We start from the raw sequence: 57,671 nt of genomic DNA, 5'->3' as shown, positions 1-57,671 counted from the left end.
GCCTGGACCATTGATGACACCTGCCGCACCTGGGCCCCAGGTTTGTTGCGGCTGTGGAATACCGCCTGGGAACCATGCATTAAGTGCTGCGTCCAAATCGATGGCTAGATAATTTGGGAAATACCCAAAATCACCCTGCCAGTTAACGATTTCGACCATATCCTGAGTCAAACGTAAGGGCGGTTGGCTTGCCGAAAATGCCGAATCGTTACCGTATTCAAATACAGAGCGGTCATTGCTGTACTCACGATCAGAATAGCGCGCGCCGAATTCAATACTGGAAAATGGTAAATCATACAGTGCGTACTGGAAGTCTAAACGGTATGCGTCAAGTTCATCATCATTTTGGAATGGATAAATACCGTACTTACTGACCATTACTCGGTCTAAATCAGTAAACAACGGGGTTTGATTAAACGCTAAATCAGGCAAGTCTAAACCGTTGAGTTGATAAGAAATCGAAATGTTCTCATCAAAACGCGGATTGGCTGCATTGGCATCTTCACCAACGAGAGACCATAACAAACCGTTTCTAAAATCACTTTCCGCCTTTGACAATGAGATATCAAACTGTGCTGACCAGTTGTCATTAATATCCCAATCGAGGTTTATTCCGTAACTTTCAACCTGGTCAAAATCTTGGTTATCATCATTAACCAACTCTACCCGGGTAAAACTGTCCGCCGTACGTGTAAAAGTGCCCCCCACGACACTGCGATTAACAACCACTGGATTGGTAATAGAGGTATTAACGCCACCCAGCTTCACACGAAAACCACGTGCGAAAGCTTCAGAATCGAATTTCGAAACGAAGGCGTCAGCTTTTAAAGTAAAATTGTTTGTCGGCGCCCATTCGATGGCTGCGATGTAACCGTCACGGGTCTCTTCACCGCCTTTGTGTTGCATTTCAAAACCTTCAGAGATGAGCTCACACTCTGGTGCAATAGCATCTTGCGCACACTCTGAATTAGAATAAATACCATCAACGTCTGTTACTGCATTATACGCGAGGCCAATAAACTGGGTAGATACACTGGGTTGATACAAACGCGCATAACCGAGTGCCACGCCGAGAGTATCGTCCATGAATTTTCCTTGATAGGAGAAACTCAAGCGATGACCAAACTCTTCTCCATCAGGAATTTCATCCGCCCGGTCATTGTACATACCGCGCAAATTAGCATTAAATTTATGTTGCTCATCAATCGACAATGGACTAGCAGTGCGCAATTCAACGGTACCGGCAACACCACCTTCAACAAGTGAGGCTTTCGGTGATTTGTAAACCGCAGCAGAATTAATCAATTCTGACGGGTATTGGTCAAACTCAATCGAACGTGTACCACTCGTGGAGACCTGTTCGCGACCATTCAACGTTGAAAATACAAACCCACCAGAAAGACCACGGATATTAATCTCGGCAGCCTGCCCCCCGGTACGCACCGCGGATATACCGGGCAAACGTGTCAATGCATCGGCCATGGATACATCGGGTAAACCACCAAGGTCATCGGCAGATAACTGTTCAGACACCGTATCGCCAAATCGTTTTTGGTTCAGTGACTGGATCAAACTGGTACTGAAGCCTCGGACTTCAATACGTTCAATTGTCTCTTCTTCTGGCACCTCTGGGCTTTCAGCTTCCTGTGCATATAGCGGCTGACTGGCAAACGCTAATCCACTGGCAACAAGCGCTGCGGTGATCAAACTGGGTTTGAATTTTTGCATGTGTTGTCCCATTGCAGTTGTGTAATAGGTCGCAATCAGCACATAAATGCACAACTTAGACGCTGACCTAATTGTAGTAATCTAAGTAATATTAACCCTCGCCCTGTGGTCAAACAATGAACTGCATACGTATTCAATTACAGTTTTTTACAATTAATTTACACGCTTCGTGCAACCAAGTTTTGACTAACCATATGATTTTAATGAAGGTTAAGCGCATACCCCAAGAGCTGGACCAGAGGTTTGTTGATGGAAAGTTAGCGGAACTGGGTTCTACATCAAGAGATGTTAACAAAGTGAAAACAGTGATTATTAAGAAAACTAGATCGCTTGGTTAGCAAAGCTCAGCGAGAGTATCAGCATGGGAGGAGAAATTTAGCGCACAACCATTTAAAAACCGAGCAATGTCTTTTTCGACATACAAGTCACCTTTACCCGGCTGCTCAGCCGCTAGTGGCGGATAAGCGCCGTAACCCGAAAGTAAACAGTGCCAAGAAATTGAACCAAAGTGACTTTCGAGGTTTTGACGCTGGATTTCTTCGCGTAAGTCTCCACGTTTAAACCAGACATCTAATAAATGTCCCAGTGAATCTGAAAAATGCATGTTTGCTCGATTAGCGCGCCAATAATCGCTGTCATCCCGAGTATTCAGTTTATAGTGAGCCACAATGTAATCGCGCACGCGCTCAAAACGATCGTGCATCAATTGATTAAAGTCAGCTTGGTAGCGCTCGCTAAAATTACCTTCGCGCCACTTATCAATAAACATTTCAACACAGACCTGCACTAGATGCAGAGCCGTGGCTTCTAGAGGTTCAATAAATCCTTGTGACAAGCCTAAACCTAAGCAGTTATGAACCCAATGCTGCTGCAACTGCCCTACCTGCATCTTAAGATGTCTGGCGACGACATCATCAGGCACCTTTAGGTGTTGACGCAGTTCAGTCTCGGCAGCGTCAGCTGACAGGTATTTATCGCTATACACATAACCATTACCCGTGCGATTAGTTAGCGGGATCGACCAACACCATCCGTTAGACAATGCGGTTGAGGTAGTCTCAACGGGAATAATCTTTGCAGCAGCTGTCGGTAGTACAACCGCCGCATTATTAAATAGGTTGTCGCCAAATGACTGAAACGGCACTTTTAATGTTTTTTGCATCAATATTGATGCAAATCCGGTACAGTCGACAAACAGATCAGCGCCGACATTTCTGCCATCGCTCAGCTGCACATCTGCAATCGCACCATTAGGGTGGGGATTAACCGCTACAACATCGCCAATAATGTGTTCAACACCACACAAGTGTGCCCTTTCTGCTAAAAACTGCCCTAACAAATAAGCATCGAAGTGATAGCCATATTCCATCCGGAAGGGAAAACTTGGCGGTGTAATGGGCGCTTTATTCTGTGCCGCAAGGACCCCGTTAAGCAAAAATTTTTCCGGGGCAGTTGTTGTAGCGAGCCCTAAACGCCGAGTGCGGCAATTGACTTCAAATGCACGCTCGGTGAACGTATCCACTTGACTGATAAAGGGGTGGCTATAATTCTTAATACCAGACTCGGGACTCCATCCATTAAAGCGAATGTTTACTTTATAGGTTGCATTGCAGCGTGGCATCCATTCTGCCTCAGGAATCTCACAAATATCGAAAAACCGTTTCAAGGTTGGCGTTGAACCTTCGCCAACACCAACGATCCCGATTGTGTCTGACTCAACTAAGGTGACTTTCGCATCAGGTACTTTACGTACAAACAAATGCGCAGCCATCCAACCCGCCGTGCCTCCACCAATTATGACAATCGACTTAGTCATTGGTCATTCACTCAATTTAGACCGCACAGATTAGTGAGGTATTCATCATGCAGTGGTAACTTTGCCAATGGATCACGCTTTATTTGGCGCACCGACTCGAGCATAGAAATGAGTTGCTGTTCTGACATATTGTTCGCCATGGGGTGATAATCTTTAGGTATCATCCCCTGCCCAAGCATCACTTGCAACCAGGAGCTTTCCAAAAATAAATCATTGGCTTCGCGAAAGAGCTTCCCTGTTTGTGCAAACAAGTCCATCTTATGCTGTAAAGATTCAGGGATTTCAAGCTGTCGCATTCTATCCCAAAATGGCTCGCCTTGGCGGTTATTTAACACATAGTGCAAAATCAGGAAATCACGGATCTGGGTAAACTCCAACTCTGATTGTTGGTTATACTCAGCTACCGCGGATGGGGCGACCTGCTGGTGCGGGAACAACTGCACAAAACGCACAATCGCCGATTGGATCAAGTGGATGCTGGTCGATTCCAAGGGTTCTAAAAAGCCACTCGATAAACCCACGGCCAAAACGTTTTTATACCATTGTTTACGCCGCCGTCCCGTTGTGAATGTAATCAGTTTAGGTTCACCTAGCGGCTGAGTATTAAGGTTTGACATCAACACATGGGTCGCTTCATCGACCGACATAAATCGGCTACAAAACACATGCCCATTGCCATTGCGATGTTGTAACGGGATCCGCCATTGCCAGCCTGCCCGTTGGGCAATGGAACGCGTGTATGGCGCGGTTATCTCATGACGTTCCGAAGGTACTGCTAACGCACTATCACAAGGTAAATAGTGACTCCAATCATCGTACCCTACGCCTAATGTTTGCTGGATGAGCAGTCCTTTAAAGCCGGAGCAGTCGATAAAAAAGTCCCCTGCGATAACATCACCATTTTTAAGCTGTAGTGCAGAAATATCACCATTGTCAGCGCTTACAACCCTTTCGACCATACCCTCTTGCCGCTTAACGCCCATTCCTTCACTAAGCTTACGTAAATACTGTGCATACAAACCTGCGTCAAAGTGATAGGCAAAAGGTAATTCAATAATCGGGTCTTTACTGTTTATTTGTGCAAACTTACCCGCCTCTGCAGCTAAGTAATTTAAATCGTATTCCCACAGGTTACTTTGATGACCTAATTGATTAGCGCGTTGCCAGAAATGGTGAAAATGACAAAAAGCCATACTTTTACCTGGCGCACCGAAGGTATGGTAATACTGCGCACCTGGATTCAACCAGTTTTCAAAACGAATGGCTAATTTAGACGTCGCTTTAGTTTCTCTGACAAAATCTTGCTCTTGAATTCCAAGCATTTGATTGACGAGACGAATAGGCGGGATGGTGGCTTCACCAACGCCAACAGTGCCTATTTCAGCGGACTCTATCAGTACGATTTCGACCGCAGGGCCAATAATCTTTTTGATCAACGCAGCAGACATCCAACCAGCGGTGCCGCCTCCCAAGATCACGAGCGTTTTAATTGGCTGCATCATTCACTCTATAAAAAAACCACTTATCACTAAGTGGTTTTATCCAAAAATTTGAAAAATCGCAACCCGCGGAAACACGGTACGGGCTGCGACCCTCGTCCAGGGTTAGAACGTGTAATTGAAGCCTAATAAGAAGTTGCGACCAAATGATTGATAGCGCGTGACTTCTCTAGAATCAGCATTGGTTTGCAAGGTATCTTCATCCGTCAGATTTTGGCCTTGCAACGTTATGCGCAAGCCATCAAGCACATCAATACCTGACTCACTGAAATCGTAGGCAATTTGGGCGTCCCAAAGCTCGCCGCCTTGGTCGAAAGTCTCAACCAATGACAAGCTCAAACCACGCGTTTCAGTATTGAATTCTGACCGTTTACGACCCGATACACGGAATTCAAATCCGGCTTTTTCGTAGAATGCAGTTAATTGATAACCTTCATCTGAGAGGCCTGGGATATTTGTACCATCATTTAAGTGACCATTCATGAAAGTCGCACTGGCAAACATACCAAAACCTTCAAGGCTCTCATGGAACACATCAAAAGGCACACTGGCTTGAATTTCCCATCCCTGAACTGTACCTGTAAGTCCATCTTCTTTCGCGCTGACCAAACCTAGGAAGGTCGCTGGAGTTTGCCCTTCTGAACCTTGGTGGAAGCCAGGAATGTAAACCGACTCAAAGTCTGCCAATAAGCTAGAGTCACGGTGCCAGTTACGCAAATCCTTAAGGAAGAAAGCAACGGCAAAGAAGCCAGAATCTGCAAAGTAGTTTTCATAGCTTAAGTCAAACTGATTCGCTGCCAACGGGCGTAGACCTGGGTTACCCGCGCTACCGCTCCAAGGTCCATTTTGCGGATTTGGATTAGTGATTTGATTGTCATTGAACGCAAAGCTTACTTGCGCGTTAGGACGCATATCGTCCATACGCGGGCGACTCTCTACACGGCTCATAGCCATGCGCACAAACTGCTGCTCAGCAACTTCCAAACTCAAGTTTAAGCTAGGAAGCACGCTGGTATAGTCTGCACCGCCTTCAACGGCAACAGCCTCGGTAAAACCATTCGCATTTGTAGTAGTACTAAAACCAGAACTGCTTTGGTCAACATCAACAATCTGTACGCCGAAGTTACCACGTAAATAGGTGTCGCCAATTTCTGCTTCAAGATCGAACTTGGTATATACGGTCAGTAGCTCTTCTTCGACTTTATAGGTATCACCCAAGCGGTCGTTTTGCACCAAACCCGCGTCGTTAGAGATGTAGTAACCACTGTTAAATAAGCCCAATGCGTCATAGGCCAATACACCGTTGATGCCGATGAAATCAAGATTAGCAACACCCAATACATTTGGAATTGGTCCGTCCGCAGGGTATTCAGGTGCGGTTAAATATGCACCGTTATTAATCTTAGTTTTGCTGCGGTCAGAATAAATCACTCCAGCTTCAACGCCTGTAATCACGCCATATTCAACGTAACCGTCAAGTTGTGCTCGGAATGAATCTAAAGACTCATCAAATACTGGTTGGTTAACGAAACCATCTTGTGAATCGCTGCCGAACAATGGATTACCCCATGCTTGCGGGCCTGCCAGGCGGATCAAGCTTGGATCAGTATAATCCAAGGTAGGCAGTGATGGGTGGTCACCATACACGGCGCCTTGCGGTGTCATTGTCCACGAACGCGCAATTGCTGGACGTCCATCAAGGCCAGCACGTCCAACACCAGAATAGCTTTCAATATTCGTGATGGTTTTCTCAACGTCACCTGTTGAGAAATCAAACTCGGCAACCCAATTTTCATCAATGACGTATTCAACGTTTAAGCCAAAGGTCGTTAATTCAGCTTCTTTGCTTTCTGCATCGTTACGGATCACTGAGAAGAAGTCAGCAAATGTACCCGCAGTTACAAATCCATTTTGCACTTCAGTAATTGTATAGTTCTGGGTTCCCCACTCTGCACCACCTTCTTCGATACCACGGAAAACTTTGTCTTCTTGGAAGTCAATATACAGTGCGTCTAATTTAACGGTAAGTGCATCACTTGGCGCCCACTCGATAACACCCGCCAAAGAATTTCTTTCCATCATGGCAGAGCGTACAAAAGAATCGTGTCCGCCTAAAATTTGTGTGCCTTCAGGTACAGTCACACCCGGTGCCGCTTTGTCTGGGTTAGCGTTGGTATAGCCCCAACCGCGGAACTGATCTTCCTGACTCGGTGATTCCATCGAGGCAATCGTTAGCGCAACACCTAAGGTGTCATCATTGAAACTATCTACATAGTTCAATGAGAATCGGTGACCTTGATCATCAAAGTCAGGGTTCGCTGAGTCCTTGCCATTTTGCTCAAGTAAACCGTTAAAAGTGATGGTACGATCTTTACCTAGCGGGCTTACGGTTTGCAGATCAACTGTGCCACCAATGCCTTGTGCTTGAAGTGACGCATCTGGCGTCTTATAAACCAGTACGTTGGCAATGATTTCTGAAGGGTAAAGGTCAAACTCTACGCCACGGTTGTCGCCCATACCGAGCAATTCGCGACCATTCAACGAAGTACCAATGTAGTTTTCGTTAAAACCACGAACGGATAAACCACTGGTTCGACCGTCACGACGTTCACCCGCTAGGCCCGGCAGACGCGCAAGTGATTCAGCAATACTGGTATCAGGCAATTTACCAATATCTTCCGCTGACAATGCTTCAACAATTGACGTATTGTCCATTTTGATGGCTTGAGCGCGTTGTAAACTGCCGCGAATACCTGAAACCTGAATGACTTCGTAGTCCGGTTGTTCAGCTTGTGTTTGGTCTTCCTGAGCAACTGCCTGCCCAGCACCGAAGGCGAAACCACTCGAAATAAGCGCCGCCTTGATTAAATTTGGTTTGAAATGCGTCATATGTGTCCCGTTCCTGTATGTGAATTAGCTGAAACGTGCTTAACACCGCGAGTGAATTTTTATTGCGGTCACTTTTTCAGCTATTAAAATTCAGCAGGGATGTTATGAATAAATTGTTAACATCACAATTGTATGCATACGTATTCAGTGAAATTTTATTACATAAAGTTAACAGTTATATATTTTATTGTATATTTTTCATGGCTTTACAAAATTTCAGTGAAATTAAACTCTACTCATAAAACTAACACTTGGGGAATTTATGCATAAATAAATCATCCTATTTATGGTTTTTTGTGGGCGTGGAATATTAATAAGAGTGGAAATAGGATAAATAAAAGGAATGGTTATATTTGCGCAGAAGCGCTTCACGCAAACAATAAAAAAGCCCGCTAATGTGCGGGCTTTTTCAAATAGATATAACCGTTGTTACCAGCCAGTTGCTTCACGCAATGCAGCGCCGATGTCGGCAAGTGAACGAACAGTCTTAACACCAGCTGCTTCAAGCGCTGCGAATTTTTCATCCGCAGTGCCCTTACCGCCAGCAATGATTGCGCCAGCATGGCCCATGCGCTTACCGGCAGGTGCAGTTACACCTGCAATGTAAGAAACCACAGGTTTCGTTACATTATCTTTAATAAACGCTGCCGCTTCTTCTTCAGCTGAACCACCGATTTCACCGATCATAACAATCGCTTCAGTCGCTGGATCTTCTTGGAACAATTTCAAGATGTCGATAAAGTTAGAGCCAGGAATTGGGTCACCACCGATACCAACACACGTTGACTGACCAAAGCCTTCGTCGGTCGTTTGCTTCACCGCTTCATAGGTCAATGTACCTGAGCGTGAAACGATACCAACTTTACCGGCTTTGTGAATATGACCAGGCATGATGCCAATCTTACACTCGTCTGGCGTGATAACACCCGGGCAGTTTGGACCTATCATGCGCACACCTTTGTGTGTGATGTATTCTTTAACGTACAGCATATCCAATGTAGGAATACCTTCGGTAATACACACAATCAATTCGATACCAGCATCAGCAGCCTCGATGATTGAGTCCTTACAGAAAGGTGCAGGTACGTAGATCACAGACGCAGTTGCACCAGTCGCCTCTACAGCTTCACGTACAGTGTTAAATACTGGCAGGCCAAGATGCTCAGTGCCGCCTTTACCAGGAGTTACCCCACCGACCATTTGCGTACCATACGCAAGTGCTTGTTCTGAATGAAAAGTTCCCTGGCCACCAGTAAAACCTTGGCAGATTACTTTAGTATCTTTATTGATTAGTACGCTCATGCCGCACCTCCTGCTGCTGCAACCACTTTCTGCGCTGCATCGGTCAAACTTGCTGCCGCGATGATATTAAGCTCACACTCTTCCAGCTTTTTCGCACCTAAATCAGCGTTATTACCTTCAAGGCGAACAACTACAGGTACGTTGACACCAACTTCTTCAACAGCACCGATAATGCCTTCTGCAATCATGTCGCAGCGCACGATACCGCCAAAAATGTTAACTAAAACGGCTTTTACGTTGTCATCAGAAAGGATGATTTTGAATGCTTCAGTAACACGCTCTTTGGTCGCACCGCCACCAACATCAAGGAAGTTTGCTGGCGAGCCACCGTGCAATTTAACGATATCCATAGTTCCCATCGCTAAACCAGCGCCATTAACCATACAACCGATGTTGCCATCAAGTGCTACGTAGTTAAGTTCCCACTGTGCCGCTTGGGCTTCACGCGCATCTTCTTGTGATGGATCGTGCATGTCCTGTAGCTTTGGCTGGCGATAAAGTGCATTGCTATCAATCGCTACTTTAGCGTCTAGACAATGTAGGTCGCCACCTTTCTTAATAACCAACGGGTTAATTTCAATCAGCGCTACGTCTAGGTCTTCAAACATTTTTGCCAAACCTAGGAAAATCTTAGTGAACTGACGTACTTGAGTTGGATTCAAACCCAATTTAAAGGCAATTTCACGTGCCTGGTAAGGCTGTGCACCGACTAACGGATCAATCGCTGCTTTCAAAATCTTTTCTGGTGTTTCTTCAGCAACTTTCTCAATTTCCACACCACCTTCAGTAGATGCCATGAATACGATACTGCGTGACGCACGATCGACAACAGCACCTAGATACAATTCCTGATCAATATCAGTGCATGATTCAACAAGGATACGGCTAACTGGCTGACCATTTTCATCTGTTTGATAGGTCACCAAGTTTTTGCCTAACCAGTTTTGCGCAAACGCTTTAATTTCGTCTTTGGTTTTCACTAGCTTCACGCCGCCCGCTTTACCGCGACCGCCAGCATGTACCTGACACTTTACAACCCACTCTGATCCACCAATACGGTCGGCAGCTTCAACTGCGCCTTGTGGTGTATCGGCAGCGTACCCTTCAGATACCGGTAAACCGTATTCTCTGAATAATTGTTTACCCTGATATTCATGCAAATTCATGGTGTTTTATCCGATGTTTTATTTAAAAGAAAAGCCGCTTAACGCGACCTATTTTTTAGGCGCCCGTATTATAGTCAAATTGCGGGCGATGTGACAGGTGATAGCTAAAAAAGTATCACCTGTCTGGTCATGTTTTATACTAAAGTCTTACACATCCAATAATAGACGCGTTGGATCTTCCAACATTTCCTTAACAGTAACCAAGAATCCAACCGATTCCTTGCCATCAATGATACGGTGATCGTAGGACAAGGCGAGATACATCATTGGCAGAATCTCAACTTTACCATTTACTGCCATTGGACGATCCTGGATTTTATGCATTCCCAAAATCGCACTTTGTGGCGGGTTAATAATCGGCGTTGACATCAATGACCCAAACACACCACCGTTAGTGATGGTGAAGTTTCCACCCTGAAGTTCTGCCATTGACAACTTGCCATCACGGCCTTTAAGAGCGAGTTCCTTAATCCCTTTTTCAACGCCTGCCATGCCAAGCATGTCGGTGTCTTTTAATACTGGAGTTACCAGGCCGCGTGGCGTTGATACTGCTATCGAGATGTCAAAGTAGTTATGATACACAATGTCATCGCCATCGATCGACGCATTAACTTCTGGGAAACGTTTGAGCGCTTCGGTAACCGCCTTAACATAAAACGACATAAAGCCTAAACGTATACCATGACGCTTTTCAAAGCTGTCTTGGTACTGCTTGCGTAAATCCATAATTGGCTTCATGTTGACTTCGTTGAAGGTCGTCAACATTGCCGTTGAATTTTTTGCCTCTAACAAGCGGTTCGCAATAGTTTTACGTAAACGAGTCATCGGTACACGCTTCTCTGTGCGCTCACCCATAGGTGCTGCTGGGGCAGCCGATGAATCAGCCTTAGCTGGAGCCGCTGAATCACCAGATTTCAGATACTGCTCAACATCTTCTTTAGTGATACGCCCGCCTTTACCTGTACCTTTCACTTTTGCGGAATCAATGCCTTTTTCGGCAAGCAAACGACGTACAGAAGGACTTAACACATCGCTGTCGCTGTCATCGTCAGAGCCTTCAGCAGCTGGCGCTTCAGACTTGGCGCTTGCGCCAGATGATGCTCCTTCGGTGAATTTAGCGATGACTTCTTCAGCGGTTACCGTAGCGCCCTCTTCGGCAAGAATTTCAGCTAACACACCATCATTAGGCGCTACAACTTCTAACACAACCTTGTCGGTTTCGATGTCGACCAAGTTCTGGTCACGCGACACGGTGTCACCCGCTTTAGCGTGCCATGTAGCAACTGTCGCGTCGGCTACTGACTCTGGTAAGACCGGAACTTTAATTTCGACCTCTTTGCCAGCGCCTGAAGGCGCTGCGTCGGCTTTCTTTTCGGTTTTCTCCACAGCACTATCACCGCCAGATTTGGCAGTGCCGCCAGCGCCTTTCTCTAGCTTTGCAATAACTTGCTCGCCCAATACGGTGGCACCTTCTTCATTTAGGATTTCACCAATGACGCCATCTTCTGGCGCGACAACTTCTAGTACAACCTTATCGGTTTCAATATCTACCAAATTCTGGTCGCGTTTCACTGACTCGCCAGCTTTTACGTGCCAGGTGGCAATCGTCGCGTCGGCAACCGACTCTGGTAATACTGGAACTTTTATCTCGATTGTCATTTGGGGTTCCTTTACTTAATTGTAAGAGCGTCATCAACCAACGCTTTTTGTTGTTGGTTGTGAACTGAAACATAACCTACCGCTGGAGAAGCAGACGCATCTCGACCGGCGTAACGTAATTTTGCACCATCAGGGATCGCTTGCCAGAAGTGGTGTTGGCTACTGTACCACGCACCTTGGTTCTGCGGCTCCTCCTGACACCACACCCAGTCTTTTACATGCTTGTAGTCCGCGAGTACTTCAGCGCACTCGTCGGCTGGGAATGGATACAGTTGTTCTAAACGAACGATTGCAACGTCCGTTTGCTCATTCTTGCGACGTTGATCAAGCAAGTCGTAATAGACTTTACCAGAACACATCACCACGCGTTTTACCTTCTTGGCATCAATGTCATCAATTTCACCAATCACATTGTGGAAGATACCATCACTTAATTCTTCGAGTGACGAAACGGCTAGCGGATGACGCAATAAAGACTTCGGTGACATTACGATCAATGGCTTACGCATTGGTCTTATCGCTTGACGGCGTAACATGTTGAACACTTGCGCAGGTGTCGATGGAATACACACTTGCCAGTTATGATCGGCGCACAGCTGCAAAAACCGCTCGAGTCGTGCAGAGCTATGTTCAGGTCCCTGCCCCTCATAGCCGTGCGGCAGCAACACAGTCAAGCCACACAGTCTGCCCCATTTCGCTTCACCAGATGACAAAAACTGATCAAATACTACCTGAGCACCATTCGCAAAATCACCAAATTGCGCTTCCCAGATAGTCAAGCAACCTGGTTCAGCCGTGGCGTATCCGTACTCGAATGCCATTACCGCTTCTTCAGATAGGACTGAATCATAAATATCAATTTTACCCTGCCCTTCACGAATATTTTTTAGGGGCATGTACGTCGATGCATCTTTTTGATTGTGCAACACCGCGTGGCGATGGAAGAAGGTTCCACGCCCCGAGTCTTGCCCCGTAATACGAATATCCGTACCCAAATCAACTATTGACGCATACGCCAGGTTTTCTGCCATACCCCAATCGAGTGGCTTTTCACCCGCGGCCATGAGCGCTCGATCTTGATACAGTTTATTCACTCGGGACTGCAACTTAACATCATCGGGCACTGCAACAAGTCGCTCAGCCAATTCCATCAGTTTACTCTTACTGATTTCTTTGTCGTAAGGCACTGTCCAGTCGTGTCCGAGATAAGGGCGCCAATCCACTGAATGTTCAGTCATTGGACGCCACTCCTCAACCACGCAGGCACCGTGGTCAAGTGCAGCACGGTATTCGTCCACAAGCTTTTCAATTTCGTGTTCTTTGACGCTGCCTTCTGCGGTCAACTGGTCCGCATAAATCAGACGCGGTACCGGGTGTTTCTTGATTTTCTGATACATCAATGGTTGCGTCGCATTTGGCTCATCAGCTTCATTGTGGCCATGACGACGATAACAAACCAAATCAATCATCACATCACGCTTGAACTTGTTGCGATATTCCAACGCTAATTTAGTCACAAACAATACTGCTTCTGGATCGTCTGAGTTAACGTGGAAAATAGGTGCCTGCACCATCTTTGCAATATCGGTACAATATTGCGTTGAACGCGTATCTTCTGTTTTTGATGTGGTAAATCCGACTTGGTTATTGACCACAATGCGAACCGTGCCGCCCACTGCAAAACCGCGGGTTTGCGACATATTGAAGGTTTCTTGCACAACCCCTTGCCCGGCAATTGCTGAATCCCCATGAATGGTTACTGGTAACACGGCTGCACCATCAACACTGCCACGACGTTCTAAACGCGCACGAACAGAACCCATAACTACTGGATTTACAATTTCTAAATGCGAGGGGTTAAATGCCAACGCTAAATGCACGTTGCCACCGGGAGTAGCAAAATCAGATGAGAAACCTGCGTGGTATTTAACGTCACCAGCACCGAGTGAATCATCATGCTTGCCAGAGAACTCATCAAATAACACTGATGGATTCTTACCAAGAACATTGACTAACACGTTTAGACGACCACGGTGAGCCATCCCAATAACCACTTCTTTGGTGCCAGAAGCACCCGCTTCTGTGATTAATCCCTTGAGCATTGGGATCAAGCTATCCCCACCTTCCAATGAAAAGCGTTTTGCGCCTGGGAATTTAGCCCCAAGGTATTTTTCCATACCATCAGCGGCAACCAGACCTTTCAGGATGCCGATCTTCTGTTCACGGCTGATCTCTGGCTTGGCTTGCACAGATTCTATCTTTTGCTGTAACCAACGCTTTTGCTCAGTATCGGTTATATGCATATATTCGGCGCCGATTGAGCCGCAGTAAGTTCGATTCAATGATTTGAATAGCTCACCGAGACTCATAGACTCTTTACCGATTGCGTATGAGCCCACGTTAAAAACTGTATCGAAATCAGCTTCAGTTAAGCCATGGTGGGACAACTCCAGGTCACGCACCCGAGGCTGTTTCCATAATGACAAAGGATCAAGGTTAGCGTGCTGATGCCCCCTAAACCGATATGCATTAATTAATTGCAGAACTCGAACTTGTTTTTCATCGCCGCCGGAACTAGCAGCAGGTGCTGCAGCGACTTTAGCCGCAGGACCGAGGGCTGCAAGCGCTTTAAATTGTTCACGGATTTGACTGTGATTGACGTCTATTTCAACGCCATCTACTTTGGGTAACCCATCGAACAGTTGTTTCCATTCATCAGAGACACTATTCGGGTCATCCAGGTAGGCTTCGTACATCTCTTCGACGTACGCGGTATTGCCTCCAGCAAAATGAGAAGAATCCCACCACGCTTGCATTACGCTTTCTTGCATTGTTATGCCTTACCTTTCGTTAAGAACCTGTAATCTAAACGTATTATAGCTAATGAATAGCCGAAGATAACCGACCTTCACTATTTTAAACAAAACAGCCATCCGTATGGATGGCCATTTAATATCAAAGCATTCTGTCACTACAGTGTGTCAGAAAGTCTAACTAAACAGCCCGTTGCAGCAACATTGACTTAATATGGCCAATGGCTTTCGTTGGGTTGAGTCCCTTAGGACACACACTAACGCAGTTCATAATACCGTGACAACGAAATACGCTGAATGCATCGTCTAAATCATTTAAACGTTCTTCTGTCGCAGTATCGCGGCTATCAATCAGGAAGCGATAGGCATGCAGTAGTCCTGCTGGACCTATGAACTTATCTGGATTCCACCAGAATGACGGACAAGAGGTAGAACAACAGGCACATAGAATACATTCATACAAGCCATCTAATTTAGCGCGCTCTTCCGGTGATTGTAGATGCTCACGTGCGGGCGGCATTTTACCTTCGTTGATCAAAAACGGCTTAATCTTTTCGTACTGGGTGTAGAACTGTGTCATATCGACCACCAAATCACGCACCACAGGTAAACCCGGTAATGGACGAACGGTAATTTTACCCTTACCAAGCGCAGAAAGCGGCGTGATACAGGCCAAACCATTTTTACCATTCATATTCATACCGTCGGAACCACACACGCCTTCGCGGCATGAACGACGAAACGATAACGTAGGATCTTGTTCCTTTAACGCGATAAGCGCATCCAGAACCATCATATCCTGACCTTCTTCAACATCCAGTGAGTAGTCTTGCATGCGTGGTGCATCGTCAACATCTGGATTATAACGATATACAGAAAAAGTTAATTGCATTTAAGTCACTCCAAATTAGTACGAACGGACTTTTGGCGGGAATGCTTCACGCAATTTCGGCGCCATATTCACGTCACGTTTAATCATTGTCTCAGAACTCGGCAGATAAATACTGTGACACAACCAGTTTTCATCATCCCGATCCGGATAGTCAAAGCGGCTATGTGCGCCACGACTTTCAGTTCTGAAGTTGGCAGCGACTGCTGTGCTGTACGCAGTTTCCATCAAGTTATCCAATTCTAGACATTCGATACGCATGGTATTGAAATCACTGCTCTTATCATCCAAGCGCGCGTGTTTGAGGCGCTCACGGATTTCAGATAACTCTTTAAGGCCTTCGGCCATTGCATCACCTTCACGGAATACCGAGAAGTTAAGCTGCATGCATTGTTGCATGTCTTTTTTGATTTGTACTGGATCTTCGCCTTTGCCTTTCTCTGAATTTTCCCAACGATTGAACCGCGCAAGCGCTTCATCAATATCGGTCTCAGAGGCATCACGTGTTGGCGCAATTTCATCGATTTTTTCACCTAAGTGTAAACCTGTTGCGCGACCGAATACCACAAGGTCAAGCAAGCTGTTACCACCCAAACGGTTGGCACCGTGCACTGATACACATGCAATTTCACCGCAAGCGAACAAGCCTTTCATTGGTGTTTCGTTGCCGTTTTCATCGACCTTGATCACTTGGCCATCAACATTAGTTGGAATGCCGCCCATCATGTAATGACAGGTTGGAATTACTGGGATTGGCTCTTTCACTGGGTCGACGTGAGCAAACGTGCGTGAAAGTTCCAAAATCCCAGGCAAGCGCGATTCAAGCACGTCCTTACCTAGGTGATCGAGTTTCAATTTAATATGTGTACCCCAAGGGCCTTCGCATCCGCGACCTTCACGGATCTCAGTCATCATGGAACGGGCTACAACGTCACGACCGGCCAAATCTTTCGCATTCGGAGCATAACGCTCCATGAAGCGCTCACCGTCTTTATTTAACAGGTAACCACCTTCACCACGACAGCCTTCAGTCACCAGTGTTCCTGCGCCAGCAATGCCGGTCGGATGGAACTGCCACATTTCCATATCTTGCACCGGTGCACCCGCGCGTAGTGCCATACCTACGCCATCACCGGTATTGATGTGGGCGTTAGTGGTTGACGCATAAATACGCCCTGCACCACCGGTTGCAAGCACTACAGCTTTACTTTTGAAGTATACGACCTCACCCGTTTCGATATCGATCGCAGTACAGCCAACAACATCGCCGTCTTGGTTCTTGACCAAATCCAAAGCGTACCACTCGCTAAAAACCTTCGTCTTGTTTTTAACGTTTTGTTGATACAACAGGTGCAATAATGCGTGGCCGGTACGGTCAGCTGCCGCCGCTGTGCGCGCTGCCTGCTCACCGCCAAAATTCTTCGACTGTCCACCAAATGGACGTTGATAGACTTTACCGTTTTCAAAGCGCGAAAACGGTAGACCCATGTTTTCCATTTCAATGATGGCTTCAGGACCCGTTTTACACATGTATTCAATGGCTTCCTGATCACCAATGTAATCAGAACCCTTCACTGTATCGTACATATGCCATTCCCAGTTGTCTTCATGGGAATTGCCTAACGCTACTGTGATGCCACCTTGCGCTGACACCGTGTGCGAGCGTGTAGGGAAAACTTTTGATAACAAAGCGCAGGATTTACCGCTTTGTGAAATTTGTAATGCCGCGCGCATACCCGCGCCACCGGCTCCGATGACAACTGCATCGTATTCGTGAATTGCTATACTCATACTACACTCCCCACAAAACAAATACGCCAACAGCTACGTATGCGAAGGCAATAAGGTTTAGCAAATACTGCAAAAATGCACGTAATCCCGCAGGCTTAATGTAGTCAGTTAGTACCTGCCACAGTCCAATGCGAACGTGGATCATAATCGAGACTAAAGCCGCCAATGTGAAAACTTTCATGAAGATGCTTGAGAAAAAGCCTGTCCACACGGCATAGGTTATTGAGTCAGTGGTGATAAAAAACCACGCTAAATAAAAACTGTAAAGTGCAATAATAATTGCAGTAGCACGTAATGATACGTAGTCCTGTACACCATTACGTTTAATCGACGCTTGGTTTGTTACCATAATACAACTCCCATAACCACCGTAAGAACCACCCATAAACCAATCGTTACTTTGGCACTGGTGTTACCTGATTCAAGTTCTTCCCAATAGCCCAAATCCATGATGCCATGGCGAATACCACCCAGGATGTGGTATGTCAAAGCGGATAATGTGCCGATAGCGATAATCTTACCGAATACCCCATCAAGAAGAGATTGTACGTAATTGAAGTCTTCAGCTGAACCTAGAGAAACGGCCCAAGCCCAAATGACAAACAATAACGCAAAAAACATAGCTACCCCTGTCACTCTGTGCAGAATTGACGTGATAGCGGACGGCGGAAATTTAATTGTATTAAGATCTAAATTTACTGGTCGTTGCTTTTTCACAATATTTTTGCCTGTAAGGTCTGTAATCAACACGGCGACGGTGTCCCACTGCGTGTTTAGTTATAATAGTTAAAAGCCTCATCCATTGAGATGTTAACTGTTTGTGAATTTTGTGACACTTAGTTCACAGACTATTTATGCTATGAATCCAAGACCCAAAGAGTATATCCAGCAGCTACTATAAATACAATTTTTTGTTCTATTTTAAGACTTTAGTCGTAAAGATTCAGCAACTGCTATTTGGGACTGGATTATAACCCTCAACAATCTAGAATATTTATTGAGCAAATACGCATTAAAATTGACTTATTGCGACTTTATCAGTACAAATAGCGCCACTTTTCCAGTCGCTTCGCGCAAAAACGCGTTTCACAGCGACCAAACGAACCAGTCTGAGGAGAGCATTTATGGCCGACCAAAAAGCCATTCTAAAAGCCGGTGACAAAGAAATTGAATTACCTATCTTAAGCGGAACTGCAGGTCACGACGTGATTGATATTCGGGCCTTAGGTGCGCATGGATATTTCACCTTCGACCCTGGCTTCATGGCTACCGGATCGTGCGAATCTTCCATTACATATATCGACGGAGCCAAAGGTGAATTGTTACACCGTGGTTTTGATATCGAATCGTTGGCCAGAGATGCCGACTATTTAGAAGTTTGCTACATGTTATTACATGGTGATGCGCCAACGTCTGAGCAGTATCAGGAATTTAAAGAAACGATTACCCGTCACACCATGGTGCACGAACAGATTAATATGTTCTTCCATGGTTTTAGAAACGATGCTCACCCGATGGCAATGCTTTGCGGCACTGTAGGTGCGATGTCTTCTTTCTATCACAGTGACTTAGACGTGAATAATGCTGAACAACGCATTCGCAGCGCACATCGTCTAATTGCAAAAATGCCAACCCTTGTTGCTATGTGCTACAAGTACAACATTGGTCAGCCATTTGTCTATCCGCGCAATGACCTTAGCTACGCAGCTAACTTCCTAAACATGATGTTTTCAGTACCAGCTGAAGATTACCAAATCTCTCCAGCGGTTGAGCGCGCTATGGATCGGATCTTTATTTTGCATGCTGATCACGAACAAAATGCATCAACATCAACTGTCCGTCTAGCGGGTTCATCAGGCGCTAATCCGTATGCATGTATTGCTGCGGGTGTTGCTTCTTTGTGGGGCCCAGCTCACGGTGGTGCTAACGAAGCCTGCTTGAATATGTTGGAGGAAATTGGCTCAGTCGATCGTATTCCTGAGTTTATTGCACGTGCCAAAGATAAGTCTGACCCGTTCCGTCTAATGGGTTTTGGTCATCGTGTTTACAAGAACCACGATCCGCGCGCCACGGTGATGCGCGAAAGCTGCCATGAAGTGTTGAGTGAACTAAAAATCAGTGACCCCTTACTCGATGTCGCTATGGAACTTGAGCGAATTGCGCTAAGTGATGACTATTTTGCTGAGAAAAAATTATTCCCAAATGTGGATTTCTATTCTGGCATCATCCTTAAAGCGATCGGAATTCCAACTAATATGTTCACTTGTATCTTTGCGCTTTCACGCACTGTTGGCTGGATTTCACATTGGCACGAGATGCTGTCGCAACCAGGCCAAAAAATTGGTCGCCCTCGTCAGTTATACACGGGTGAAGCACGTCGCGAATATAAGCCAATTAAAAAGTAATTGTTGCTACCCGAATTTATTCGATAGACTTAAATAGCGCCCCAACAGGCGCTATTTTTTTATGGAGGTACAAAATGCCAAACAACGCTAAACTGCTAGGCTACTTAGGACTTATCCCCTTTCTGATCATCCCACTCGCGATTATTATGGAAACCCTAAGCTACACCCAAGGTTTCGTCTTCTTCACCCAATATTCAGCGATTATTTTATCTTTTTTAGGTGGGATACATTGGTATGCTGCAGTGACTGAGAATCGCTATTGGCACCAAGTATATGTGGCTATGCTACCAAGCATCCTCGGCTGGTTAGCATTAATATTATTTCCCGATACGCGCGCACTTGGCGTGCTGTCATTAGGCTTTATTGGTATGGTGGTTTACGACAAATTCACTTTGCAAATGACGCCATCTATGATTATTGATTACACCCGTTTACGCGTAGTATTAACCACGGTTGTCGTGGCTGCTCATGCGGTAATGGTGATTGTCGGTTAACCTCAGCTTGTTAATTATCAGGTCGCCTTAACAAGTTACCCAGAGGATTGTCAAAAACATGTTTACTCAGCGCGAATTAGCGTCAATAGTTCAGTCGTTTTGGCTTCCATCAGTGCAATGTCACCTTTTGCTTCAACATTCAAGCGGATGACGGGTTCGGTATTGGATTGACGCAAATTAAAGCGCCATGCCCCAAAGTCCATCCCTACACCATCGGTATCATCAACGCTTAATGCCTGTGCATGATAATGTTCAATGACACGTGCCAAAGCAGCATCAGCGTCGTTGAGTTGACTATTAATCTCACCTGACGATGGATAAGCATCAATGCGCGCAGCAACCTGCTGTGACAAGGGTAATCCTTTAGTCGCGATGAGCTCTGCGACCAATAGCCAAGGGATCATGCCTGAATCACAATAAGCAAAATCACGGAAATAATGGTGCGCACTCATCTCACCACCATAAATGGCATCCTCTTTGCGCATCCGTTCTTTGATAAACGCATGGCCGGTTTTACTTTTAATCGGCATGCCACCTGCTTGCGTCACTATATCTTCAGTATTCCAGTAAACGCGTGGGTCATAAATGATTTTTGCGCCTGCATGTTTTGCCAGAAATGCTTCAGCCAATAAGCCGACGATATAATAGCCTTCAATGAAATCGCCATTTTCGTCAAACAAAAAACAGCGATCAAAATCCCCATCCCAGGCAATTCCCATATCCGCTTTGTTGTCCCGTACAGCGTCAGCAGTATCGGCTCGACTCTCTGGCAATAGTGGATTCGGTATGCCATTTGGAAAGGTACCGTCAGGCTGATGATGGACCTTAACAAAAGTTACCTCGGCCCCGTGCTGGTGCAGATACTCCTCGATAGCGTCAAGAGTAGGACCGGCTGCACCATTGCCGGCATTTACCACTAATTTTTGTCCGGCTAACTTGTTAATATCAATATAACTACACACGTGTGTGACGTAGGCGTCACGATGATCACTCTGCTGATAGTTGCCTGAAGCAATTAAATTAGCGACACAAACCAAGCTTTTGCCTGCAATGAATTTAGCTGGGTCAACAGCTGCATAATCGTTAGCGACGTACTGCGCTAGTTGGGATAAAACCCAGTCATCTGAATAGCTTTCAGCGCGTGTTTGGATATCATGCAAACCACTATCGCCACTAATGGGAACCGCACCCGCTTTTACGATTTTCATGCCGTTATAATCAATCGGGTTATGGCTTGCGGTAACCTCTATACCAGCATCGACCGGCATCTCTTTAGCAGCAAAATAAATCTCTTCGGTACCAACGGTACCAATATCAATAACACTTGCTCCGGCATCCATCGCCCCCGCAGCCAACGCCAGCTTGAGAGGAATTGACGTTAACCGGATATCACTACCGACCACGATCTTCTTGGCTGACAACGTTTCGACTAAAGCATAACCGATTCGGTAAGCAATACTTTCATCCAACTGAGCATTCAGTTGCCCGCGAATATCATAGGCCTTAAAACAGCTAATCTTACGCGTCATTCTGAGAGTTCCTTTGGAGAACGACCATATCGATCAGAAAAGCGTACAATATCATCTTCACCTAAATAAGAGCCGGATTGTACTTCAATGAGCTCAAGTGGGATTTTGCCCGGATTCTCTAACGCATGGACTGCACCAATGGGAATATAGATAGACTGATTCTCGGTCAAAATGTTGACCTTACCATCAATAGTAACATTGGCTGTTCCCGAAACCACAATCCAATGCTCTGCACGATGATGGTGCATTTGTACGCTTAACATTTCTCCCGGCTTAACTGTAATCCGTTTGACTTGGAAACGCTCTCCGGTATCAATTGAGTCATATTTACCCCATGGACGGTAAACTTCGCGGTGAAACTCATATTCTGGCCGGTGTTGCTTATGCAATTCGGCAACAATGGCTTTAATATCCTGCACGTTGGATTTATCTGCTACTAGTACTGCATCTTTGGTTTCAACAATGACCAGATCCTTAACCCCAACCGCTGCAACTAAGCGGTTTTCCGCATTTATATAGGTCTCTTCAACGTTTTCTAACAGCACGTCACCAATGATGACATTGCCCTGCTCGTCCTTATTTTGCGCAGTTTCCCACAGACTCGACCAACTGCCAACATCACTCCAACCGGCATCGAGCGTAACCATGGCAGCTAACTGAGTCTTTTCCATCACTGCATAATCAATGGAGTCACTGGGGGATTGTGCGAATACATCTGCATCAACCCGAATAAAATCTAAATCAGGTGTTTCAGTGTCAATGGCACGCTGGCAAACTTCCAGAATTTCCGGCGCATATTTTTCGAGCTCATCAATATACGCTTGCGCTTTAAACATAAACATGCCGCTGTTCCAAAAGTATTCTCCACTTGCGACATATTGAGCAGCAGTTGCGAGGTCCGGCTTTTCAACAAACTCAGACACAGTAAAGCCTGTGCCTAACTCACTGCCAGAACGAATATAACCATAACCGGTATGGGGCTTATCCGGCACAATCCCAAAGGTCACTAGTTTTCCTTGAGCAGCCAGAGATTCGGCTTGACTGATCGCAGTTTGAAACGCTGCAACGTTTTGAATAAGGTGATCGGCGGCTAAAATCAGTAGTGTTGCATGCGCGTCAGATTTAAGTGCGTGTAATGCTGCCAATGCGATTGCCGGAGCGGTGTTGCGCCCCACTGGTTCTAAAATAATGCCGCCATGTGCAACATCAGACTGGCGTAATTGCTCAGCCACGAGAAAGCGATGCGCATCGTTACAGATTATAATCGGAGCGTCACAATTCTCTTGTGGTAACCGCGCAAGCGTGTCTTGCAACATTGTCTTATCTGATGTGAGAGAAAGAAACTGTTTCGGTAGCGCTTGACGCGATTTAGGCCACAGGCGACTGCCAGATCCACCAGCTAAAACAACGGGTTGCATAGACGTTCCTATAAATTATCTACAAATCCGTTCTATAGTAGTGAACCCAACAGTTTGACGCAACGGTAAGTTCAGTGAGAATGCTATCGTGCCGTAGTTAACTGATTATTTTGATAATCCCACAGCGCTTGTTGGATTTCTTGCTGTGTGTTCATCACAAATGGGCCATACTGCACAATCGGCTCACGCAAAGGTTGACCACCAATCAGTAACCAAGATGCGCCTTCAGCATTACTGTTGATCTGCACTAATTCAGCGTTTGAGAGCACGCCTAACGAACCTTTACTTAACTTTGTATCCCCGATTGCTATAGCGCCTTCGTATACATACACAAAATACTGATAACTTGGGTTAAGTGGAATTGCACTCGCTTGCTCAGGGAGACTCCTAAAATCGGCGAAGAACGGTTCTGGCATCTCTTGCTTCAATGCTTTAACTGGACCTGTATGCCCATCCAAACTGCCACTTAGTAAACGCACGTTTAATCCGTCTTCCCGTTGCCAACACGGTACCTCAGCAGCAGGAATGTCTTGATAATCCGGTGCCGACATCTTTTCTTTTGCGGGTAAATTTACCCATAATTGAAACCCACGCAACAACCCATCTTGCTGTTCAGGCATCTCTTCATGAATGATACCTCTACCTGCATTCATCCATTGGATCCCGCCGCTTTCGATCACACCATCATTACCAACCGAATCGCGATGCCGCATTTTTCCAGTAAGCATATAAGTAACGGTTTGAAAGCCGCGATGTGGATGCGGCGGAAACCCGGGTAAATAATCAGCGCTGCTCGCAGAGCCAAATTCATCTAACATTAAAAATGGATCGAGATTCTGTAACCCTGGCTGCCCTATGATCCGTTTTAACTTCACGCCAGCGCCATCTTGTGCCGCCATTCCAATGGCGGTTTGGGTGACTACAGCCGTGCTCATCATAAATACTCCCGACCATGAGGTTGAGTGAAGTCGACCTCAGGACCCAACGGAATAACCCTTGTAGGGTTGATCATGTCGTGGCTATAGTAATAGTGTCGCTTGATATGCTGTTGATTAACTGTTTCAGCTATGCCGGGTTGATTATACAAATCGCGTAAATAACCCCATAGATTTGGATAATCGACAATGCGTTTTAAATTACATTTAAAATGACCAACATACACGGTGTCGAAACGCACCAACGTGGTAAACAACCGCCAATCCGCTTCGGTAATCTGCTTGCCTACCAAAAAACGTTGTTTAGCTAGACGTTGTTCGAGTTCTTCAAGTGCTTCAAATAATGCAATAACGGCTTCTTGATAGGCATCCTGAGTCGTTGCGAACCCAGCTTTGTAAACCCCGTTATTAACATTGTGATAGACGAAGTCGTTGATCTTGTCGATTTCAGCCCGCAAATCCTTGGGATAGTAATCCGCTGTGTTGCCCGTTATATGATCAAACCCCTGATTAAAAATACGAATGATTTCTGCGGATTCATTATTAACAATCGATTCAGTTTTCTTATCCCACAATACCGGCACCGTTACGCGTGTAGTAATGGATGGATCGACTTTGGTGTACAGTTGGTGCATAAAATCGAACCCATACAAGGTATCACCGGTTGCCCCAGGGAAATCCTCAAAGGTCCAGCCATTTTCCAGCATATTCGGGTGTACTACCGAGACGCTGATATGCTCTTGTAATTCTTTAAGGTGTCTAAAAATTAAGGTCCGATGCGCCCACGGGCACGCTAAGGAAACATATAAGTGATACCGCCCTGACTCCGGCTGATATTGCGAATCTTCCGGGCTTATGGTGCTGCGAAATTTAGACGCCTGACGCTCAAATTTGCCCTTACTAGCATCCGTGTCATACCATTTGTCTTGCCATTTACCGTCTACGAGTAAACCCATATTGACCTCACATTACATTAACTGGTAACCACACTTTAGTGTCTAAATAATAAAATTTAAATCGCAATAAAACGCCCTTTTAATACTAATTTTTAGAACAATTCAGCTCACATGGTTAACTTAAGTGGCTGTCTAGTGATCCAATATGCAACGCAAAAGAACAACGCTATTAAAGCTTTTCAACGATCGTTTGCGCGATAGGGATCGCTGAGGTTGCCGCTGGTGAGGGTGCATTACCTACATGCAAGCACCGTTCTGTTGCAACAAAGATAAAGTCATGCGCAAGGTTTCCTTGGGTATCCACTGCTTGAGCTCGAATGCCAGCCCGATAAGGTAGCAGATCATGCAGCTCGATCTGCTCGCAATAACGCCGTATACGCTTTAAGTAACCGCGCTTTGACAGTGAATCCCGCAATTCGGCGAGCCCAGGGCGCAGATACTTGGTTAATAGCCGCCATGTCCCTGCGTAACCTGCAATATTCCAACAATCGCGCAAATCAAACTGGCTATTGGTATAGGCTTGTTTGCCCGGCGCCAACACGGCGTTGGGTCCAACCGTCAGATAACCGCCAATCATTGGCGTTAAATGTACCCCCAAAAATGGCATGCTTGGATCTGGGACGGGGTAAACCAACGTATCCACAAGCTGGTTATGGCGTGAATGCAAACGATAATATTCGCCGCGAAAAGGAATTAGTTTAAAATTCAGGGACTGTCCGGTGCGCCGGATTAATTCATCAGCATATATCCCTGTGCAGTTAACGAACTGTTGCGACCGCCATTCGTGTTGTCGCCCACTTGAGCAGTGCAATAGCACTGCATCATGGGTTTCATCAATTTGATCAACCGTCTGTTGATAATAAACCTGTACGCCTTTTTGTTTCGCAAGTTCTAGCATTTGTTGAGTAATTTGAACGTAGTCTGTAATGCCAGAATGTTTAACCCAAACAGCACTCTGCCCTTTAATATTGGGTGCACGGTGGGTGATTGCATTGCTTTCAAGCCATTGCGGAGTTAAATCATTTTTCTTACAATTTTCAAACAGTGTCTGCAGGCGCGACTCTTCCTCAACGTCAGTGGCTACGATTAATTTGCCACACTGTTGATAAGGGATCCCATATTGCTGACAAAAACCAATCGTGGTCTCCAGCCCCTGCCGGCAAAATTGCGCTTTCAAGCTTCCCTGAGGATAATAAACACCGGCATGAATAACGCCGGAATTACGACCGGTTTGATGCTGTGCCGGAGCCGCTTCACTTTCGAGTAAAGCGACCCGTTTGTGCGGATATTTTGCGCTATAGTAATAGGCAGTAGCAGCACCAACGATACCTGCACCTGCAATAATCAAATCAAAATCTTGTGGCAAAACGGAAGAACCAATTGAATTTTAAAACCTTAACCCCGATATTACCCAACCTTACGACGATGAGCGACTAGTATTGGCATGGCAGAAAAACAACGTTTTGGTGGGATTGCACGATTGTATGGTGAGCAGCAATTGCAGGCGCTTGCACAGGCGCACATCTGTGTTGTAGGCATCGGCGGTGTTGGCAGTTGGAGCGCTGAGGCACTTGCCCGCTCCGGTGTTGGACAGATAACCCTGATCGATCTTGATGACATATGTACCACCAATACCAACCGTCAAATCCATGCGTTAACTGATACCGTTGGCCAAGCAAAGGTTGACGTTATGGCTGAACGAATGCGCGCGATCAACCCATTGATGACTATCAACACCATAGAAGACTTCGTTACGCCTGATAATGTCACCACCGTCCTCGATACCGGCTTTGACGTCGTGCTTGACGCGACCGACAGCATAAAAGCAAAAGCAGCGATTATTGCACGTTGTAAACGACTGAAAGTGCCCGTGATCACCGTCGGTGGCGCAGGCGGTCAAATCGACCCTCGCCAAGTAACCAGTGGTGATCTAGCCAAAACCATTCAGGATCCATTGTCCGCCAAGTTACGCTCTGAACTTCGTCGCTTTTATGGTTTCAGTAAGAATCCACAACGCCGTTTTGGTGTTGAGTGTATATATTCCACTGAGCAATTGCGCTATCCACAACCTGATGGCAGCGTAGCAGCGAACAAGTCCCACTTTCAGGGGGCAAGTCGATTAGACTGCAGTGCGGGTTTTGGTGCCTGCACTATGGTAACAGCAACTTTCGGAATGGTCGCTGCAGCTCGAGCCGTCGACAAGTTTTTACGCAAGTCTGCGTGAACGGTGATTGCGGATGTCAAGCACGACCGAAACTAATAACCAAGTGAGTAAAATACTCAATACCACCCAGCCATTCTCGGCGAGCAACATCACCTCTTCGCTTAACACTGCGGTTGCTGTGATGAGAAGCAAGTAATACGGCAAATTAAGCAGGCCCGCTAACCCTACTATGCGCACCGGACGGTGATTAGCGCCCTGCGCAAACATAAAAAACGCCAATGAGTTCATATGGATCATCGCCAGCAGAAGGTGCCTCAACTTGGTTGGCTCAGCTGAATCATAACGGGTCGAATTAATGCGCCCTAACTGATAATTGATAAACGATCCCAAGGTTGCCGCGAGCACCATTGCGCAGGTCAAATATAAAATATCCTGCCACGTGGGTTGCGCTGAAATGACTAGCACAACGGCAAAAAACTGCCCCGGAAAGTAAAAACCCACATACACAATGGATTCAAGTAGGATTATTAATCCAATCAGCCAATAGAACCCACCAGACATATCCATTTGTAATCGATCCAACAAAACCGCCCCACTTGGGATTACACCAAAGAAAATCAGCGCAGACATTAAGCTGAACACAGCAAGCGCAGTCGCCGGTAAGGTTGAATAGTATTTCATTAACAACTCTCGGTTTTAGTTTTAGGTACGCAATCAATCGCCAATTTGGCCAATTTCAAACTAGAAATTATCATTACATTTTTGCCATTGTTGATTCCCGGAAGCAGTTCATTCACTATAAACACAGATTTAAACTGCAAGTAAATGAGCGATGTATCGTCATAAAACGACCCTAGAGCAGTGGCGTATTTTACAAGCTGTCGTCGATCACGGCGGGTATGCGCATGCGGCTGAAAAACTCAATAAAAGCCAATCATCGCTGAACCACGCAGTGGCAAAACTACAACGGCAATTAGGCGTCGAACTGTTACAGGTAAAGGGTCGCAAAGCCTACCTAACTGAAGCAGGTGAAGTGATGCTGCGCCGCTCTCGTTACATCACCCAAAATGCTGAAGATTTAGAAGCGCTAGCAAGCAACATACAGCAAGCTTGGGAACCCGAAATAACACTTGCAGTAGAATTAGCCTTCCCACGTGACATCGTGTTTCAGTGTTTGGCTGATTTTTTACCGCAATCGCGCGGCAGTCGAGTCAAAGTGATTGATAGTGTGTTGACGGGTACCGAAGAGATAATTAAACACAAGCAAGCCGATCTCGTGATCAGTTCAAATGTGCCCAAAGGCTTTCTTGGCGAACCTTTGGCCATGATTGACTTTATTGCGGTTTGTGCGCCGCAACATGCACTCGCGCAATTGCCTGAACCAATCGACCCCAATGAGTTACAGCAACATTTACAGTTAGTCATCAAGGATACCGCCAATCTGCCCGTTGAAAATCAAGGTTGGCTTAAGTCCGAACAACGCTGGACAGTCAGTCAATTTGACAGTGCGGTTGGGCTACTGCTTAACGGGCTTGGCTTTTGCTGGTTACCTAAACATGTTGTGTGTGAATATCTCGCGACGGGGCGGTTGCACCAGCTCAACATTGCTGGAAGCTCGTTCAAACGAGTTTCAGCATTTTTGGTAGTCCCTGCCCCAGATAACTTGGGCCCGGGCTCACAATTACTGGCCTCACTCATCACCCAGCATCGACAAATCGATCCATCTCAAGCAGAATAGTTAAAAAAAAGGCAAGCAGACCACATGGAACAACAAGAACTCGACTCTTTAATGGCTGATAGTGCGCAAAATGCCATTGAAAGTACGCAGAATGAATTTGGGATCACGTTAACCTACACGCCGGAATCGGTGCGGCAAGTTGACAATGTACTACTCAGCTTTTTAGATAAGTATCAAGATAGTGCCTTAGAGGACCAGGTAGTATTTACGCTGTGTAACATCTATGGGGCTTTTATTGGCGAAGTGTTTAAACAAACACTCGGCGGCGAATGGCGCTATGATGTCAGTGATCCCGCAGCCCCCTATGTCGTTCTGGATTATAACGGCCACTCCTACGCATTTGCTGGCATTTGCTACGAGCGCCTGGTAAATGACAGTACAGTCAGTGTCTATGCCTATTTTGAACAAGCGTTAAACAACAACACTCAGTAACGCTGGCCGGTTATCTATCTCTCAGATACGCGTGAACTCGTCGGCTGCGGAGCAAGTAGCCGACCAGCAAAAAGCTCACCATCAATGACAATGCATGGCGCCAACTAAACACACCTTGATTGTTCGCAATCGCCAGGCCTTGAATACTAATGGTTAAAAGCAATCCGGCCAGCAATAATAGCCGTACACTGCCCTGCCAGTTAATCGTTTGCGCGCGAAGTTTATCGCGTACACTCAACAAGACAAATCCAGCCACGCCGACAAGCGCGGGCAATGCATTCACATACCATTGCTGACTATCGGGATAATACAATTTAACCAATGCACTTGGATTTTCACGCATCGATACAGATATCAGCATTAATAATAACGCTTTCGCCAACCATAAGCAGGTGACATATAACAATAATGGAGGTTTTAGATGCCCTGCTTCATCGTAACAATGTAATGGAAACGGTAGTCTATTCACACTCGACACAGGTGCCCCTTTACGCTTTTGTTTCGCCAAATGAGTTTCGGTCAGTATAATACCGTCAATTTTACCCGAATGGCTTGCTCGTATGACAGTAAAAATTGTCGACCCCAAAAAAACCACTACCCTAGAAACCCCGAAAAAGGTATTGCGTGAACAGGCGCAGCAGTCTGCCTCTGCCAATACCAGTAAGATCGGTTTTATCAGTCTTGGCTGTCCAAAAAACTTGGTGGATTCAGAACGGATCCTGACCCAATTACGCACCGAAGGTTATGATGTTGTTCCCACCTACAATGATGCAGATCTAGTGATCGTTAACACCTGCGGATTTATCGATGCTGCCGTGCAAGAATCTCTCGACACGATTGGTGAGGCACTGGCAGAGAATGGCAAAGTTATCGTGACCGGCTGTTTGGGTATTAAAGAGGATGAGATCCGTGAAGTCCATCCCAATGTGTTAGCCATTACCGGGCCTCACGCCTACGAAACCGTGGTAGAGCAAGTGCATACCCATCTACCGAAACCAGAACATAATCCATTTGTAAACCTGGTTCCCGACCATGGGGTTAAGCTCACACCACGGCACTTTGCCTATTTGAAAATTTCTGAGGGCTGTAATCATCGCTGTACATTCTGCATCATCCCATCAATGCGGGGTGACTTGGTAAGTCGGCCTGTAGGTGAAGTATTAGATGAAGCTAAACGCCTAAAAGCGGCGGGGGTTAATGAGTTACTTGTGATCTCGCAAGATACCAGTGCTTACGGTGTCGATATAAAGCACCGCACGGGATTCTGGAATGGCATGCCGGTTAAAACCCACATGCAACAATTGTGTGAACAACTGGGTGAACTCGATATGTGGGTCCGTCTGCATTATGTCTACCCGTATCCCCACGTTGACGAGCTTATTCCACTGATGGCGCAAGGTAAAATATTGCCGTATTTAGATATTCCATTTCAGCATGCGAACAAGCGCATACTGCGGTTGATGAAGCGTCCAGGCAGTGCTGATCGGACAATAGAAAGGATCAAGAAATGGCGCGAACAATGTCCTGAACTAATTATTCGTTCTACTTTCATCGTCGGTTTCCCCGGTGAAACCGAAGAAGAATTCGAAGAATTGTTGCAATTCCTACGCGAGGCACAATTGGATCGGGTTGGCTGTTTCCCTTATTCAGCGGTTGATGGCGCAAAAGCCAATGACCTCCCTGATCCGGTGCCAGAAAGCGTTAAAGAACAACGCCTTGAACGCTTCATGCAAGTGCAGGGTGAGATCAGTGCTGCCCGCTTACAGCAGCGCATTGGTCAGGAATATCAAATCGTTATTGATAGTGTTGATGCAGAAGGTGCGGTTGGTCGTTGCTATGCTGATGCGCCAGAGATTGATGGTGTGGTGCATTTGAATGGCGTGCATGACGTAAGCCCTGGCCAGCGGGTCTGGGCTGAGATCATTCATGCCAACGAGCACGATTGTTGGGCGGTACTGTCAGAGGATTAATAAGTGTACACAAAGGGGGCAGCATGACGTGCCCCTTTACTCGCTGATTACGTTAATAGACTCAGTCTTGTATTGGCGTAAATACGCTCAGACGACTGGAGGTTTGATTGCCTCCCGCTTGAGCTGCGCCACCGACAACGTAAATACCTTGTTCAGCTGTAACTGCTCCTAGTCCATGTCGCGGAACTGGCATAGCAGACACTTGACGCCAGTGCTGACTTAACAAATCAAACGACCAAACCTCGGCATAGACACCGCCACCGTGGTTAAAAAACTCGCCGCCAAACACAAAGATCTCTTTTCTGAGCACTGCGCACGCTAACCCGCCCTGTGCTTGGGGTAAAGGTGGTAATGTCGACCATCCTTGCTGCTCGAAATCATACACTTCATGGACCGCTAAATTCCCTCCATTGACAGTGCGACCTCCGATGGTATGCCAACGACCATTCACTACGACGCCACACGCGCTATTGCGCGCCGTTAGAGCGGAAGGCAATTCTTGCCATTCACCGCTTGCAGGAGAAAAAGCGAAGTGTCGAGCGGAATCGATTTGATCACGCCACTGCGCGTTTTGTGTCGGACTGCTAGGCGTTCGTCCAGTGACTAAGTGAATCCGATCGTCGTACTGAGTGATCAGTGACTCAGCAAGCGGAATTGGCATGTGTGCAACTCGTTGCCAAGTGTCAGCCTTTTCTGGTAACAATAGAACATCAACTGAGTTGTGCCATAGCCCGCCATGCTTCTCGATAAAGCCCCCAAAGGCATACAAGCCATTGACATGGGATGCTAATAACGGATGGTGTCGCGGTTCTGGTAGTGCGACACCGGTCTGCCACTGATTCGACTGTGGGTCAAACCAGAAGGTCTCTGCACTAATCCCCATCCATTCTGCTGTTGGATCAGGCGTTAATCCACCGACTACGACCAATCGTTGTTGGTGTAACACCGGATAAATTTCTTGTACAGCTCGTGGTATGGGCGTTAATTCCTTCCACGAGTAGGCGGCTAGTGACTCTTCTGAAAATGCATTGTCAGCGCATAAAAGCCCGAGCGATAAGCCAAGCACCATGCATACCCACTTGGTTGTTACCACGGTAAAATTTCACCATTACTGTGCCAAAAGGTACCTGATGTTGCCAATGTGAGCTCATCTAACCGCTGTTGCAAGCGACTCGCTGCGGTTGTCGCATCGATATCACCGCCATACCCCACCATTTCTGTTTGCACATAGCCCGGATGTAATAAAGCTACAGCAATACCCTGCGAATGGAGATCGCGTGCCATTGATACGCCAGCGGCATTCAACGCTGCTTTGGACATCCGATAGCCATAGTAACCGCCAGAGCCATTGTCCTGCATCGATCCCATGCGTGAAGTAATAAGCCCAACTTTGCTTCCCTTCGACAAGCGAGGTAATAGGATCTGCGTCACCAATAGTGGCGCCAACGCATTCACTCGGAATTGTTGCTCTATGGTTGCTGGGCTCCAATCATCCAGTGACTCACGGGCTAATACGCCAGCATTGTTGATCAATACATCAATTTGGACAGATGCTAATGCAGCCAAACGCTCTGGTAGGGCGTCAGGATCTAACATATTGATCCCTTCGATGACAGTAGCAGCGGTTTGCTTTAATTCTTCGGAGGCATGACGACACAACGCATAAACCTGACAACCACGCGCGAGATAAGCTTGTGTCAGCGCTAATCCAATACCGCGATTTGCTCCTGTGATCACAACATTCATCATTCTTCTCCTGCTAACAACTGTTGGTTTAAACGGGTTAAGTCTTCCGGAGTATCGATTCCTGTGGGTGGTGCTGCCACCGCCAGCTCTATATGGATCTTATCGTTATTCCATAACGCTCTTAGTTGCTCCAAAGACTCTATCTTTTCTAAATCTGAAGCGGGGTACTCCACATAAGTTTTAATGTAGCCTGCGCGATACGCATAAATTCCGATATGTCGCAGTGGCGTATAAGCCAAATTCCGCTGCACATTATCGCGATCAAACGGGATCGGAGCACGACTAAAATACAAGGCATGCCCGTAGCGGTCTGCGACAACCTTAACCACATTAGGGTTACTGAGTTCCTCTTCACCATTTAAACGCGTGGCCAGTGTTGCTATGGCACATTGCTTACGCTGCGCTAGGTTGTGAGCAACCTGGCGAATATTAGCAGCGGGAATGAACGGTTCATCGCCCTGCACATTGACAATCAATGAATCCGCTGCGATACCCTCAATCTCTATGACTTCCGCAAGACGTTCGGTTCCCGATTGGTGGTCACTTCGCGTCATACAAACCTCACCACCAAACTGTGCCACCGTGTTGGCTATGCGCTCGTCATCAGTAGCCACTATGACACGCGTCGCATGCGCCTCAATGGCACGCTCATATACGTGCTGGATCATTGGTTTATGTTGAATTTGCGCTAATGGTTTACCCGGAAATCGTGTTGAACCGTAACGCGCCGGAATAATGACAATAAAATCAGCTGACTCAGTATTAGTCATGTTTTAAGGCTTCAATTTCATCTAACGTTAATGAGGCCGCTTCATTCTCCAGTAACACTGGAATATTTTCCTTAATAGGATAAGCGAGGCGATCAAAACGACAAATCAAGCGCTCCTCAGTATCGCGATAAAGTAATTTTCCTTTGCATACCGGGCAGGCAAGCACATCGAGTAATTGTTTATCAAATGCCATGATTTTTTCTCTTTAAATTTGTATCAGCATGAATTAACTGTCGCATCGTTTGGGTAAAAAATGCCCTTGGCAAGTCCGCATCAATCTGTAAAAACCACCAATCAGGATGAGCAAACCCCTGACATTTAACGGCATCTTTTTCGGTCATCAGTAATGGTCCTTTTGGCAAATCTGACGGCTGATAGAGATGATGGTCATTAAAAACCAGATGTCGCTCTAACGAAATACCAAGTTCTGACAATGAGGTAAAAAATCGCTGCGGGTTTCCTATCGCACACACTGCGGCAATAGTGGAGTAACGCAGTCTAAAATCCGCCAGCGTTAATCTCAGTGATGGCTCTGCTACATTGACAAAACATTGAGCAGCTAAACGCATCTGCACAGCCAGCGGCACATCCAGCACAAGCGGTCTGCTACCGTTGTGCACTACCCCAGAGACGTGGCGCAGGCGCCATATCCCCTCACGCATTGGGCCAGAAGGTAATAACCGCCGGTTGCCAAACCCGCGGTCGTCAATCACTATCCACTCAATATCTCTTTGCAATCCATAATGTTGTAAACCATCATCACTGATGATGACGTCACACCCTTGTGCAACGAGGCAATCCGCCCCTCGTGCACGTTGCGGATCAATCACCACAGGACAATCCAGCCGGCGGGTGATCAACAAGGGTTCATCACCCACTAAAGCAGCGCAATCACCCTCTTGTACACGATATGGAAACGCGGTTTGCTGGCCGCCGTAACCACGACTTAAAATCCCAACATGACGCCCTTGCTGCAGCAAATATTCAGCCAACGCGAGTACTAGCGGTGTTTTACCATTCCCACCAACCGTCAGGTTACCGATGACGATAACAGGAACCTCAGGGCGATGGGATTTTAATAGTTTCCAGCGGTATAAAGCCCGGCGCAATGCACTGAGCAGTGCAAATAGCATACTGAGTGGCCAAAGCAACCAAAGCCAAGGCTTACTTTGATACCAACCGGTTTCAAGCGCTTTCTGTATACTCATTGCTCAGCATCATTGCCAAATTGCATTTGGTGCAGTTGCGCATAGGCTCCGCCACGCTGTAATAGCTCGTGGTGATTACCCTGCTCTACGATCTTACCATCGTCGATGACCACAATTTTATCTGCGTTTTCAATGGTTGATAGGCGATGTGCAACAACAATACTGGTACAACGCTTTTGCAGTTGCTCTAAGGCATCTTGAATGAGCTTTTCACTTTCCGTATCCAATGCAGAGGTTGCCTCGTCTAGGATTAATATCGGCGCATTAACCAAAATTGCCCGCGCGATCGCCAAGCGTTGACGCTGACCGCCGGATAACATCAATCCGTTTTCTCCAATAATTGTATCGTAGCCATCGCTTAATTGAGCTACAAATTCATCCACATGGGCGATTTTAGCGGCATCGATAATCGCCTCTCGAGTGACCTGACCGTTAGCCCCATAAGCAATATTATTTGCCACAGTATCGTTAAATAATGTGACCTGTTGCGACACTAGGGCAAATTGACGGCGGAGTGACTTCAGCTCGAACTCATCAATCGGCTTACCATCCAGCAGGATACTGCCTTCGGTAGGCGCATAAAAGCGAGTTAACAAACTTGAAAGCGTTGACTTACCGCTGCCCGAACGCCCAACCAGGGCAACTGTCTGCCCTGGTTGGATCGACAGATCAATATGTTGCAAGGCTGGGCGAGACTGCTGTGGGTAATAAAAAGTTACATCGCAAATTTGGATATTCCCTTTGGCGCGCTGCATTTCAAAGGTACCTGTATTTTTTTCCTCTTCTTGATCAAGAATTTCAAAAATACTCGCACAGGCGGCCATGCCGCGTTGAAACTCGTTGTTGACTGTAGTCAGCTGTTTCAATGGTTTCAACAACATGACCATGTAGATCACCACCGAAAGAAATACACCGGCACTTAAATCGTCGATCATCCCGGGTGTGCCGGCAATGAATAACACCACGGCCAGTGCGACCGAAGCGATAATCTGAATGAGGCTAACACTTAAAATTGAGGTGTTGGTCAGCTTCATGTTTTGTTGTCGGTTATGATTATTTTTTTCTTTGAAACGATTGTGCTCAATGGTTTGGCCACCGAACATCAATACGACCTTGTGCCCCTTGACCGCTTGTTCTACAGCCGTAGTGACACTCCCCATCGCCTGTTGAATATTGCGGCTAACCGCGCGAAAACGCTTACTTACATACGACACGATGATTGCAACTAAAGGAGCGATGAGTAAAAAGATCGATGACAACTGCCAGGAGTAGTAAAACATTGAACCAAGCAAACCGATAACAAACGCACCGTCCCGCACCAAAATGAGTAGGGCTTTACCTGCGGCATTGGCGACTTGCTCCGTATCATAGGTCACTTTAGAGATAAGCGTACCGGCCGATTTTTCGTCATGAAAACTCACCGGTAGGTGAATATATTTGTCAAATAACTGTTGGCGCATGCGCATCACAACCTGCGTACTGATCCATGCAAGGGTGTAATTACCCATGAAATTAAACAGTCCGCGCAGAATGAAAATCGGCACGATCAAATACGCTGCAGTGCGCAGCATAGCGTAATTTTTTTGTCCTAGACTCTCATCAATAATGGGTTGCAGATGGAAAAACACGAATGTATCAACGCCGGAGTATCCAACCATCCCAAGAATGGCGATGATAAACGGCAATTTAAAGTCTTTTAGGTACCCGAAGAAGCGTCTTACGTGGCGCTGATCTTGAGGTTTCACAGAGTCTGTTGTCATCTACCTGACATTGCATAATTTAGATGCTGTTGATTGTACTCAGATTTTCTCAGAAACCCCAGCTTTTAGTCGCGATGCCGATACCAGCGTGGCTTCAGTGTGTGATTATAGCTAGCGATTGTGACTGAGTTTGGGCAATCATTCTGCGCATCTTGGCGAGCTGAGCCACGGCCATTACAAAACGGAATGGTGATCTTATGGTAACCGGAAGATCCAGTATTCCATGCCGTTACAGCCATATTTTTATAGCGCTGCTCGACTCGGCGGTGCGGAAATTTCCAGCGATTGAGGTAACCCGTAGTGTAAACCACATGGTCTGGATCCACGGCGCCAATAAACGCATAAGTGGAACTGGTGTTACTGCCATGATGCGGAGCAATCAATATGTTTGCATTGAGGTTTGTGAACTGATTAGAGACTGCTGCTGCACGTTTGACCAATTCAGTTTCTACCCATCGATCAATATCTCCGGGTAATAAAATACTGTGCTGCCCATCACTGATTTTAACCACACAGGATTGTGCATTATCTGATAGCTGCGATTGCTGACGTTCAGCGCGAAGAGGCCATAAAAACGTCAGGGTAAGTTTGCCCCACTGCTGCGCACTTTTACCAGCACAGTTCGTTGGCTCAATGTAATCGTTGACGGTCAGTTCATCTTCAACAATCGCGCGTCCACCGGCATGGTCAATATCAAAATGACTGATGATCAAATGATCGATTTCTGTCCAGCCCTGCGCCGCAAAAAACGGCAAAATAACGTGTTGTGCAGCGGTAAGCCCGGAAGCAAATGCCGGGCCCGTATCGTAAAGCATAACCCGTTTGCCCTGCGACACCGCTATTGCGGTGCCCTGACCTACATCAAATACGTGCACATACCAATGTTGATTATCTGCACGTATTCCGGACAGATGGAGCAACAACGGCAGGCATAGCAAACCGCTCAGCCTGCGTTGCCAAGTGAAGGTGGGCAGTACCCATATGAATACAGCCAACCCCAGGCTTAAAATAATTAATGGCGACCAATAAACGTCTTTAATTGCCGCAAATGGCAAAGCATGAAGCTGTTTTAAAACAGTTAAGCTAACAGCAAACAACTGATCGACTGCGACAAATAATACCGTCCCCCAGTCAGGCGCCAGTATAAACACCAATAAAGCCATTAAACTCACAGGTAACAGCACAAAGGAAACCCAAGGCACAAACAGCAGGTTTGCTACTATTGTGATAATCGACAAGGTATGAAAATAGGTCACAACTAACGGCAAGCTTAATAAAGTCAGCATGACTTGAAGCTTCAACAAAACCAATAAGCGACTACGCCAATTATGCCCCCACGGATGATAGCGCCAATGCAACAGTAACACTGCCACTACCGCAACAAAGCTTAACCAGAGCGACGAGGAGTAAATACTGTACGGCGAAAAAACCAGAATTAATCCCAATACAAGCATCACAATACTCACGGCATGAATACGCCAACGGTAACTAGCAAAGATTAGTGTTACAGCAAGCGCGAGGTAGGCGCGCTGCACTGGTAACTGCCACCCGGAAAGGTACGCGTAACCAAAGCAAGTGACCGCGCAAACCATGTAACCTATGGGCTGAAGAGGAATGCAACCGATCCTTTTCAGCATTCTCTGAGAGTGCATTGTCAAGGCCAACATTGCCAGAAAACAGCGCCAGAAAAGAAAGCAGAAGCCAGCGATGATGCCCAAATGTAATCCCGAAATAGCAAATAAATGAGCCACTCCAGTGTCTTGCAACAGTTGCCAATCACTTGGCTCTAAATCTTCTCGGTCGCCCATAGCTAAGGCCAAAACCCAGGCATTATTGAGCAAATTAAGCGCGGCTAAACGATCACGAAGTTGCGTTCGAAAGGACAATTTTGATGGCCGTATACTAACGGCATAATGCGTATTGACGTAACCCGTTGCAGCAATGTTTTGGGCGAGTAGCCAACGCGCATGATCAAATCCCGATGGATTCGCCAAACCATGTGGCGGTTTGAGTATTGCCCGCAGTTGCAACTGATCACCAATATTGACACTAGGAGCAGCCACGTACCAATTCAACCGCATTTTCCGTGGCAGCATAAAGTTAACATCGTTGAGTGTGTAAACCGTTAGACTAAGTGCAACCCGGTCAGTAAACGAACGGATTTGGGTCACTCGTCCTGAAATAACCACCGTCTGCTGAAAATCAATGCCCTCACGTTGCCAAGTTGTATACCAATGGCTTATAACTGAAGCCCAAAAAAGCCCTACTAATGCGCCAATTAAGCATAGGAAAAGTCGTGTTTTTCGATATAATCGCGTGCATAGTGCTAGCGACAGGCATCCAACGGTGACAAGGATAACACCCCTTAGGTTGGGTAACTGCGTCCATAGTAAAGAAGTGACATATACACTAATGAACCCAAAGAGCAGCGCCTGTAAGCGCGATATTGGCCAACATTCCTGCCCATCTTTTGTCGCTGTTTCCATGCTTTTACAATGGCTGCCTTGCCATGCCTAAAAAGTTTATTCGCCGTTTGTTACCGGACCACAAAGCTGTGGTAGAAAATCGCTATATTGCGGTTTTCGGGAAACTGCTGCATGACCCTAACCTTTGGCACTTGAATCGCCGCAGCGCGGCGGGTGCGTTTGCGATAGGGCTGTTTTTCGCCTTTTGGCCAGTTCCCTTTCAAATGTGGCTTGCCGCCGCAGCAGCAATTCCATTGCGAGTGAACCTACCGTTATCCATTGCTACGGTTTGGATCACAAACCCCTTCACCATGCCGCCAATATTTTACGCTGCCTATAAACTCGGCAGTACTGTACTTGGGACGGAAATGGATACCTTTGCGTTTGAACTGAGTTGGGAGTGGGTCACTAATAGTCTTTCAACTATAGGTCCGGCGTTTCTTCTGGGTTGTGCGATCTGCTCTATACTGGGCGGGATCGCAGGTTATTACGGCTTGAATGCGCTGTGGCGTTGGTCTGTGGTTAAATCATGGCAAGCGAGGCAACAGCGCCGCAAAGACGCCGCTGCACGTTAAACACACGGTTTATTCATGCGCTTGCAAAAATTGCAATAATTTTTCTTCGTCCCACACACTGACACCCAACGTCTCCGCTTTTGCTAACTTAGAGCCAGCTTTTTCGCCTGCAACTAAGAAGTCCGTTTTACTTGATACGCTGCCAGCAACCTTCGCGCCCAACGCCATAAGCCTTTGTTTTGCTGCATCACGGCTCATCGCCGCGAGAGTCCCTGTTATCACACAGGTTTTATCCACCAATGGCAGATCAGCTTGGTCGCGTATTTGTGGTTCTGGCCAATGCACACCGGATGTCAATAATTCTTGGATCACAGCGATGTTATGCGCTTCAGCAAAAAAGTGGGCGATATGCTGCGCAACTATTGGGCCAATATCTTCCACTGCGATAAGTTGTTCAACCGTCGCATCCCGAATGCTTTCCCAATCACCAAAGTGCTCAGCTAAATTACTCGCGGTTGCCTCACCGACCTCACGGATCCCAAGTGCATAAAGGAACCGGGCAAACGTGGTTTGCTTGGCTTTATCGATGGCGTTTACCAAATTGCTGGCTGACTTTTCTGCCATTCGTTCTAGTCCAATCAACTCAGCAACGGTTAATTGAAAGAAATCCGCTGGCGTTTTTACCTTGCCCGCGTCGACTAATTGTTCAACTAATTTATCGCCTAAACCATCAATGTCAAAAGCCTTACGCGACGCAAAATGTTTCAATGCTTCTTTACGTTGAGCTGCACAAAATAGTCCTCCGGAACAACGCGCCACAGCTTCTCCTTCGACTTTCTCAATGTGTGACTGACAAATCGGACATTGCGCCGGAAATTCAACATCTTTGACGTTTTCAGGTCGTCGGTCTAATACGACAGAGACCACTTGAGGGATAACATCACCTGCGCGTCGCACGACTACCTGGTCACCAATTTTCACATTTAAACGCGCGATCTCATCCGCGTTATGGAGTGTGGCATTTGAGACCGTTACCCCACCGACAAATATGGGTGCCAGACGAGCCACGGGTGTAATTGCGCCAGTTCTACCGACTTGAAACTCGACATCTAATAACTCGGTGACGGCTTCTTGGGCCGGAAACTTGCGCGCGATCGCCCAGCGCGGTGCGCGCGAGACAAAACCTAGTGACTGTTGCAGGGCAATATCATCGACCTTGTAGACGATCCCATCGATTTCATAATCCAAATCATCACGTCGGTTGGCTAAACGTTGGTAATAATCGATACATCCTTGCGCATCAACAACTTGCTCAGTTAAGCCATTTATCGGCAATCCCCATTCAGCAAGCTGTTGTAAACGCGCATAATGGGACGGTGCCAATGGCGTAATTTCATCACGACTGATCCCAATTGAATAAGCGTAAAACTGCAATGGACGTTTAGCAGTGATGCGTGAATCAAGTTGTCGCAAACTACCCGCTGCAGCATTTCTTGGATTGGCAAAAACTTTACCACCGGTGGTTTTCTGCGTTTGATTCAAACGTTCAAACCCCGCTTTAGGCATAAATACTTCACCACGCACTTCCAAACGAGCCGGAAAATCAGTACCGCGTAATTGCAAAGGAATATTATTAATCGTGCGCACATTCTGGGTAATATCCTCGCCGATTCGACCATCACCTCGCGTTGCTGCTTGCACCAAAACACCGTCTTGATAGGTCAAACTAACCGCAAGACCATCCAATTTAGGTTCACAGGTGAAAATTAACGCTTGAGTTTGCCCCAAACGATCGTTTATGCGCTTGGAAAATGCCATTAATTCATCATCATCAAAGGCATTATCCAACGACAACATGGGCATCTCATGTTCCACTTGGGTAAAGGCCGCTAACGGCGCACCACCCACGCGTTGGGTTGGTGAATCTGGCGTCAATAGTTCAGGGTTCGCCTGTTCTAATGCGCGTAATTCCTGAAATAACCGATCGTACTCAGCATCTGGCACTTTAGGATCGTCTTTTACGTAATAGTAATAGTTGTAATCGTTTAATTGCGCTCGCAACGTCGCAACGTGACGCTGCAGCTGATTGTCTGTGGTGGTCATGGTAGCTTTAGCTTCTTGCGATCATACGGCGACGTTCAAAATCACGAATTTTCTCAACATATTGTTGCAAGCCCTGTTTGGTAAGCACGCTGCGGCGACCATCCAGTATTTGGCCCGAAAACTCATCTGCTAGCTTTCGCGCGGCATTGTGCATCATGTTAAACACCTGATGCGGATCGCCCTCAATTGGCAAAATCATAAACAGTGACACACCTTGGGTAGTAAAGTTTTCCAAATTATCAATATCGAAGATCCCAGGTTTAAACATATTGGCCAAACTAAACAACACCGGCCCTTTCCCATTACTATTCACATGACGATGGAAAATGTCCTGATCGCCAAACTTAAACCCAAGCGTAAGCAACATCGGTAATAACGCAGCACCGGGTATCTCCTCACCCTGCGGCGCTCGTACATTTAACACCAACACTTCTTGCTCCGGTGCTGGAGAAGTATTCTCCTCAGCGGTTATATTAGTTTCTACCGTTTGTTCTTCATCAAACGACATACGCATTTGATCTTCACCTAAGGTGGGCTCAATACGCTTACGAAACATTGACTTCGTGCGACGTTTAGGTGTTGCCCGTTTTACGTCTTCAACAACAGGTACGGGTGCATCGAGATCTTCAGAAGTAAGATTCAAATGGGGATCCGTGGGCGTTTGATCGAGGCTAAAAGTTTCAACTTCAGTGTCGTTTGGCGTTGCCGCTGCTTGCGAAGATGTTGCGGGAGGCGGATTGTCAGCGTCAGTGTTAACGCTTACGTCGTCTTCCTGCAATAAAAATGACGGCGGTTCTGGGATCGGTTTTGTCGTAAGCGGCGCCACAGAAGCATCGTTCCGCTCATCATTCTTTAACATCGTTGGCTTCGGATTAGACACGACCGACGCATACAATTTCTTCGGCTTTTCTACCGGTTCGGTAGTTTCCGCCGCTTGCGTAGTTGTGGATCCAGCAACGCTCGGCAGTTCATGCAAGTCATCCAATGATGGAATGTCTGGCTCTGCAGGGCTCGCCGTTAAGGGGTTTTCCGTTACCGAGTCGTCTTCCGTTGTGGGCAAGCCCGCCTGAATATCCGCATCGACGATAGGCTCATGCTCAACCTCTGCAGTCTGCTCCGGTGGATTAGACCGAGAACTCTTGCTTTGGCTAACTACACGCACTTCGCCTAACCCGAATTCATCGAAACCTTCTACCCGCTCACGCGATTCGGTCGGCTCCACACGTGGCTTAACGGCAGGTTTTGCATTGCCCTTGCGCAAACTCCATAGGCCATGAGCCAGAATGGCTAAAATTGCACAACCACCAACTATTAATAGCGCAAATCGTAAGTCTTCCATCGAGACACTCGCCCTTTATTATGCATTTGCGATAGCTACAGCCTCTTCCACATCCACCGCCACCATCCGCGACACACCAGGCTCAGCCATGGTCACTCCGGTGAGATGTTCAGCCATTTCCATCGCGATTTTATTATGGGTGATGTAAATAAACTGTACCGTCTTTGACATCTCAGAAACCAATCGACAAAAACGCGCAACATTGGCGTCATCGAGCGGTGCATCTACTTCATCGAGTAGACAGAACGGTGCAGGATTCAATCTAAAAATCGCAAACACTAATGATAATGCGGTTAACGCTTTTTCTCCACCACTGAGGAGATGAATGGTGCTATTTTTCTTGCCCGGTGGCCGCGCCATTATCGTTACGCCGGTTTCGAGTAAATCATCACCGGTTAATTCGAGATAGGCACTTCCGCCACCAAACACTTTAGGGAATAGCTTTTTTAGGTCATCGTTCACTTGATCGTAAGTCAGTTTAAAGCGCGATTTAGTTTCCCTATCAATTTTTCGGATCGCATCTTCAAGAGTGTCTAAAGCCGCCTGTAAATCGTCAAACTGAGTATCTAAGTGAAGTTTACGTTCACCTTGCACTTCAAACTCTTCCACTGCTGCTAAGTTAACTGCCCCTAGACGACTAATGCTAGCTTGAGTTTTCTCCAACTCACTCTGCCACGTAGCCTCTACTGCATCTTCGGGCAGGTTTTCAAGGGTCTGTTTAAGGTTTTGCTGGGTATCGGCAAGCTGTTCTAAAACCCCTGAGGCTCTGACCTGATAGCCCTGTGATTCAAGTCGCAAACTCTCCAGTTGTGCTCGGCGCTGTGTAATCCTTTCATTGATCCCTTGTGAATCTCGCATGGCATCGTTGATCAACATATCGACTTGGGCTAGTTGCTCGCCTTTCGTGCGTTGCTCCTCAGTGAGGCTTTCTCGTTGCTGCAGTAACTCTGCGATTTTGTCACCAATATTTTCATCCGGCTGCTGCAGTTGCTCCAACTCCTGTTGTAGTTCAATGTAGCGTTCACTGACTTCTTGCAACTGCTGTTGAGCGGTTTGTAATTGCTGTTTTTGGCTGTCCAACTGTCCCTGTAACTGTTGCGCCTGCATATCCAGCTGATGCCTTTGCTGAGTTAATTGTTCCACTTGGATGCGCGCATCCTGCACTGCGAGCTCTGCGCGCTCCCGACTTTCATCAGCGCGCAACTGGATTGACTCAAAATCTAACAAACGTTCTTCAATGTTTTCAACGCGCGCAGATAACTCCTCAAGTTGCAATTGCTCTTTCGCCAGCAACTGCTGCTGTTGTTCTCGATCATCCGTTAACTTGCGTTGCCGCGCGGCCACTTGTTCAGCTTGCAGTTCCAGCATGCCGAGTTGATTTTGCAGTTGCTGCTGAGCAAGCCCGGCCTGACGTACAGCATGATTCGCTTCGCCAAGAGCGGCTTGCAATTGCGCACGGTCCTGCTGTGCGGCAACTAACTCTTGTTCTGCATGCTCACAGGCACTGGTAATTTCACTTAGCTCTTGCGTTAGATTATCTAATTTGGCCCTTCGACTCGCACTGCCCTGCTGCACATGTTGGGTAACTTTTAGCGTATCAGTCGAGCGCCAATATCCATCTGCAGTCACCAGCCACTCATGCTCAGTTAGTGTCGCGGCCCGCGCATCAGCTTGCTCTCGGCTCTCCGCCAACAATATTGAGTTAAACGCCCGCGGTACGCGCTCATTCTCAAATAATGCTGCAATTGAGTCTGGACGTTTCTCGTCCGTCCAATGCGCGGTGAGTAATACTGTCAACTGCCCTGACTCGAGCCAGTTTGGTTGCAGGTCAGCAGGATCATCAAGTACACAAGCAGACTGCAATGACTTTAACGCAGTATCGACAAACGCCTCCTGCCCCGCGACGACGTTCAATACTTGCCACAAACTGGTCAGTGCCAAGTGCTCGCTATCAAGCTCTGGTAACTCGTCCCTAAGCAGGTTTTGTAAGGCGTGACGCTCAGCATCGATGCGCTGCTGCCCCTGACGTAAGTCATCAAAATGTGCTTGATATTGCGTGCACACATCTACTTGCGTGGATAGTTTATCCTGCAGCACGCGTTCCTGCTGTTGGGCTTCTTCATGTTGCTGCTCACTGATTAGTAGCTGCTCTTGCAGGCTCTCGATCTGCGCTATGACTTGGTCGTGGGATAATTGTTCGAGTTCGCTTTCTATCTCAGTTAAGCGCTGTTGGGTACGCAACTGCATACTCATGGTCGACTGGATCTGGCTATGACAACTCTGGCTTTGTTGTTTTAGTTGCAGATACTCACTCTCTTGTTGTCGAAACCTCTGATTTAGCTCGGCGAGTGTCTGCTCTGCCTCGTCACGCGAGTCAGTAGCTAGGGCAAGTTGTTGCTGACAAAGTTCTCTCTCTGGTTGCAGCCCATAATCTTGCTCGATTAATTCTTCTACTCCCGACGAGAGCTCATCGACCTGCTCGCTTAAAGCGGCTTGCTTGACACCTAACGTAGCTAATTCGTTGTTGATTTGTTCAGTACGTTGGGTGGTGTACTTTTGGTTTTGCTCTAAGCGAGCAATTTCGGTGCTGACATCGTACAACTGTTTCTGCAATGCATCCAACGATTGCTTTAACTCAAACTGAATTTGCCGTTGTTCAATCAGTTTACGCTCATCACCGCGTTGTTCAGCAATCAGCGATTCTATTTGGTTTTCACCTTCGTCAATTTGTTGCTGCAACTCACTGACTTTTTCGCTATACCCTAACCAACGCATAGCTGCTAATTGTGCCTTAAGCTCTCGCTCACGTTGCTTTAGCTCTTTATATCGTTTAGCCGCCGCCGCTTGGCGTTGTAATTTATCTAACTGCGTGGCTAATTCGCTCCGCACATCAGCCAGGCGCTCGAGGTTTTCTCGAGTATGACGGATGCGGTTTTCAGTTTCTCTACGACGTTCTTTGTATTTAGAAATTCCCGCTGCTTCTTCAATGAATACGCGTAGCTCTTGCGGTTTGGATTCTATCAACCGCGAAATCATACCCTGCTCGATAATCGCGTAACTGCGCGGTCCTAAACCGGTGCCTAGAAAAATATCAGTTACATCACGACGACGGCATTTAGTCCCATTAAGCAAATAGGTCGAAACCGCATCGCGCGTAACAATGCGTTTAACCGATAATTCATTGTATTTGGCAAACTCACCTTGCAACCGGTTACCAGTATTATCAAAGACCAACTCAACACTACACTGAGACACTGGCTTGCGTGCGGTGCTACCATTAAAAATAACGTCCGTCATTGCATCGCCGCGCAGATTCTTTGCTGAACTTTCGCCCAGCACCCAACGCACCGCATCAATCACGTTTGACTTGCCGCAGCCATTAGGACCAACAATAGCGGTCATCTCTCCAGGAAAAGGAATAGTCGTCGCATCAACAAATGACTTAAAGCCTGCGAGCTTTATTCGTTTTAGGCGCATGGTAACGGGTTTCTCATGCCAATACGGCGAATGCTAGAAAAAAAGTAATAAACTACGTTCGAATGTAACAAAACTAACGGCTTGTAACAATTCACCATTTCACCCGAAGTTAATTCTCGCTACACTTTAGAACAGCGTGCTTAAAGCAACTCTCTGAACATAGACGGTTGCACAATCAGTTAATCGTTCAAAAGCAAAAATTTGAGGTGATATGCACAGTCAAACACAAAATATCAGTGGTATGAGCTATTTCATGAGTGGATTTTCTTTGATCCAAACCAAAGGCCTGAAACGGTTTGTTTTGGTGCCCTTGGCAATCAACCTCATCCTCTTCATTACCGCTTTCTATTTTTTGTTTGCTGAAATCGGCAGCAGTATTACCTGGTTAGTCGGATTAATCCCTGATTGGTTAGGTTGGTTAAAAGAAGCATTAGCGTATATTTTATGGCCCTTAGCCGTCATCAGCGTACTGCTAGTTTTCGCTCTTATCTTTGGTACTCTTGCTAACTGGATCGCTGCGCCATTTAATGGTTTGCTCGCCGAAAAAGTAGAACGACATCTTACCGGTCAAGCGCTAGGTGACGAGGGTTTACTCTCGATCATTAAGGATATTCCGCGCACGCTGGGTCGAGAATTCGCAAAACTCATGTACTATCTCCCACGTGCGATTGGATTTTTCTTGTTATTCCTAATCATTCCGGTGTTTGGGCAAGTGATTTGGTTTCTTTTTTCTGCCTGGATGATGGCGATTCAGTACTGTGATTACCCGTTTGATAATCATAAAATTGGCTTTAGCGAAATGAAATCCACACTACTGCAACAACGTAGCCGCAGCCTTTCTTTTGGTATGATGGTAAGTGTCACTTCCATGGTGCCGATCCTCAACTTTTTAGTCATGCCGGTAGCGATATGCGGGGCTACTGCTATGTGGGTCGATCAATTTAGAGACCAATACTCCAACGCACAGCGTTAGTCTTAAGACAACGCTTATAGCGCAGTTACTCCGGGTACAGCGAGCGATGATTGTGCTTGTTGCTCAGCCAGAGTAAACCATACACTGGCCTCAGAGACTTGCCCAGACTGCTGATATTCGCGCGCTATATTAATCGCTACTGGATACCAATGCTTGCGTTGCAACAACTGATCTTCCCATAGCTGTAAATAAATATCTGGGATATGTTCACTATCATGAAACTCCATGAAGGTGCGAGCAGCAGTTAATTTATAGGCTTTAACGCCAGTATTATCACAGGTACGAGCCGGAAAAATACCCAATTGTTTGTCTGCAGTTGATCCAATGATGGTTTGCCACGAATCTGCTCGTGCGATTGGTTGATAGGTTAATTCACCAGAGAACAAGAGATTCGGCGCTGTTTGGCGTGTGCAATGCACATCGGCAATGTGCTCTGACATGGGATACTCATCTGCAAATCCAGCAAAGTGGGCCAATTCATGCACCAGTACTGAATAGGTATCATTACTATCAAGGTACATGATACCGGCATCTACATAAGCACGCGCAGACGGTGTAAACACTATCACGTGGGTAGTAGAAGACTGCTTTAACACCCCCGCTAATTGCTGCATTCGACAAACCATTCGAGAGCGCCCTGCACTATCTTGAAACGAGCATGGTATTTCTTGCTCAGACACCCAAGCCGGTTCGGATACACAAAGGGGTAAGCGCCGCAGCCGCTCGTCTGCAAACAGTTTTTCCACCATCTGTTGGGCCTGGACAAAATTACTTAAACTTAGGGCTAGCGGTAAAATTTGCATACTACAGAACGTTTCTTGACGGTGTGTTGTGACTTGCAAGTTACGAAAAGAGATAGGACTTGTGGCAATCTTCGCCAATGTTGCTTCACCCCTCTCCAACGCATCGACATAACGCTGTGCCAACGTATTCTCATTTCTTGCAGCATGTTGAAACCAGTCAGTGGCCTGCTCACGTTTACCCTGCTGCCACAGCATGTGGGCAAGAGAAAGCGCGTCATCAGAATAATGTGGTGCAGTTTTATACAACCAAGGAACGGCTTGCTTAACATCCTCCTGCAATAAATACCAATTAGCCAGTGCATGCTGTGCAGGCAGGAATGCTTGATTAGCGCTTTCTGTCAGCAAAGAAATCCGCTGATCGCTATCTGTAACTTCTAAGGCGAGTTGAAATTGTGCCTCAGCAGAACCTAATTTAGCTGCGCGCGACAGCCACTTCTTCCGCTCTGCAGGATCCGCGTTTTGTGCTGCTAAAATCAACATTGAGTAGGAATCGTTGCGCGCAGCTAATTGCTGCAGCCAATAATCATCACCATCGCGCACCGCCATTGCGCGCAGCCCTGCCATTTCATCATCAACGTTTTGGTACAGCCGCTTATATTGCACGAGGGTGCTCGTTGTGCGGTCCCCAATGTTTATTCGAGCGCCATCGAAACTATCTGACGCCGCCAACAAGACAACACCCGTTGCTACTAATAGTGCGCTAAGCAGAAATTTCATAAAGTCAGAGGAGAACTCACGAGTCTGTAGTTACTTTGCGTTCAGTCAAGCGCTCTAACTCTAGCCGTGCGTACCGATGTTCCACAAATTCATACACATTGGTGCTCAGGGCAAGTTTAAAGTAATTACTGGCCCGCCCCGTATTACCGTGAAAACTGTGGTACTTACCAATATAGAAGTACGCTTCACACACACGATTATTCAGTTCGGTTCGATTCGTAATATTATCAATTAACTTAGCCAGTAACTGCGTTTCAGAAATTTCACCAAGATAAAAATCAACAATGTTATTCGCCCACATCTCGGGGTTCAATTGCGCGCGCAATTGTTTTAACTCCGTCTTTGCAGTGATTGGATCGACGGCTTGTTGAACAATATAAAGCCAAATGGCGCGATAAGGATCGCTGGTATCGTTATTTAGAAAACGCTTAAGGTCATCCACAGCCAAACGAGCTTCACCACCGTAATACAAGGCAATCCCGCGATTTAAGAAAGCAAATTCATAATCCGGGTTTAAATCAATTGAACTATCAAACGCCTCATAGGCTTGCAAATATTCTTGTTGCTGAGTGTAATGAATACCAATCGAATTGTACGCTTCAGCCATGGTTGGCTGAAGTTTAAGCACTTGACTGTAGTCAAATTGCGCAAGGCTACTTAAGCCCATACTATCGTATAGCATTCCACGTTGATAAAGCAGTTCAGCGCGCTCCGCTTCAGCAATGTCAGCTTGACTTAAAATAAAATTAAATCGAGCAACCGCCAATTGTGTGCGCGGGTCGGCGGGTATTGGTTCAACGAGCAGTAAATTGCCCATTTGAGCGCTAGGTTGCTCAGGGGTCTGAGCACAGCCAGTCGCTAGCACGATAATGAAAATAAAAAGGAGTGTATATTTATGCAACATAAACCTGTCAAATTTTTGCGCCAGCGCCTTGAAAACTATCGCTTATCACCTATTTCGTGATAATAATAACGGCTAACTGATTAACTGATGTTTTATGAATACTAGCAAATTATCTGCGATACAAACAGCACTGCTTAACGCTGCTCTACAGGTGCAAAAAAATGCCTACGCGCCCTACTCAAAGTACCAAGTAGGCGCTGCAATCTTAGCCAACAACGGCAAAGTCTATACTGGCTGCAATGTGGAAAACGCGGCTTATCCCCTAGGTACGTGCGCGGAAGCTGGGGCTATTAGCGCAATGATTGCCGATGGTGGCACAACCATTACGGAAATTATGATTGTAGGGCCCGATAATGAGCCCTGCTACCCATGCGGGGGCTGCCGTCAAAAGATTGCAGAATTCAGCGATGCTGCAACTAGCGTTACCCTACAAGCAGATCAATCCTTAGTTACAACTATGACGATGGCTGAATTGTTACCCGCGGCCTTCAAGTTAGGTTAACAGCCTTTCTTTGCCTGACGCTGTTCAAATGCTGCTAGCTGTTCAGGCGTCGCGGCAGGCTGGTGGTTAGCCTTCCATTCGCTGTATGGCATGCCGTAGACTTTTTCGCGAGCGGCTTCGTAGTCGAGATCGACGCCGGCATCGCGAGCAGCTGCAACATACCACTTAGCCAAACAGTTACGGCAGAAATCAGCCAAGATCATAAGGTCTATGTTCTGCACGTCTTTATTATCGTCTAAGTGCTGTAATAAGCGTTTAAAAACTGCTGCTTCGATTTGAGTTTGAGTTGTTGGATCCATAATTTTTAACGCTATTAACTGTGTTAAACCTATTTGCATGAGCCTAGCTCTAAGCTGCCGTTAACCATCCGTTTCGATAGGCAATATCAATTTGTCCTAAGGCATATTGCCATAACTTGGGAGCGGCTTTTTCAAGATACTGATTACGAGCAATAACTTGCTGTTTGGCCACCTTGTTTTGCGCCCAACTACCACCTTGATTTTGCATATTTTGCACCAGTGGTAGGATCCTATCCATGGCTTTGGCAAACTGTGCGTCATCAGAATCTGCCGCTTCAAACTCCAACCACAAAGCTAAATATTGCTCCGCTTGTAGCGCTGGCAACAAGCCAAATATCCGCTCAGCAGCCGCTATTTCTTTGGCTTCCTGATCAGCCAGCATTGCTTCAGGAGCAAAGGCGAAAGTGTCGCCAGCGTCAATTTCAACTATGTCATGCAATAACAGCATTGTGGTTACTCTGGCTATATTCACTGGCTTTTCAGCATAGGGCGCTAGGACTTGTGCCATTAAAGCAATATGCCAACTGTGTTCCGCACTGTTCTCGTAGCGATTATTATCACATTTAATCAATGCTTTGCGCTGTACCGCTTTGAGCTTATCGAGCTCTAAAATAAACGCTAGTTGCTGTTCAATATCCTGCATAGTGATTCCTACTATCTATTTCCTCGGGCTAACCCGTTAACTATGGATTACGCAAAATGCCAACGACCATAATGTCTTTATTCATGGTTAACAGTGCTCTAATGCTTCTTTACGCGAATATGCTTTTTACCTCGGTACTTTGAGTACTACTTGGGCGTCGCACTCGATAAACCAGAAGCCATAAAAAAGCCAGCACACAGGCTGGCTTTTTCTAGTTGCTATTCAGCAACAACGATTACTCGTCGCCATTTTCTTCAGCAGCTGGTTCAGCGTCTTCCTTCACCGGCTTCTCAAGTAGCTCTTTGATACTCAAGCGCACACGGTTCTGACGGTCAATTTCCATAACCTTAACGTCAACCATCTGCCCTTCAGACAAATAGTCTGCCACTTTCGCTACACGTTCGTGAGCAATTTGTGAAATATGCACAAGGCCTTCTTTGCCTGGTAACACTTCTACGAATGCACCAAAGTCAACGATACGGGTGACTTTACCGTTGTAAGTCTTACCTACTTCAATTTCGGCAGTTACTTGCTCGATCTTGGCAATGGCAATTTCTGCTTTTGCACGCTCAGTGGCGAATATCTTAATCGTACCGTCATCTTCAATCTCGATGTTGGTATCAGATTCTTCAGTAATTGAACGGATCATTGCGCCGCCTTTACCGATAACGTCACGGATTTTATCTTGGTCAATCTTCAAGGTGTAAATACGTGGCGCAAACTCAGACATTTCTTCACGGTGACCAGAGATAGCTTCATCCATTACACCCAAGATATGTAAGCGCGCTTCTTTTGCTTGCTTAAGCGCCTGCTGCATGATTTCTTGCGTGATCCCTTCGATTTTGATGTCCATTTGCAGCGCCGTAATACCATTGGTAGTACCGGCTACTTTAAAGTCCATATCGCCCAAGTGATCTTCGTCGCCTAGGATATCTGAAAGAACCACGAAATTATCGTCAGACTTAACTAGACCCATCGCGATACCCGCTACCGATGCTTTGATCGGCACGCCCGCGTCCATGAGTGCAAGTGAAGTACCGCACACAGATGCCATTGAAGATGAACCATTCGATTCAGTTATCTCAGACACCACACGAACCACATACGGGAATTCCGCTTCACTTGGCATTACCGCTTGAATACCACGCTTTGCCAAACGGCCGTGACCAATTTCACGACGCTTAGGAGATCCAATCATACCGGTTTCGCCAACACAGTATGGAGGGAAGTTATAATGCAACATAAAACGACTGTCGCGCTTACCCGCGAGCTCGTCAATCATCTGCGCATCACGTTCTGTCCCTAAAGTAGCCACTACCAGCGCTTGAGTTTCACCGCGCGTAAACAACGCTGAACCATGCGTCCGAGGTAACAGACCAGTAGCCACGTCAAGGGCACGGATCATGTCTGGGCTACGACCGTCAATTCGCGGCTCGCCAGCCAAGATGCGTGAACGCACAACTTCACTTTCTAACTCATGTAAGAGACCAAGCACTTCGTTACTGTCTTGCTCAGGATCAGCTTCAAGAATAGCCGCAAGCGCTTTTTCTGTAACCGCTGTCACTTCGTCTTTACGCGCCATTTTGTCAGAAATCTGATAAGCCGCTGTCATGCCGTCTTTGGCCAACACAGCAACTTTCTCTTTCAATTCAGTGTTTTCAGCTTCCGGCTGCCAGTCCCATTTCGGGGTAGCAACTTCAGCTGCAAATTCATTGACGGCATTAACTACCGCTTGCATTTGCTCATGGCCATACATAACGGCACCTAACATGACATCTTCACTTAACATGTTAGCTTCAGATTCAACCATCAGTACTGCACTTTCAGTACCTGCAACAACGAGGTCTAGTTCGCTTTGTTCTTGTTCAGACGCACGCGTATTTAGAATATATTGACCATCAGTGTAACCAACTCGAGCTGCACCAATTGGACCGTTGAATGGGATCCCGGAAATAGCAAGTGCAGCAGAGGTTCCGATCATTGAAATGATATCGGTTGGAATTTCAGGGTTTGAAGAAACAACAGTGATAACCACCTGTACTTCGTTCTTAAATCCTTCAGGAAACAACGGACGAATTGGACGGTCAATCAAACGTGCTGTCAGTGTCTCATTCTCTGATGGACGACCTTCACGTTTAAAGAACCCGCCCGGGATTTTACCCGCTGCATAGGTTTTCTCTTGATAATTTACTGTTAGCGGGAAGAAATCTTGACCTTCCTTCGCTTCTTTTTTACCAACCACAGTAACGAGTACTGAGGTATCGTCCATACTTGCCATAACCGCGGCAGTCGCTTGACGAGCAATGACACCTGTTTCTAGGGTGACCGTATGTTGTCCATACGTAAATGTTTTAGTAATAGGATTCACTATTATTCCTTTGTATTATCTATTATCGCTTTTAAATGCGGCGCATAGTATAACGGTCAAAGGCCATAATGGCTACGCTCAAAAGCACTATTTGAAGATAATATCGCGCGCTTTGTCACAAATCGCGGCCACTGCTGGGTGAGTGACTTTACGCTCTGCCGAAACAGCATAAAACCGTTGTTTAATATCTTCCGTGCGACCGATCACCTCTACTTTGAATTGCTCGCAGACTTCCTCTTCAATGACCGTGGGCATAAAAAACACGCCAAACCCTGCTTGCCCAAAGGATTTCATCAGTGCACTATCATCATATTGACCGCGTAACAGCGGGAAAATATCGTTATCATTTGACCAACGATCGAATAATTGCCGGATGGCATATTGCTTAGTTGGCAATAACATGGGCATATGGTTAAGGTTATGTGGAAATTCGCCCTGCAACTTTGCAATTAAATCAGGTGCCGCGAAAAACGACAGACCGGATTCACCGAGAAAATGATTATATGCTTTAATACTGAAGGCTGAAGACAGCGGAGTATCTGTAAGTACCATATCCACCTCATGCACGGCAAGGTCGGCAAGAATGGCGTCTATCGGCCCTTCTTTGCTGATCAGATGAATATCGTCACTCAGTTTTAAGGCTGGCTCGACAATCTTGTAAACAATCGTTTTTGGAATTGCGCTCGCGGCACTGACGATAAACTCGGACGCTCCCACTTGCGGCGCGCCACGCAATACATCGCTTAACTCGCGGCCAAGCTCAAAAATCTCGTCGGCATAACGCAATACCAACCGCCCGGTATCAGTTAACTGCAACCCGCGGCCAACGCGGTCAAACAAGGGTTGTTTCATGCGATCTTCGAGCATACTTAACTGCCCGCTGATGGTCTGTGGCGTAATATGTAGCTTAGTCGCCGCTTTGGCAATTGAGCCCTCTTTTGCGACAACCCAAAAGTAATGCAGGTGTTTATAGTTAATATTTTCAGCCATGGACTACCTATCCTCAAACAGCGTTCAATTTTTTCCGATGTATATCAATACAAACAAACGAATTTTTTTGTTCAGTTTGAATTGATAATTTTTTATCTACAACAGCCAATGCACCCCCACTTTCCCTCATTATTGGCGTTAAGGAGCAACTCATGCACATTAAGATCAATTCTCGTGACTTTACCGTAACGACTGCGATGCGAGAATTTATTCAGGAAAAATTGACCTTTGCCTTGAGTCGTTACGCGCAGCGCATCCGCGTGGCTGAAATCTCACTGAAAGATATCAATGGCCCGCGCGGTGGCATTGACAAACAATGCATCATTAAAATGAAGTTAAACCAATTTAAAACCCTGGTCATTGAAGAACAGGCTGAAGATGCCTACGATGCCATCGGCAATGGTTGCAGAAAAGCCAAGCGGCGGGTGGAAAGGCACTTTAATCGCTCACGCACTCAATCCAGGAAGGTCAATTTGGCATAAAAAAAGCCAGCGTTTGCTGGCTCAGTATTTGGTGCGGATGGGGGGACTTGAACCCCCACGAGCATAGCTCACTACCCCCTCAAGATAGCGTGTCTACCAATTCCACCACATCCGCGTGTAAACTTAGTTAGGTACGTCTGTATCGTCAGACGCTGGTTGTGATTCCTGCGCTGGAACGTCAGTTGCCGGCACTGTTTCCGACACTGGCACTTCCAGATTCTGCCACTCATCCACGGCTTTCTCGCGATTCGCGGTCATATTGCCAAGGATCAAGCTGATCAGGAAAAACAAGGTGGCTAAAATGGCTGTAGTACGGGTCATAAAGTTACCTGAACCCGATGAGCCAAACACCGTATTTGAGCCGCCAGCACCAAAAGAAGCGCCCATATCTGCACCTTTACCTTGCTGAATAAGAACGATACCGATCAACACAAGTGCGACTAACAGATACGCAACAATTAATACTTCATATAACATAGATTATAACACTCCTACGACCTGTCAGGCTTGCGCAGCTCGACAAATCGTTTCAAATTCTTCTGGTTTAAGGCTAGCTCCGCCAATCAAACCGCCATCAATATCTGCTTGAGCAAATAATTCTTCGGCATTACTGCCCTTGACACTGCCGCCATACAATAGTCTGACTTTTTGTGCCAAATCATTGTCGATGTTAGCAAGCCGCTGTCGAATAAATGCATGCATCGCTTGCGCCTGCTCTGGTGACGCAGTTTGTCCAGTACCAATCGCCCATATGGGTTCATAAGCGATTACAACATTCGCCAGTTCAGCCACCGACAATTGTTCAAACACCGCGTTTAGCTGCGCTTCAACATAAGTTTCTTCGTCACCGGCTTGACGTACGTCGAGAGGCTCACCCACACAAATAATGGGAACTAATCCGCGGCCAATCAATGCTTTAGCTTTGTATGCCACAAGTGCACTGCTTTCAGCATGGTCAGTACGTCGTTCCGAATGCCCGACGATCGCCATTTGGCAACCAATATCGTGTAGCATCGCTACACTGACATCACCGGTATGCGCACCTTCGCCTTGCGCACTCACGTCTTGTGCTGCCACCACCACTTGAGTCCCACTCAAACTGGCTTTGGCCTGCGCTAGATAGACTGCGGGAGGGCACAATACAACATCTGCAGTAATGGGTTCGATCTGGCTAAAATGCTCGACAAATGACTGCAACAATTGTTGACTACCATTCATCTTCCAATTGCCAGCGACTAAAGATTTACGAACATTCTGCATAACCAATCCTTGTGCCGCTCAAAAGCGGGCGAGATATTAACGATTCCACTCATAATATACAAGTGCTTAACAGACAATTTGCTGCAAAATATCGTCTGCTGATTCTATTTTAAACAGGTAAAGCCATATTATGCAGTTACCGCTTTCACGACATCTGCGATATGAGCAGCCCAGCGATTGGATAGCTCATCATCATTTGATTCAACCATCACGCGAATTAATGGTTCGGTGCCACTTTTACGCAATAACACTCGGCCATTTTTCCCCAATGACGCCTCAGCTTCAGTGACAGCATTTTGTACATCGTGATGCGTCAGTGGGTCGACACTACTGTTTTCGAAGCGTACGTTATTCAAAACCTGGGGGTATTTCTCAAATCCAGCAGACAAATCATGCAAATTCATGTGTGAGCGCAACATCGCCGTTAACACTTGCAGTCCCGCGATAATACCGTCACCGGTAGATGACGTAGCAAGATTTAATACGTGCCCTGAGTTTTCACCTCCAATTTGCCAACCCTTCTCTTGTAACAGTTCCATTACATAGCGATCGCCGACTTTACTGCGTGCAAATGGCACTCCCAATTTAGCCAGACCATTTTCCAAACCTAAGTTACTCATTAAGGTGCCGACAACACCACCGGACAAACGCCCTGACTTCAGTGCATCTCGAGCAATAATATAAATAATTTGGTCACCATCAATGACGTTACCCAAATGGTCTACCATCATGATCCGATCACCGTCACCGTCTA

At 46.5% G+C, this 57,671-nt stretch carries 48 protein-coding genes and 1 tRNA gene (2 of these 49 running past the window's edge); 10 read left to right on the top strand and 39 right to left on the bottom strand.

Annotation, left to right across the window (positions count from 1 at the left end; genetic code table 11):
• The 12 genes from AC121Z_RS07545 to sdhC all read right to left on the bottom strand — a co-directional run.
• Positions 1-1,728 carry the 5' portion of a TonB-dependent receptor gene (locus AC121Z_RS07545; RefSeq protein WP_498127811.1) on the bottom strand. It extends 1,314 nt beyond the left edge of the window, so only the first 1,728 of its 3,042 coding nucleotides appear in the window; its start codon is at positions 1,726-1,728; its stop codon lies beyond the left edge, outside the window.
• 334 nt (positions 1,729-2,062) lie between these two features.
• Positions 2,063-3,544, bottom strand: a complete 1,482-nt coding sequence (locus AC121Z_RS07540; protein ID WP_498127810.1) for a tryptophan halogenase family protein — start codon at positions 3,542-3,544, stop codon at positions 2,063-2,065.
• Positions 3,545-3,555: 11 nt separating this feature from the next.
• The gene (locus AC121Z_RS07535; protein WP_498127809.1) at positions 3,556-5,046 is read right to left on the bottom strand and encodes a tryptophan halogenase family protein; all 1,491 of its coding nucleotides are present in this window, start codon (positions 5,044-5,046) and stop codon (positions 3,556-3,558) included.
• A gap of 102 nt (positions 5,047-5,148) precedes the next feature.
• Positions 5,149-7,932 carry a TonB-dependent receptor gene (locus AC121Z_RS07530; RefSeq protein ID WP_498127808.1) on the bottom strand — a complete coding sequence of 928 codons (2,784 nt, stop codon included), beginning with the start codon at positions 7,930-7,932 and terminating at the stop codon, positions 5,149-5,151.
• A 429-nt stretch (positions 7,933-8,361) separates the two neighbouring features.
• Complete coding sequence (sucD, locus tag AC121Z_RS07525) at positions 8,362-9,234, bottom strand: succinate--CoA ligase subunit alpha (protein ID WP_498127807.1); 873 nt, start codon at positions 9,232-9,234, stop codon at positions 8,362-8,364.
• A complete protein-coding gene (gene sucC / locus AC121Z_RS07520; RefSeq protein ID WP_498127806.1) occupies positions 9,231-10,400 on the bottom strand; it encodes an ADP-forming succinate--CoA ligase subunit beta in 1,170 nt (389 codons plus the stop codon). The genes sucD and sucC overlap by 4 nt, the downstream gene beginning before the upstream one ends.
• Before the next feature lie 147 nt (positions 10,401-10,547).
• Positions 10,548-12,059, bottom strand: coding sequence for a 2-oxoglutarate dehydrogenase complex dihydrolipoyllysine-residue succinyltransferase (odhB, locus tag AC121Z_RS07515; RefSeq protein ID WP_498127804.1), 1,512 nt, complete (start codon positions 12,057-12,059; stop codon positions 10,548-10,550).
• 11 nt (positions 12,060-12,070) lie between these two features.
• Positions 12,071-14,890, bottom strand: a complete 2,820-nt coding sequence (locus tag AC121Z_RS07510) for a 2-oxoglutarate dehydrogenase E1 component (RefSeq protein ID WP_498127803.1) — start codon at positions 14,888-14,890, stop codon at positions 12,071-12,073.
• A 163-nt stretch (positions 14,891-15,053) separates the two neighbouring features.
• Positions 15,054-15,764, bottom strand: coding sequence for a succinate dehydrogenase iron-sulfur subunit (locus tag AC121Z_RS07505; protein WP_498127801.1), 711 nt, complete (start codon positions 15,762-15,764; stop codon positions 15,054-15,056).
• 15 nt (positions 15,765-15,779) lie between these two features.
• Positions 15,780-17,552, bottom strand: a complete 1,773-nt coding sequence (gene sdhA, locus AC121Z_RS07500; protein WP_498127800.1) for a succinate dehydrogenase flavoprotein subunit — start codon at positions 17,550-17,552, stop codon at positions 15,780-15,782.
• A gap of 1 nt (position 17,553) precedes the next feature.
• Positions 17,554-17,901, bottom strand: a complete 348-nt coding sequence (gene sdhD, locus AC121Z_RS07495; protein ID WP_100657160.1) for a succinate dehydrogenase, hydrophobic membrane anchor protein — start codon at positions 17,899-17,901, stop codon at positions 17,554-17,556.
• Positions 17,895-18,269, bottom strand: a complete 375-nt coding sequence (gene sdhC, locus AC121Z_RS07490; protein ID WP_100657487.1) for a succinate dehydrogenase, cytochrome b556 subunit — start codon at positions 18,267-18,269, stop codon at positions 17,895-17,897. The genes sdhD and sdhC overlap by 7 nt, the downstream gene beginning before the upstream one ends.
• 407 nt (positions 18,270-18,676) lie before the next feature.
• Here sdhC and AC121Z_RS07485 point away from each other — a divergent pair, with 407 nt between their 5' ends.
• A complete protein-coding gene (locus tag AC121Z_RS07485; protein WP_498127799.1) occupies positions 18,677-19,957 on the top strand; it encodes a citrate synthase in 1,281 nt (426 codons plus the stop codon).
• A gap of 74 nt (positions 19,958-20,031) precedes the next feature.
• A complete protein-coding gene (locus AC121Z_RS07480; RefSeq protein ID WP_498127798.1) occupies positions 20,032-20,451 on the top strand; it encodes a DUF3429 domain-containing protein in 420 nt (139 codons plus the stop codon).
• A gap of 62 nt (positions 20,452-20,513) precedes the next feature.
• Here AC121Z_RS07480 and AC121Z_RS07475 read toward each other — a convergent pair whose 3' ends face one another.
• The 5 genes from AC121Z_RS07475 to lhgD all read right to left on the bottom strand — a co-directional run bounded on the left by AC121Z_RS07475 (position 20,514) and on the right by lhgD (position 26,655).
• Positions 20,514-21,980 (bottom strand): phosphohexomutase domain-containing protein, encoded by a 1,467-nt coding sequence (locus AC121Z_RS07475; RefSeq protein WP_498127796.1) that lies wholly within the window; start codon positions 21,978-21,980, stop codon positions 20,514-20,516.
• Positions 21,977-23,398, bottom strand: a complete 1,422-nt coding sequence (locus AC121Z_RS07470) for a mannose-1-phosphate guanylyltransferase/mannose-6-phosphate isomerase (protein ID WP_498127795.1) — start codon at positions 23,396-23,398, stop codon at positions 21,977-21,979. The genes AC121Z_RS07475 and AC121Z_RS07470 overlap by 4 nt, the downstream gene beginning before the upstream one ends.
• A gap of 83 nt (positions 23,399-23,481) precedes the next feature.
• Entirely contained in the window at positions 23,482-24,336 is an 855-nt protein-coding gene (locus tag AC121Z_RS07465; RefSeq protein WP_498127793.1) for a pirin family protein, read from the bottom strand.
• Positions 24,333-25,289: a glutathione S-transferase family protein gene (locus tag AC121Z_RS07460; protein ID WP_498127792.1), complete on the bottom strand. Its 957-nt coding sequence runs from the start codon at positions 25,287-25,289 to the stop codon at positions 24,333-24,335. The genes AC121Z_RS07465 and AC121Z_RS07460 overlap by 4 nt, the downstream gene beginning before the upstream one ends.
• Before the next feature lie 169 nt (positions 25,290-25,458).
• On the bottom strand, positions 25,459-26,655 hold the full coding sequence (lhgD, locus tag AC121Z_RS07455) for an L-2-hydroxyglutarate dehydrogenase (protein ID WP_498127791.1): 1,197 nt from the start codon (positions 26,653-26,655) through the stop codon (positions 25,459-25,461).
• A gap of 78 nt (positions 26,656-26,733) precedes the next feature.
• Here lhgD and tcdA point away from each other — a divergent pair, with 78 nt between their 5' ends.
• On the top strand, positions 26,734-27,513 hold the full coding sequence (tcdA, locus tag AC121Z_RS07450) for a tRNA cyclic N6-threonylcarbamoyladenosine(37) synthase TcdA (RefSeq protein ID WP_498127789.1): 780 nt from the start codon (positions 26,734-26,736) through the stop codon (positions 27,511-27,513).
• Here tcdA and AC121Z_RS07445 read toward each other — a convergent pair.
• Entirely contained in the window at positions 27,496-28,134 is a 639-nt protein-coding gene (locus AC121Z_RS07445; protein WP_498127787.1) for a hypothetical protein, read from the bottom strand. The genes tcdA and AC121Z_RS07445 overlap by 18 nt on opposite strands.
• Positions 28,135-28,285: 151 nt before the next feature.
• On the opposite strand from AC121Z_RS07445, the gene AC121Z_RS07440 reads away from it, so the two are divergent.
• Together AC121Z_RS07440 and AC121Z_RS07435 are read left to right on the top strand one after the other, a co-directional pair.
• Positions 28,286-29,191: a LysR family transcriptional regulator gene (locus tag AC121Z_RS07440; protein WP_498127785.1), complete on the top strand. Its 906-nt coding sequence runs from the start codon at positions 28,286-28,288 to the stop codon at positions 29,189-29,191.
• Between the two features lie 24 nt (positions 29,192-29,215).
• Complete coding sequence (locus tag AC121Z_RS07435; RefSeq protein ID WP_498127783.1) at positions 29,216-29,623, top strand: hypothetical protein; 408 nt, start codon at positions 29,216-29,218, stop codon at positions 29,621-29,623.
• 10 nt (positions 29,624-29,633) lie between these two features.
• Here AC121Z_RS07435 and AC121Z_RS07430 read toward each other — a convergent pair whose 3' ends face one another.
• Positions 29,634-30,101, bottom strand: coding sequence for a DUF2919 family protein (locus tag AC121Z_RS07430; RefSeq protein WP_498127781.1), 468 nt, complete (start codon positions 30,099-30,101; stop codon positions 29,634-29,636).
• A gap of 82 nt (positions 30,102-30,183) precedes the next feature.
• Between AC121Z_RS07430 and rimO the strand changes: the two genes are divergently transcribed.
• A complete protein-coding gene (gene rimO, locus AC121Z_RS07425; RefSeq protein ID WP_498127780.1) occupies positions 30,184-31,593 on the top strand; it encodes a 30S ribosomal protein S12 methylthiotransferase RimO in 1,410 nt (469 codons plus the stop codon).
• 61 nt (positions 31,594-31,654) lie between these two features.
• On the opposite strand, the gene AC121Z_RS07420 is transcribed toward rimO, so the two are convergent.
• From AC121Z_RS07420 to AC121Z_RS07390, 7 genes are all read right to left on the bottom strand, one after another.
• On the bottom strand, positions 31,655-32,686 hold the full coding sequence (locus AC121Z_RS07420; protein ID WP_498127779.1) for a Kelch repeat-containing protein: 1,032 nt from the start codon (positions 32,684-32,686) through the stop codon (positions 31,655-31,657).
• Positions 32,680-33,339, bottom strand: a complete 660-nt coding sequence (locus AC121Z_RS07415) for an SDR family oxidoreductase (protein ID WP_498128181.1) — start codon at positions 33,337-33,339, stop codon at positions 32,680-32,682. Before AC121Z_RS07415 ends, AC121Z_RS07420 begins: the two co-directional genes overlap by 7 nt.
• Positions 33,339-34,109, bottom strand: a complete 771-nt coding sequence (gene kdsB, locus AC121Z_RS07410) for a 3-deoxy-manno-octulosonate cytidylyltransferase (protein WP_498127777.1) — start codon at positions 34,107-34,109, stop codon at positions 33,339-33,341. The genes AC121Z_RS07415 and kdsB overlap by 1 nt, the downstream gene beginning before the upstream one ends.
• The gene (locus AC121Z_RS07405) at positions 34,102-34,302 is read right to left on the bottom strand and encodes a Trm112 family protein (protein ID WP_498127776.1); all 201 of its coding nucleotides are present in this window, start codon (positions 34,300-34,302) and stop codon (positions 34,102-34,104) included. The genes kdsB and AC121Z_RS07405 overlap by 8 nt, the downstream gene beginning before the upstream one ends.
• Positions 34,292-35,317 carry a tetraacyldisaccharide 4'-kinase gene (lpxK, locus tag AC121Z_RS07400; RefSeq protein ID WP_498127775.1) on the bottom strand — a complete coding sequence of 342 codons (1,026 nt, stop codon included), beginning with the start codon at positions 35,315-35,317 and terminating at the stop codon, positions 34,292-34,294. The genes AC121Z_RS07405 and lpxK overlap by 11 nt, the downstream gene beginning before the upstream one ends.
• A complete protein-coding gene (msbA, locus tag AC121Z_RS07395) occupies positions 35,314-37,077 on the bottom strand; it encodes a lipid A export permease/ATP-binding protein MsbA (protein WP_498127774.1) in 1,764 nt (587 codons plus the stop codon). The genes lpxK and msbA overlap by 4 nt, the downstream gene beginning before the upstream one ends.
• Before the next feature lie 65 nt (positions 37,078-37,142).
• Entirely contained in the window at positions 37,143-39,563 is a 2,421-nt protein-coding gene (locus AC121Z_RS07390; protein WP_498127773.1) for a DNA internalization-related competence protein ComEC/Rec2, read from the bottom strand.
• Positions 39,564-39,586: 23 nt separating this feature from the next.
• On the opposite strand from AC121Z_RS07390, the gene AC121Z_RS07385 reads away from it, so the two are divergent.
• Positions 39,587-40,117 (top strand): DUF2062 domain-containing protein, encoded by a 531-nt coding sequence (locus AC121Z_RS07385; RefSeq protein ID WP_498127772.1) that lies wholly within the window; start codon positions 39,587-39,589, stop codon positions 40,115-40,117.
• Positions 40,118-40,126: 9 nt separating this feature from the next.
• Here AC121Z_RS07385 and ligA read toward each other — a convergent pair whose 3' ends face one another.
• Genes ligA through smc form a run of 3 tightly spaced genes read right to left on the bottom strand, consistent with a single transcriptional unit; the run spans position 40,127 to position 46,976 of the window.
• Positions 40,127-42,160, bottom strand: coding sequence for an NAD-dependent DNA ligase LigA (ligA, locus tag AC121Z_RS07380; RefSeq protein WP_498127770.1), 2,034 nt, complete (start codon positions 42,158-42,160; stop codon positions 40,127-40,129).
• A 7-nt stretch (positions 42,161-42,167) separates the two neighbouring features.
• A complete protein-coding gene (gene zipA / locus AC121Z_RS07375; RefSeq protein ID WP_498127769.1) occupies positions 42,168-43,499 on the bottom strand; it encodes a cell division protein ZipA in 1,332 nt (443 codons plus the stop codon).
• 18 nt (positions 43,500-43,517) lie between these two features.
• Positions 43,518-46,976: a chromosome segregation protein SMC gene (smc, locus tag AC121Z_RS07370; RefSeq protein WP_498127768.1), complete on the bottom strand. Its 3,459-nt coding sequence runs from the start codon at positions 46,974-46,976 to the stop codon at positions 43,518-43,520.
• A gap of 241 nt (positions 46,977-47,217) precedes the next feature.
• Between smc and cysZ the strand changes: the two genes are divergently transcribed.
• Positions 47,218-47,949, top strand: coding sequence for a sulfate transporter CysZ (cysZ, locus tag AC121Z_RS07365; protein WP_498128179.1), 732 nt, complete (start codon positions 47,218-47,220; stop codon positions 47,947-47,949).
• Between the two features lie 14 nt (positions 47,950-47,963).
• Here cysZ and AC121Z_RS07360 read toward each other — a convergent pair whose 3' ends face one another.
• Together AC121Z_RS07360 and nlpI are read right to left on the bottom strand one after the other, a co-directional pair.
• Positions 47,964-49,469 (bottom strand): SEL1-like repeat protein, encoded by a 1,506-nt coding sequence (locus AC121Z_RS07360; protein WP_498127767.1) that lies wholly within the window; start codon positions 49,467-49,469, stop codon positions 47,964-47,966.
• Between the two features lie 16 nt (positions 49,470-49,485).
• Positions 49,486-50,373 carry a lipoprotein NlpI gene (nlpI, locus tag AC121Z_RS07355; RefSeq protein ID WP_498127765.1) on the bottom strand — a complete coding sequence of 296 codons (888 nt, stop codon included), beginning with the start codon at positions 50,371-50,373 and terminating at the stop codon, positions 49,486-49,488.
• Positions 50,374-50,467: 94 nt separating this feature from the next.
• On the opposite strand from nlpI, the gene AC121Z_RS07350 reads away from it, so the two are divergent.
• Positions 50,468-50,875, top strand: coding sequence for a cytidine deaminase (locus tag AC121Z_RS07350; RefSeq protein ID WP_498127763.1), 408 nt, complete (start codon positions 50,468-50,470; stop codon positions 50,873-50,875).
• Here AC121Z_RS07350 and AC121Z_RS07345 read toward each other — a convergent pair.
• The 4 genes from AC121Z_RS07345 to nhaR all read right to left on the bottom strand — a co-directional run bounded on the left by AC121Z_RS07345 (position 50,872) and on the right by nhaR (position 55,175).
• Positions 50,872-51,174, bottom strand: coding sequence for a DUF1244 domain-containing protein (locus tag AC121Z_RS07345; protein WP_498127762.1), 303 nt, complete (start codon positions 51,172-51,174; stop codon positions 50,872-50,874). The two genes, AC121Z_RS07350 and AC121Z_RS07345, sit on opposite strands and share 4 nt — an antisense overlap.
• A 49-nt stretch (positions 51,175-51,223) precedes the next feature.
• Complete coding sequence (locus AC121Z_RS07340) at positions 51,224-51,817, bottom strand: HD domain-containing protein (protein ID WP_498127761.1); 594 nt, start codon at positions 51,815-51,817, stop codon at positions 51,224-51,226.
• Positions 51,818-52,052: 235 nt separating this feature from the next.
• Entirely contained in the window at positions 52,053-54,185 is a 2,133-nt protein-coding gene (gene pnp, locus AC121Z_RS07335; protein ID WP_498127760.1) for a polyribonucleotide nucleotidyltransferase, read from the bottom strand.
• An 87-nt stretch (positions 54,186-54,272) separates the two neighbouring features.
• A complete protein-coding gene (gene nhaR / locus AC121Z_RS07330) occupies positions 54,273-55,175 on the bottom strand; it encodes a transcriptional activator NhaR (protein ID WP_498127759.1) in 903 nt (300 codons plus the stop codon).
• 152 nt (positions 55,176-55,327) lie between these two features.
• On the opposite strand from nhaR, the gene hpf reads away from it, so the two are divergent.
• On the top strand, positions 55,328-55,657 hold the full coding sequence (gene hpf / locus AC121Z_RS07325; RefSeq protein WP_498127758.1) for a ribosome hibernation-promoting factor, HPF/YfiA family: 330 nt from the start codon (positions 55,328-55,330) through the stop codon (positions 55,655-55,657).
• Between the two features lie 29 nt (positions 55,658-55,686).
• On the opposite strand, the gene AC121Z_RS07320 is transcribed toward hpf, so the two are convergent.
• The 4 genes from AC121Z_RS07320 to glmM form a co-directional block, all read right to left on the bottom strand.
• A tRNA-Leu gene (locus AC121Z_RS07320) sits at positions 55,687-55,772 on the bottom strand.
• A gap of 8 nt (positions 55,773-55,780) precedes the next feature.
• A complete protein-coding gene (secG, locus tag AC121Z_RS07315; protein WP_498127757.1) occupies positions 55,781-56,134 on the bottom strand; it encodes a preprotein translocase subunit SecG in 354 nt (117 codons plus the stop codon).
• A gap of 24 nt (positions 56,135-56,158) precedes the next feature.
• Complete coding sequence (gene tpiA, locus AC121Z_RS07310) at positions 56,159-56,917, bottom strand: triose-phosphate isomerase (protein WP_498127756.1); 759 nt, start codon at positions 56,915-56,917, stop codon at positions 56,159-56,161.
• 128 nt (positions 56,918-57,045) lie between these two features.
• On the bottom strand, positions 57,046-57,671 hold the 3' end of the coding sequence (glmM, locus tag AC121Z_RS07305; protein ID WP_498127754.1) for a phosphoglucosamine mutase. 718 nt of this gene lie beyond the right edge of the window; the window shows 626 of its 1,344 coding nt (coding positions 719-1,344); the start codon falls outside the window, past its right edge; the stop codon is at positions 57,046-57,048.

This window comes from Alteromonas sp. DYW1, assembly GCF_059752595.1.
Note: the sequence above shows the minus strand (reverse complement) of the source record. Positions and strands in the feature narration are given on the sequence as shown.

Bases quoted from the DNA above. Each gene is read 5' to 3' on its own strand.
- ligA (WP_498127770.1), bottom strand. From the start codon at position 42,160: ATGACCACCACAGACAATCAGCTGCAGCGTCACGTTGCGACGTTGCGA.
- sdhD (WP_100657160.1), bottom strand. From the start codon at position 17,901: ATGGTAACAAACCAAGCGTCGATTAAACGTAATGGTGTACAGGACTAC.
- AC121Z_RS07350 (WP_498127763.1), top strand. From the start codon at position 50,468: ATGAATACTAGCAAATTATCTGCGATACAAACAGCACTGCTTAACGCT.
- hpf (WP_498127758.1), top strand. From the start codon at position 55,328: ATGCACATTAAGATCAATTCTCGTGACTTTACCGTAACGACTGCGATG.
- AC121Z_RS07530 (WP_498127808.1), bottom strand. From the start codon at position 7,932: ATGACGCATTTCAAACCAAATTTAATCAAGGCGGCGCTTATTTCGAGT.
- sucD (WP_498127807.1), bottom strand. From the start codon at position 9,234: ATGAGCGTACTAATCAATAAAGATACTAAAGTAATCTGCCAAGGTTTT.
- AC121Z_RS07405 (WP_498127776.1), bottom strand. From the start codon at position 34,302: ATGGCATTTGATAAACAATTACTCGATGTGCTTGCCTGCCCGGTATGC.
- AC121Z_RS07505 (WP_498127801.1), bottom strand. From the start codon at position 15,764: ATGCAATTAACTTTTTCTGTATATCGTTATAATCCAGATGTTGACGAT.
- AC121Z_RS07360 (WP_498127767.1), bottom strand. From the start codon at position 49,469: ATGAAATTTCTGCTTAGCGCACTATTAGTAGCAACGGGTGTTGTCTTG.
- AC121Z_RS07485 (WP_498127799.1), top strand. From the start codon at position 18,677: ATGGCCGACCAAAAAGCCATTCTAAAAGCCGGTGACAAAGAAATTGAA.
- AC121Z_RS07390 (WP_498127773.1), bottom strand. From the start codon at position 39,563: ATGGAAACAGCGACAAAAGATGGGCAGGAATGTTGGCCAATATCGCGC.
- smc (WP_498127768.1), bottom strand. From the start codon at position 46,976: ATGCGCCTAAAACGAATAAAGCTCGCAGGCTTTAAGTCATTTGTTGAT.
- AC121Z_RS07460 (WP_498127792.1), bottom strand. From the start codon at position 25,289: ATGGGTTTACTCGTAGACGGTAAATGGCAAGACAAATGGTATGACACG.
- secG (WP_498127757.1), bottom strand. From the start codon at position 56,134: ATGTTATATGAAGTATTAATTGTTGCGTATCTGTTAGTCGCACTTGTG.
- sdhA (WP_498127800.1), bottom strand. From the start codon at position 17,552: ATGAGTATAGCAATTCACGAATACGATGCAGTTGTCATCGGAGCCGGT.
- sucC (WP_498127806.1), bottom strand. From the start codon at position 10,400: ATGAATTTGCATGAATATCAGGGTAAACAATTATTCAGAGAATACGGT.
- tcdA (WP_498127789.1), top strand. From the start codon at position 26,734: ATGGCAGAAAAACAACGTTTTGGTGGGATTGCACGATTGTATGGTGAG.
- AC121Z_RS07440 (WP_498127785.1), top strand. From the start codon at position 28,286: ATGTATCGTCATAAAACGACCCTAGAGCAGTGGCGTATTTTACAAGCT.
- tpiA (WP_498127756.1), bottom strand. From the start codon at position 56,917: ATGCAGAATGTTCGTAAATCTTTAGTCGCTGGCAATTGGAAGATGAAT.
- AC121Z_RS07535 (WP_498127809.1), bottom strand. From the start codon at position 5,046: ATGATGCAGCCAATTAAAACGCTCGTGATCTTGGGAGGCGGCACCGCT.
- AC121Z_RS07345 (WP_498127762.1), bottom strand. From the start codon at position 51,174: ATGGATCCAACAACTCAAACTCAAATCGAAGCAGCAGTTTTTAAACGC.
- lpxK (WP_498127775.1), bottom strand. From the start codon at position 35,317: ATGAGTATACAGAAAGCGCTTGAAACCGGTTGGTATCAAAGTAAGCCT.
- AC121Z_RS07385 (WP_498127772.1), top strand. From the start codon at position 39,587: ATGCCTAAAAAGTTTATTCGCCGTTTGTTACCGGACCACAAAGCTGTG.
- nlpI (WP_498127765.1), bottom strand. From the start codon at position 50,373: ATGTTGCATAAATATACACTCCTTTTTATTTTCATTATCGTGCTAGCG.
- AC121Z_RS07540 (WP_498127810.1), bottom strand. From the start codon at position 3,544: ATGACTAAGTCGATTGTCATAATTGGTGGAGGCACGGCGGGTTGGATG.
- AC121Z_RS07340 (WP_498127761.1), bottom strand. From the start codon at position 51,817: ATGCAGGATATTGAACAGCAACTAGCGTTTATTTTAGAGCTCGATAAG.
- AC121Z_RS07465 (WP_498127793.1), bottom strand. From the start codon at position 24,336: ATGATGAGCACGGCTGTAGTCACCCAAACCGCCATTGGAATGGCGGCA.
- AC121Z_RS07470 (WP_498127795.1), bottom strand. From the start codon at position 23,398: ATGCAACCCGTTGTTTTAGCTGGTGGATCTGGCAGTCGCCTGTGGCCT.
- zipA (WP_498127769.1), bottom strand. From the start codon at position 43,499: ATGGAAGACTTACGATTTGCGCTATTAATAGTTGGTGGTTGTGCAATT.
- AC121Z_RS07475 (WP_498127796.1), bottom strand. From the start codon at position 21,980: ATGACGCGTAAGATTAGCTGTTTTAAGGCCTATGATATTCGCGGGCAA.
- AC121Z_RS07510 (WP_498127803.1), bottom strand. From the start codon at position 14,890: ATGCAAGAAAGCGTAATGCAAGCGTGGTGGGATTCTTCTCATTTTGCT.
- odhB (WP_498127804.1), bottom strand. From the start codon at position 12,059: ATGACAATCGAGATAAAAGTTCCAGTATTACCAGAGTCGGTTGCCGAC.
- nhaR (WP_498127759.1), bottom strand. From the start codon at position 55,175: ATGGCTGAAAATATTAACTATAAACACCTGCATTACTTTTGGGTTGTC.
- AC121Z_RS07480 (WP_498127798.1), top strand. From the start codon at position 20,032: ATGCCAAACAACGCTAAACTGCTAGGCTACTTAGGACTTATCCCCTTT.
- AC121Z_RS07445 (WP_498127787.1), bottom strand. From the start codon at position 28,134: ATGAAATACTATTCAACCTTACCGGCGACTGCGCTTGCTGTGTTCAGC.
- AC121Z_RS07435 (WP_498127783.1), top strand. From the start codon at position 29,216: ATGGAACAACAAGAACTCGACTCTTTAATGGCTGATAGTGCGCAAAAT.
- cysZ (WP_498128179.1), top strand. From the start codon at position 47,218: ATGAGCTATTTCATGAGTGGATTTTCTTTGATCCAAACCAAAGGCCTG.
- rimO (WP_498127780.1), top strand. From the start codon at position 30,184: ATGACAGTAAAAATTGTCGACCCCAAAAAAACCACTACCCTAGAAACC.
- msbA (WP_498127774.1), bottom strand. From the start codon at position 37,077: ATGACAACAGACTCTGTGAAACCTCAAGATCAGCGCCACGTAAGACGC.
- kdsB (WP_498127777.1), bottom strand. From the start codon at position 34,109: ATGACTAATACTGAGTCAGCTGATTTTATTGTCATTATTCCGGCGCGT.
- AC121Z_RS07415 (WP_498128181.1), bottom strand. From the start codon at position 33,339: ATGAATGTTGTGATCACAGGAGCAAATCGCGGTATTGGATTAGCGCTG.